The following is a 57,671-nucleotide window of genomic DNA, read 5'->3' on the forward strand; positions in this document are numbered from 1 at the left end:
CCTGATCGATGCAAATAACCAGCAGGGCAATCAGAAAATATTTATAAATCTTCATTTTTGTTTAGTTGTTCGTTGCTGGTTGCTCGTTGTTGGCTGTTAACTGCTGGCTGCCAATTACGAACAACCAACAACCAAAAACGATCAACTATTTTTTCACACTGATTTTCACTTTTAGCATGGCTTCATCCATATCCACTTCTACGGCATCTGAAATTGAGTTTTTAAATTCCAGTGATACTGCCTGCACTTCTTTACTGATATAGTCTTTATGCTCCTGAAGGGCTTCTGCAAATCCATTTACTGCTTCCACCTCCACCATAATTTTATCCAGCACATCCATACCCTGGTCTTTACGCAAATTCTGAATGCGGTTTACAAAATCACGGGCGATGCCTTCACGTTTTAATTCTTCCGTAATCGTAATATCTAACGCTACCGTTACACCACCTTCATTGGCCACAGCCCAACCTGGTATGTCTTCTGAAGAAATCAGTACATCTTCTAAGGTGATATCAAAGCTACCTTTATTTATAGTGCCTTGTTTTTCAATCGCTGAAATATCGGCTTGCTCAAAAGCGGTAATCACGGCAGAAACTTCTTTCATCTTAGGGCCATACTGTTTGCCCAGTTTAGCGAAGTTTGGTTTTACCTTTTTCACCAACAGGCCAGAAGTATCATCAATGTATTGAATCTCCTTCACATTTACCTCGCTTTTGATAATGTCCTCCACACTGCGTACACGCTGTGCAAATTTTTCATCTACCACCGGCAATAATATTTTTTGTAACGGTGTACGCACTTTGATCTTGGCATTTTTGCGGATAGAGTGTGTAAGCGAACAGATGCGTTGTGCATAATCCATGGCTAACTCCAATTCAGTATCCTTACGCCTAGCTTCAGCCTTAATCAGAATAGTATGGTGTATTGATTCATACTGCAAAGGCGTATTGTGTTGCTTCGCGCGATCACGGATGTTGTCTGTCAGGTTTTTATATAACCACTCACTAAAGAATGGTGCTATAGGCGCCATCAACTGCGCTGTTACCATTAAACACTCATACAAAGTTTCATATGCCGCACGCTTATCAAGGGTTAATGCTGTTGGCTCGCCCACCGAAGCCTTAGCGGAGGTGGGTTGCCAGAAACGCTTGCGGTTTAAGCGTACATACCAGTTCGACAAATGATCGTTCACAAATTCCTGAATGGCACGAGCCGCCTTAGTAGGTTCGTATTCTTCGTAGGCTTTTGTTACTTCTTCAATCAGGGTTTGTTCTTTAGTAATGATCCAGCGATCTAAGGGTGCTAATTGATGGAAAGGAACATTGTTCATTTCATCTTTCACAAAACCATCGATGTTGGCATACATCACAAAGAATGAATAGGTATTGATAAGCGTTCCAAAAAATCTGCGTTGTGTTTCTGCAATACCTTCCAGATCGAATTTCAAATTATCCCAAGGTGGTGCATTTTCAATCATGTACCAACGCACTACATCAGGACCATACTTGCTCAGGGTTTCAAATGGATTTACCACATTGCCCTTGCTCTTCGACATTTTGTTACCATTCTTGTCGAGTACCAATCCGTTTGAGATTACGTTTTTAAAAGCTACGCTATCAAACAACATCACAGCCAACGCATGCAGTGTAAAGAACCATCCGCGAGTCTGGTCTACACCTTCAGCGATATAGTCCGCTGGATATGCTCCAACCCAACCCTCACCAAAAGGCATGGGATCATTGTTAGCTAACTTCGTTTTGTTAAGACCCCACTGCGCATAAGGCATAGCGCCTGAATCGAACCACACGTCAATCAGATCTGCTTCGCGATACATCGGTTGACCGGATGCACTCACTAACACTACTTCATCCACATAAGGACGATGCAAGTCAATGGTCAATTGTCCATTGTCAATTGCAAATTTATTTTTGATGCCAGCTTTTTCCGCTTTCTGAACTTCTTTTGTCAGCTCCTCAACCGATCCGATGCAAATTTCTTCCTTACCATCTTTTGTTCTCCAGATAGGAAGTGGTGTTCCCCAATAGCGTGAACGTGATAAATTCCAGTCAACAAGATTTTCTAACCAATTACCAAAGCGACCCGTACCCGTTGATTCTGGTTTCCAGTTAATGGTCTTGTTCAATTCTACCATGCGGTCTTTTTTCGCAGTGGTCTTGATGAACCATGAATCCAACGGATAGTACAACACCGGTTTATCTGTGCGCCAGCAATGTGGGTAGGTGTGTTCGTACTTCTCTACTTTAAAAGCTTTGTTCTCTTCTTTTAAAATAATGGAGATGATGACATCTGTGTTTTTGTAATCCGGATGACTTTCATCTTCATTGGTATAATTTTTTACATAGAAGTCATCAACATTTAATGGCTTATGTGTTTTGATGTTGTACTTCGCCACACCCTCTTTCAAGCGTGCACCGATTGCATCAATGAATTTTCCTTTTCGATCAACCGTGGGTACTTCGCCACCTGCCTCATCTTTTACGGTAAGTGCAGGTACACCATTCAGTTTTGCTACACGAAAATCGTCTGCACCAAAAGTAGGTGAGGTATGCACTACACCCGTACCATCTTCTGTAGTTACAAAGTCACCGGCTATTACCTGAAATGCTTTGTCAGTATCGTAAAAAGGTTGCAGGTAGGGCATGAGTTGTTCGTAGCGGATGCCAACGAGTTGCTTGCCCGAAAATTCCTGAACTACTTCAAAAGGAATGTTTTTATCTCCGGCTTTATAATCTTCAAGCTTAAGTTCTTTATTCTTTTCAGAGAAATATTTGCCTACTAAATCTTTTGCCAGCACCACACTGATTGCCTTATGTGTGTAGGCATTGAAGGTATTGATTTGAACGTAAGCAATTTTCTCACCTATAGTCAATGCTGTATTAGAGGGCAGCGTCCATGGTGTGGTTGTCCAGGCTAGAATGAATACATCACCCTTATTTTTTCCAAAAAGAAAATCAGCGGACTTTTCTTGCTTCACTTTAAACTGCGCTACAATAGATGTGTCCTTTACATCCTTATAACATCCAGGAAGGTTTAGTTCGTGTGAGCTTAAGCCCGTACCCGCAGCCGGTGAGTAAGGTTGTATGCTGTAACCTTTGTATAGTAATTTTTTATCGTAGAGTTGCTTGAGCAGCCACCACAGGGTTTCAATGTAATTCTTCTCGTAGGTGATGTATGGGTTTTTCAGATCCACCCAATAACCCATCTTGCGTGTCAGGTCATCCCACTGGTCCGTATACATCATTACCGTTTCGCGGCACTTCTGATTGTATTCCTCAACGGAAATTTTCTTCCCTATATCGTCTTTGGTAATGCCCAGTGTTTTTTCTACCTGCAATTCCACCGGTAGGCCGTGGGTATCCCAGCCTCCTTTACGTTTTACCTGAAACCCTTGTAATGTTTTGTAGCGACAAAAAATATCCTTTACCGTACGTGCCATCACGTGGTGAATACCGGGTGTTCCGTTGGCTGAGGGAGGTCCCTCGTAAAAGGTAAAAGAAGGCGCACCTTCCCTGTTACTTATTGATTTTTCGAAAATCTGCTGCTTATCCCAAAAGTCCAGTATTTCGCTGGCGATTTGGGCGTAATTAACATCCTTCTGCTCTTTGTACTTGGCCGACATGGTTCTAAAAATGCTGATTTACAGGTAATAAGGGGGCAAAGATGGGAAATCAATGGACAATGAACAATGGTCAATTGACATTGTGAGCTGAAAAAATGACTCCAAAGAGCGGGTTATTGGTTATTCGTTGTTGGTTGGTCGGAAACCAGCGATTAACCAGCAACGAACAACCAGCAACGAATTTTACTCCGCTGAAGAATGCCTGTTGTGTATTTTGATCTTGCTCAGGTCAATTTCCTCGTCTTCGTTCTCCGTGTAAAAGTCGGGTTCCAATTGCTCAATCATGGGTGCATCACCACGCTTATATTTACCTGTATCAAAGGTTAAAATAAGTGAAGGCAACAATACAAGATTTGTAATCATGGATAGAAGCAGGGTGGTTGAAGTTAGCAAACCCAATGCTACTGTACCACCAAAGGAGGAGAAAGCAAAAATGATGAAACCGAAAAACAATACGATAGACGTATAAATCATGCTCTTGCCAACTTCAAGTATGGTGTTACTCACAGCCAGGGGAACATAGAAGTTTTTAGAAAATAACTCCTGCCTGTATTTGGCTAAAAAGTGAATGGAATAATCTACCGATATACCAAAAGTAATACTGAAGATCAATACTGTACTCGGTTTAAGTGGCACACCAAAATAGCCCATCAATGCAGCCGTAATGGCCATGGGAATAAAGTTGGGAATGAGCGCGATGATGATCATGCGCACACTCGAAAAAAGCATTCCCATCGTGAGCGCAATCAACACAAAAGCAAGGATCAAACTGCCTTTTAGATTATCGATCAGGAAGGCATTTCCTTTAATAAACAGGGGCGTTGTGCCCGTAATTTTTGCAGTAATATCTGTGCCTGCAAAGAGTGAATCCATACGGGGTTGTATCACGCCATTTACAAGGGAATCCATTTTGTCTGAACCAATATCTGCTACCTGCAAAGAAATACGCATGGTCTGTAAGGTGCTGTCCACAAAAGATTTGAACAAACCTGAATTATCAGACTGGCCTTTTAAGTAAGGTAAAATGTAATTGCGCTCGCGGCTATCCGGTAATGAATAATAGTTAGGATTATTGTTATAAAATGCCTGCTTGGCAGCCTTTACAAAACTTACCACCGATACAGGTTTTGAAATTGGCTTTAGTGAATCAAGGAAGCTTTCAAACTCATCGATCTTACGTAAGTTTTTAACATCAATAATCCCTCTGCGCTTACCCGTATTAACTACAATCTCCAAAGGCATTACACCACTAAAGTTTTCTTCAAAAAAATGCAGGTCTTTTTTCACCACACTTTCTTCCGGCAAATCATCTACCATAAAAGAAACAGAGTGCAGACGTAGCATACCGATAACAGCAAAAGTTACGACCACCGCAGTAATGGAATAGATAAACATGCGGTGACGATGCACCATTACGTCTACCAGTGAAAGGGCATTATCGAAAATTTTTATCTCCAGGTGCTTCAGGTGTTTTGGTGATGGTGGCGGCATCCACGAGAATACACTGGGTATTAAAATTAAACTTACCACAAAAGTGGCCATTACATTAATACCCGCAACAATACCAAACTCTCTCAATACAGTAATGTCTGCCGTAAGAAGTACCAGGAAACCAATGGCTGTTGTTAGATTGGTTAAGAAGGTGGCCAGACCAACTTTTTTAATCACTTCGCTTATCGCTCTTTCTTTATCGCGATGCGACACCCATTCAGTGTGATATTTGTTAAGGAGATAGATAGCATTTGGGATACCGATCACGACAATAATCGGTGGTATCATACCACTGAGCAGCGTGATCTTAAAGCCGAAGAGCACAATGCAACCCAGTACCCACACGACAACTATACCAATAATTATCAGCGGGAAGATGGTGGCGCGCCACGAGCGGAAGAAAATCAACAAGATTATACCTGTGATGAGCACAGATAAGCCCAGAAATATTTTTAACTCTTGCCCTACCTGCTGCGCGATAACGGATCTTACAAAAGGAAGACCTGCATAATGAAGTTGAATGCCAGTGCTTTGTGTAAATTTTTCTCCAAGCGCAACAATCTCGTTGGTAAGATCGACACGCTTTGAAGAGTTAAGTGTTTCTTTCTTGATTGAGATCAGAATAGCAATGGCTCCATTTTCTTCATTTACAATCTGTCCAATATAAAAACGTTGTTTTGATGCTTCGCGCAGGAAGCTATCCAGCACATGCTGACTTGTAATTTTACCTCCGGCAAAAACATCCTTTAAAACAAACTGCGTTTTGGCAGTGTCTTTCTCCAGTTTTTTTATCTGCGGAAGTGATATTACTTCGTTTACACCTTCGATCCATTTTACAGCCACGCAGAACTCGCGCAGTTTCTCAAAGTTTTTATACTGAAAAATAGCACTGTCTTGCAGACCAACAGCTACGATGTTACCATCTTCACCAAACTGCTTTCTGAATTCCTGAAAATACATTTGCTCAGGATCGTTAGCCGGTACTGTTCCGCGAAAGTCGTAACTCATTTCGGCAAAGCGGGCATAATAGCCCATCACTACCGTGATAGCGGCAATTAAGAGAATGAGTGGTAGTTTAAATTTAATGATGAAACGCGCGAGGTATGTCCACATGGTTAATCAGTCAAAATCCCTTGATCGAAAACGAAGGGTAAAACTAAGGATTTTCTTATAAGGAGCCCTCAAGAATTATTAACCTTTAGGGGCTAATTTTATGGTTGCTACGACCGGTAAATGGTCGGATGGATAGTATTGGCCATTATTTTCCTGAATTACTTCAAATTTTTCTATTGAGATGTTGGGTGTATGGAATATATAATCGATGATTACACATTCCATTTTATCTTTTTCAAAGCCGCAGAAGGTGCCATTTTTATCAGAAGCAGGCCTTGCATCGCTAAACGAAGGAATTGTGCTTTTTATCAGACTAGTATAAGGCTCTTCAGTAGGCTGAAAGTTAAAATCACCACATAAAACCACAGGTGTTTCTCTTGACATATTAAACCCAGATATCCAACCCTTTATATAAGCCGCACTCATTGATCTTGCTTTTTTACCAATATGATCAAAATGAGTTGTGACCATTAAAAAATCCAGATTAGAATTAATATCTTGAAAGTGAGCATGAGTTGCCATGCGTGTTATAGCCGCATCCCAACTTTTGCTGCCTGGCACATCCGGTGTTTCAGATAGCCAAAAGGACCCACTTTTCAATACTTTCAATCTTGCTTTTTTATAAAAGATGGCTGTGTACTCACCCTTTTCTTTGCCATCATCTCGGCCCACACCTACAAATGCATAATCAGGCAGGGCTTTCTGTAAATCCTGCATCTGGTCGTGCAAGGCTTCTTGCACACCAAAAGCATCTGCATCAATTTTTTTTATAAGGTCAGCTACTTTTTCTTTTCTGTTTGGCCAGCTGTTTACACCATCGCTTGTCGTATTGAGGCGAATGTTGTAAGTCATCACTTTTAAAGATTGACTTTGTGCTTTGCATAGCGTGGCAGCGAGGATTGAAAGAATGATCAGGATGCGCATATATTTAAATAAGCATTAAAATTACAAATTGATTTCTAATGTGTGCCCAAAATAAAAAGGCTATCTCAAAAAATTGAGATAGCCTTCAAAGCAGGAAATATGATTATTAGTCAGCTGAAAAAATAAAAGTGTAAGATCCTGTAATACCGGCAATTCGGGCATTATCATCCGCCACATAAGTCATGCTGATGCTAACACTCGTTTCGCTGAGTGTTGTAATCAGTAAGTCAACACCATCGCTCCGCTTAATTACATAGTTCGATCCTGATTTTTCCAGTTCAAAAGAGCCAGCGGAAATCCAGATGGGAGGCACTGCATTGTTTACCGTAAAGGATTTGCTTTCAGTAAATGAAACCTGCAGGTTCTCAAACCAATTGTCAACATTCAATCCATCTACACTGGCGCCACTTAGGTTCCATGTTTTTGCAAGCTTTTTCAATTGTGCTTCTTCTTCCGTTAAGGGTTTGGGATCGTCACCTCCGCAGGAAGTCAGAAACCCAACAATGAGTAAACAATAAATTCTTTGAATATTTTTCATGATTATGTCTTAGTTAAGTTTAACGATGCGTTTAACAACTACAGAAGCTTTCTCTTCTACTTTCAGGTAATAAATACCCTGCGGTAAATCGACAATATCCAATTCATGATGTTGTTCATCAATTGATTTAAGTATTCTGTATTGTGCCTTGCCGGACATATCTGTTATGGCAATGGCTTTATTCATGGGCATGCGGCTTTTCACCATGAAGATGCCATTACCGGGATTAGGATAAACATCTAAATCACCTGCTGCCTGACCTGGCTCGTTGAAGCCTGTAATGGTTACCCCTGTTCCACTGAGTGCTAAAGAATTGCCTCCACTAATTGCATCAGAATCAATAACAACTGAGCCTGCGTACGCTTTAAGTTCAGTGGGTGCAAAAGTTATCTGCACTGTAATACTTCCGTTGGCATTTACGGTGGTTGCTGCGACTGAACTTGAAAAACCTTGTGGAAGTGTTAACGCACTAATTTGCAACACTGCATTTCCTGTATTGGCTATGGTAATGGTTTTTGTTGCCGTTTCTCCGAGTAATACATTTCCGAAATCAAGGGAGCCGGTAAGTGCAATCGTCTGGCGATCATCAACGATGGCTATTGGCACTATTACCTGACTGGCTGCATTGTAGTTTGTATTACCTGCTTGTGATGCAGTAATCTCTACTGCGCCTGGCGTAACAAAGGTGAGTGTGTTTCCATTTACGGTAGCTATGGCCGTATTCGAGCTAGTAAAGTCGATGGCCAATCCAACACTACTTGTTGCCTGCAGCGACAAGCTATTTGTTGTGAAGTTAACAGAAGCTGGTAAAGAGAAGGTGATGGTTTGGTTTGCTTTTGCCACCACCAATTCACGCACAACATCTGCAGCTGCTTCAAAATTATCATTACCTGCTTGTGTGGCTGTGATCATAGCTGAACCTGCACCTACAATTGTTACAAGATTACCACTAACTGTTGCTACCGCGGTATTTGAACTGATGAATTGCAATGGCAGATCAGAACTTGCTGAAGCAGTCAGTTCGAAAGCCGGATCACCATATGTTTTTAACGGAAGGGCAGCAAAACTGATGGACTGAGACTGCTTAGCGGTAATCGTGAGCAGCTGATCCACAGAAAGGGCGGCATTAAAATTACCATTGCCTGCTTGTGAAGCTGTAATAGTAGTGGTCCCTGCACTATGGAATGTCAGTATTGCACCCGACACCGTTGCTACACTGCTATTAGAACTCTCATAGCTGATATCAAGACCAGCGGTGCTTGTGGCATTCAGTGTAAGGCTACCAGTGCTTAAAAGTTGGTCAGGCAGTGCTGTGAATGAAATGGTTTGGTCAGCCTTATTTATGGTTAGCGTTTGCTGCACCGAGGTGGCTGGATTATAGATTTCATTACCACTTTGTGAAGCTGTTATGATGGTTGATCCTGCACCTACAATTGTTACAGTAGTACCACTAATAGTTGCCACTGCTGTATTTGAACTTGTGTAATTCACTAACAGATTTGATGATGCTGTTGCATTCAATTCAAAGTTTGCATCACCAAAAGTTTTGGCAGACAATGCAGCGAAGGAAATAGTTTGTCCATCTTTTCCATTTACTTCCAGCGTTTGTTCAACCGGGGTTGCCGCATTGTAATTAACATTACCCGTCTGTGTGGCTGTTATTATTGTTGTACCCTCACCAAGGAATGTTACCATTGATCCACTAATGGTTGCTACGCTTGTATTAGAACTTGAATAAGTCACTGTCAATTCGGAAGAGGCAGTTGCTGTTAAGGTGAAGAGAGGATCGTTAATACCCTTTGCAGACAATGGACCAAACGAAATGCTTTGATCCGCCTTATTCACCACGAGTGCACGCACTACAGGTGTGGCTGCATTGAATATGGCGTCTCCTCCCTGTGTCGCAGTGATGTTAGCCGTACCTGCACCTACAATGCTTAGCACATTTCCAGAAATGGTTGCTACGCTTGTGTTCGAACTACTGTAGGCAAGTGGCAATCCTGAATCGCTGGTTCCTTCAAGTTCAATATCACTTTCTCTATAAACAGCATTCGATAAGGCATTGAATGTAATGACTTGGTTAGCCTTGTTAATGGTGAGTGAACGAACAACAGGGCTGGCGGCAGCAAAGGTTTCATCTCCTGCTTGCGAAGCTGTGATGTTAACTGTGCCAGAACTTTTAACCACAAGTTCATTACCAAAAATTTCTGCTATTGAAGTGTTGGAGCTTGTATACGTTACTGGCAAACCAGAAGAAGCCTCTCCATTTAATGATAAGGTCTGATTCGCCAACATCGGACTTGTTACGGTAAACGTAACCGTCTGATTAATTTTATTGATGGTGATAGAAGCTGTTCTTGCTGTTCCGTTACCGCATGTATTAGAAGGTGTAACTGAAAGTGTAGCACTTCCTGTACCATTCCAAAATACATTTGCATTGTTTCCACTGGCTGTCAATATTCCTTTATCAGACAAGGCCCAGGTATAATTTACACCCGCTGTTGAACTTACTGTGTATGCTTCTTCATTGCCCAATGATGGACTTGCCACACCAGTGATCGCAGCTGGTTGTGCTGGTACTCCTCCGACATTGACAGTCAAGGTTCTTGCTATTCCATTGCCACACACATTAGAGGGTGTAACGGTTATTGTTTTAGCACCTGCAGTTGACCACGCGATGCTCACTGCATTACCAGTACCTGTTACTGTACCTCCGCTGCCTGCATTCCAGGCGTAGGTAACACCGGCAACATTTGTAACGCTATATGTTTTAGAGGTAGCTGAACAAACTTCGCTTTCACCTGAGATAAAGGATGGTTGATCAGGCACTGTTCCCACTGTAACATCCAATGTACGTGGCATTCCATTTCCGCAAGCGTTAGAAGGTTTGAGTTTAACCTGATTTACACCCAATGAAGTCCAGGTGATGTCTGCCACCTGACCTTGCGCACCCGAAGTAACCACATTACCGCCTTGTACTTCCCATGTATAGGTAACACCAGCAATTGGCGATGCTAAACTAATTTGTTGAGTTGCTCCACTACAACCGGATGTTGATCCTGCTAAAACAGCGGGTTGTGCGGGTATGGTATTGACTGTAACATTAAGTGTTTGCGCTACAGAAGTAGTACACAAGTTGGTAGCGGTTACCGAAATGGTTTTCGCTCCGCCTGTACTCCACTTAATAGTTCGAATACTTCCTGAACCTGTGATGGTTGCGTCAGCTCCTGCACTCCAGTTGAAGGTATCAAATCCTTGATGAGGGACAGTGTATTGATATTCTACTCCCGCACAAACTGTTGTTGCTCCGGATATTAATTCTGGTACGGAAGGTGCAACGCAAGGGCCATTTACAAAAACGGAATAGCTTCTGGTTTGACTTCCACAAGTGTTTACGGCAGTGATGTCAATTCTTTTAATGCCACCTGTGGACCATTGGATATTCTTTATATTCAAGGATGCACCCGGTGTAATGATTGCATCATCACCTGCATACCATGAGAAATTTACTCCAGCAGGCTGAACATCTACTGAGTATGTACCAATGGTGTTGAAATCAATTGTTGAAGGCCCTGAAATAGGACTTGGGGTAACCGGAATGGGAGCTCCTCCGCCATAGTTAACACCTGTAATAAGCTCATCTGCAAAACAAGCATTTGTTCCATATAAGTTAATGTTCCTACTTAATCCGTCTGCCAAGGCAGTTACACTTAAATTATCTCCTGCGATAGTACCGGCACCATTTAATTGCCAGGTATAAGTAGTTCCTGGTTCTGGAGATCCCATACTGATGAGTAAACCTCCACCGCTTCCAGCACAAACTGATCCTGTTAATGCAAGCCCAAGACTTACGTATGCTGGTTTTAGTTTAAATAGAATCATTTCACTAAAACTATTGCTTTGCACATTACAGGCATTCTTTGCGCGAACCGTAAGCACATCAGCTGGTACTGCTGTTGTTGACCAGGCTACATCCACAATGCTTCTATCTGCATTTAATGGTGTTATCGTTCCAGAGAAGCTACTCAAACTCCAGTCAAAAACAACACCATTAACAGGTGCAACAGAATATCGTGTAGTTGTGCCACGGCATATATCATTAAGCGGGCCACTTATGGAGGTTGCCGCATCAACAGTTCCTGTACAAACTTCAACTGTTACGTTGGCAGGCGCGCCAGCACCACATCCACTGATTTCGCCAAAGCCTGAAACAGTATATGTACCGGGAATTGTAAACAATATATCCCAGGTGTTTCCAAAAACAGGTGTAATGGTTGTGCCCGCGCTTGGTGAAACCGAAATATTCAATGAAGTGGCACCTGTGGACGATCCTACTATAAATCTTCTAAATCCATTTAATGCGATATTAGGACTAGCACCTCCGTTTATTGTAATAGAGGACGGGGTTCCAGGAATCGTGCAGGGTATAGTGGTTGATACAGCAAGTGTACGTGCGGTTCCAATACCACAAAGATTGCTAGGTGTTACTGTTAAAGTTTTTGCACTTGCAGTAGCCCATGTTACCTGCGCTGAATTACCTGTGCTTGCAATAACACCATCAGCATTGGTGCTCCAGGTATAAGTGACACCCGGTATATTGGTTACAGAATAACTCTGTGCAACTCCGCCTACTGCAGTTGTGCTTCCAACAATGGTGCTGGGTTGAGCAGGCGTTGTATCTACTTCTACTGTTTTCGTGCTGGCTAGTCCATTACCGCAAACATTTGATGGAGTAACAGAAACTGTTTTCGTTCCACCTGTCGACCATGAAATTGAAACAGCACTACCTGACCCCGTTACGGTGCTGCCACTGCCACCGTTCCAGATATATGTAACGCCTGCTAAATTCCCAACACTGTAAGGAATGGAATTTCCAGAACAGACTGATGTTAAGCCCGTCATCTGACTGGCTGCCAGTGGAACATCATTAACAGTTACAGCCAATGTAGTTGCAACGCCTGCTCCACAAGCATTCGAGGGTGTTACGCGTAAGGTATGCGAACCCGTAGCTGGCCATGTAACATTAACACTGTTACCGGAACCTGTAATCGTTCCTGTACCCATAACATCCCAAGTGTAAGTTACTCCTGCCACATTAGTAACACTATATGCTAACGAAGCATTTTTACATGGCGTGATGTTACCAGTAATAGCAGAAGGTTGCGCAGGTAATTGACTCACCGTTACTGCAAGTGTTCTGGGAGTTCCGTTTCCACAAGCATTAGAAGGCGTAACCGTAATTGTTTTAACACCCACACTTGTCCAGGAAAGTGTTACTGAATTTCCTGAGCCCGATACAAAACCATCAGTACCTGCGTTCCAGGTATAAGTAACACCACCTACATTGGTTACACTATAGGTTCCACCAGCCACTGTACACGCTGTTGCACTTCCTGTAATTACACTGGGTTGCAATGGTACAGCACAATCGCTAACAGTTACATTCAATGTGCGTGTTGTTCCGTTACCACAACCATTAGAAGGTGTAAGTGTGATTGTCTTTGTTCCGGCCGATGACCATGAGATGGCCACACTGTTGCCGCTACCCGTTACCGTTCCGCCTGTCCCTGCGTTCCACGCATATGTAATGCCTGCTTCATTGGTAACTGAGTATTGATTTGCGATTCCTGTTGTTACTGCCGTGCTTCCTGCGATCACACTGGGTTGAGAAGGCGATGGATTAACGTTAACAGCTTGTGTTCTTGTTGTCACAGATCCACAAGCATTGGTTGCTGAAAGGGTTAACGTTTTAGCACCAGCAGAGGTCCACGTAATATTAACGGCATTTCCACTACCACTCACTGTTCCAGCTCCACCTGTATCCCACGTGTATGTTAGGCCTGGCACATTGGTAACACTATATGCAGTAGAAACACCAGTACACACTGTTGCATTACCCGAAATTGCGGAAGGCGATGCTGGTGTGCCTGTTACTGTTACATTAATTGTTCTGACAGGACCAGTACCACACGCATTGGAGGGCGTTGCACTTACCGTAAAAGTCCCTGCCGTGGACCAAGTTACAACCGCTGTATTGCCTGTACCGGTTATTACACCTCCACCTGATAAACTCCAATCATAAGAAACGCCTGCAACTGAATTAACACTAAAAGAAGAAGATTGGAATTGGCAACCTGTCGCAAGACCTTGACTTAAAGTTGGCTGTAACGGCAAAGCACAGGTGGTCGCATTAACTGTTAATACTCTGCCAACCGAAACTCCACAAGCAGTTGTTGCCGTTACTGTAATGGTTTTTGAACCTGCCGATGACCAGGCAATTTGAACGGCATTACCAGACCCGGTCACAACCCCGCCCGTTCCTGGAGACCAATTATATGTTGCGCCTGCTACATTTGATACTGAATAATTTCCTTGTGCACCAGTATTGATACTAGTAGGCCCAACAATAATGGATGGTTGAAGCGGTAAAGGGCATGAGCCTCCGTTGGTCGTTCGTAAAATCGTTCCTCCGGCACCCACCACCCACGCGTTATTGATATCGGTATCAACCAGAATAGCATTTAATCTATTAGTTGTTCCTGATCCTGAGTTTTGCCAGGAGGCTCCATTGTTAATTGATTTATAAATTTTACCACCAGCGCCTACAACAAAAACACTACCGCTTGTTGCGGCAACATCATATAGATCAGTTAAAACAGGACTCGTTAATTTTATCCAGTTTTCTCCGCCATCGTCAGTTCTTTCAATTCTACCACCTACCCCGACAAAAAAGTTTCCGCTAATGGAAGTTACGTTTGTAACAGTGCCTGATCTCACCAGTGAGGTGTAATCAAATGTTCCCGTACTTACTTCTCTATAATATCGATAAGTGGTTGCAAAATTTACTCTGCTTCCAACTATTTCCAGCCTACTGCCCAGAATTTGCACTGTAGACAAGGGATCAAAATACACGTTAAGGTTATTGCCAGCCGATGATGACTTGTATATTTTCGCTGTATTCCCTAAGAGTATATATAGCTGACCATCTTTCGCTTTTACGTCAACAATGTTACCGCCAATTTCAGGTGGCACAGTCAGCACTGACCATGTATCTCCATTATCAATTGTCCTGAGTATTACACCCTGACTCGTCAGAATGTATCCGTAAGTGAAGCCTGTAGAAAAACTTATTCTTCTGAAGTTTGCAGTAATCGGTGAGACTACCGGAGTCCAGGTTAGACCTCCATCAGTAGATCGGAGAATCTTACTATTGTCACCTACAGCAAACAAATGTCCCGAAAAATTTCTGGCAATGTCGTATAGGTCATCTGTTACATTGCTGTTCTGCAATGTCCAGCTTTGTGCCACCACCTGTTGTTGCAGGGCAAGGCACAGGGTCAATAAAAGTATGCATCGAAAAATATTTCGGTGGACATACGTGTAAAGGGTTTTCATGCGATTGGGTTTTAGTGAATAAGGCAATGTAAAAGTGCAGCCAAACCCAAGGCTGGGGTATTAGGGAAATACCGTAAAGGTGATGAGGGGAATTACTTAATTAGCCAATGCACCGATTAGGCAATGTCAGCGTCAAATTGGCCAATTGGCAGATTGAACATTGTTAGATTATAAAGAGGATAGCCCTTCTTTAATGGCAAACTTGATGAGATCTACAGTATTGTTGTAGCCCAGTTTGTCCATTACATTTTTCTTGTGCACTTCAACAGTGCGCGGACTGATGTTGAGGGTATCCGCGATTTCTTTGTGTGATAAGCCTTTGGCAAAGGCTTTTATAAAATCAATTTCTCTATCTGACAGCGAAGCCATACCATCGCTTTTACCCTGCGATGCTCTTAACAACAGTTCGGTAAACTGTCCTGCATAAAACGTACGTCCAGCTTTCAATGCTTCGAGTGCTTCGAGGTAAGTATCTTTTCCAGAATCTTTCGAGATCATGCCTTCTACACCTATATTCCGACATTGCTTTACAGGGGCATCGTCTTTTAAGGCGGTGAGAATTAAAATTTTAATCTTAGGAAATTTATTTTTTAAGGTCTCGGCAATCTCTACTCCATTTTTGCCTGGTAGTTGAACATCTAACACGCAAACATCAGGAGCAGCTTCTTCCAGCTGACTAAAAAATTCCTCAGCATTACCCGCAGTCCCAACTACTTTAAAGCTAATATTTCCCAATAACATAGCCCGAATGCCATCTCGAACCAGTTTGTGATCATCTACTAAGAAAATTCTGAGAGGGCTATTCATGTCATTCAAATTTTACCAGAGGCTATGGTATCCTGTTCAAGGTTTAGGTAACTGCAAATAAAAAACTGATCCCTTTCCCTGTACACTTTCCGCACTGATCATTCCATTGTTTTTATCCATCAAATCTTTACACAACAATAAGCCAATGCCTGCACCTTTCTCTGCTGAATTCCCTATGCTTTGTGTGTTCTCTTCCTGTTTAAAAAGTTTCTTCACATCGTCAGGTTTCATGCCTATACCATTATCCCGAATGGCTACTTGAACAGTATTTTCTGTCTGCTTAGCATTAATAGTAATTTGGCCATGCTCTGCAGAAAATTTAATTGCATTCGATAAAAGATTACGAACAACAATGGTAAGCATGGCTTTGTCAGCAAAAACGATTTCTCCATTGGTTTCATCTGTTATCTCAATTTTCTTTTGATCAGCCATCAGTTCAACATGTCTATTACTTTCGTTTATGACTTCAGCAAGTTTAAGTGCCTGAGGTTGATAAGGGAGTCTGCCGATTTGCACCAAGGCCCACTCCAGTAGATTATTAAGAAGGCTTTGCAGGTCGCGTGCTGACTGCAACGTGCTTTGCATAAATTCCTTCAATTCCTCTTTTGTAGCATGCTGAACATTCTGATGCAGGCTTTCCATTAAATTACTAAACGCACTAACAGGATTACGCAGGTCATGGGAGATTACTGCAAACATTCTGTCTTTAAAAGAATTGAGTTTATTAAGCTCAAGGTTTTTATCGCTGAGCAGTTTGGCAGTACGCTGTTTTAACTGGTAACGATTGTATAACACTGCGATAACTACTGCGAGTAGTATTAAAAATATAATCAACCCGTATTGCCATTGTCTTGCCGTAGTCACTTCCAGTTCGTTGATTAAATTTTCTTTTTCCAGGTCTTCAATTTGTCTTTCCTTTCGCTCCAGGTTATAGGCTGCCTTCATGTCTTCCATGGCACGTTCCTTCTCCTCAGAGAAAATAGAATCTTTAAACTGCATCTGTTTTTCATAAGCTGCTAATGCCTTTGGGGCATTATTCATCGCTTTATAGGCTTTGTAGCGTACTTCATAAACATCACTGTGATGATTCCAAGCCACATCTGTTTCGGCTATACGCAAAGAACTATCGCTGTAGGCGAGCGTTGCCTCATATTTTTTTAATCCGTAGTAGGCTTCTGCAATATTTTGATAAACAAAAAACTGATCGTAGTCAGCACCCATTTTTTTATTCATCTCAAATTCCAATTTATACTTACGAATGGCTTCTTCGTAATTTCCGCGCATATGATCGCTTATCCCCCATTGCGAGTAGCTGATGGCCATGCATCTTACACACTTGATTTTCTCAGCTAGTGCAATCGCTTGTGTCATGGCTTCGTCAATCTTTCGAAAATTCTTTTCCGATGTGTAAATTGTTGTTACTGAATTTAAACCTCTGATAATATTAATAGTATCCTTTTCTTCCCGACTGATGGTAATGGATTCTTCATAATAAGGCATGGCTTCAGCACCTCTTTTTTCATCTTGATAAATAATGTCATCGCCAATTCTCTTCAGACTGCGCGCCAACATCTTACGGTCACCGTTTTTTCTGAAAATCTTTTCGGCCTTTAAATCAAAGGCTAAAGCATCATTATAGCGGGTCTGAAAATTTAGGATGTATCCTGCCCCGATATAGGCCCTTCCTAAAATCGCTTCATCGTTTTCTTTTTCCAAAAAAGGTAAGGCACTTTGGTAAAATAGTCCGGCACTATCGTATTGGGCATGGTTCAATAACGACTCCCCCATCCAATAAGCAAGCTGACCATATTTATAATTGCTGTTTTGCTGAGAAAGCTTTAGGGCATCTTTAATTCTACTTTTTGCGCCTGCCCCATCTGTTTTCAGCAGGCCGGGCAGCTCAGACAGCAAACCATTAATTGTATTTTCATGCTTACTATCTTGTGCAAGCAGGAGCTGACTTGACACAATAAGGTATAGGAGTACTGGCAGATACTTCACGAGGGGGAGGGTTGTTCACATGAAATTTAACAAAAGGTCTCTAAACAAAAAACCTTTCTTTAAATTGAGCCCCACTTCAAGTCCCGGCTTAACGGCTTCTGGTGTATCAAAAGACAAGCAAAATCATGGTTAGTGCATCGGTAAATGACATCAGAAAGGAGTTAGTAAATATAAGTTCGAAAGACCTTCAATTGCTATGTTTACGCCTTGCCCGCTATAAAAAGGAAAATAAAGAGTTACTTAACTACTTGCTATTTGAAGCACAGGACGAAGCTGGATATATACAATCAGTTAAAACGGAGATTGATGAGCTCTTCAAAGAGCTTACAAACAAAAATCTTTACCTGGTCAAAAAGGTATTGCGTAAAATACTACGCTATGCAAACCGACAAATAAAATATTCGAGCTTACCACAAACTGATCTGGAAATACGCATTTACTTTTGTGAAAAGATGCTCGCACAAAAGTTGCCGCTGACCACCGGAACTGTTCTTTACAACCTGTATCAGCAACAGCTCAAAAAAATAAACACTGTATTGGCAAAGCTGCCAGAAGATGAGCAAGGAGATTATACCAGGGCCATTAAAAAGATTTCATAAATGAGTGAACAGAAGAACAATCCCCTGCACGGAAAGACCTTAGCCTTCATCCTTGAATTTCTGGTAGATAAATATGGATGGGATGAATTGGGTGATCGTATACCCGTTAATTGTTTTCGGTATGATCCAAGCATTAAATCATGCCTGACTTTTTTCAGAAAAACACCTTGGGCAAGAAAAAAGGTAGAGGATCTCTACCTTGAATCGATTGAATCTTAAATATCGGTAAAGCAATGTCGTTTAGTTAAGCCTTTTTTATTGGCCTCACTTCCAGTCCTCTCCGAAGGAGGGGATGAATACGGAAGCTTAACTCAACGACATTTTATTAGTAAAGTTTAGCCTAAGGCTTCTACTGATTTTACTTCATCAGGCATCATGCGGGTAAAGAGGTTTTCAATGCCTGCTTTCAATGTAATGGTAGATGAAGGACAACCACTGCACGAGCCTTGAAGCTTAACACTCACAATGCCATTGATGAATGAGTGGAAAGTAATGGCACCACCATCCTGCTCAACGGCAGGTCGGATGTATTCATCTAAGATGGTTTTTATTTTTTTGATGGTTTCGGTCTCTTCCTGCTCAGGTGCAAAGTCTGCATCACTTACTTCAATAATGGCTTTACCTGACTCCAGAAATTTCTTGATGTGATCGCGAATGGTGTGTTGAATTTCGAGCCATTCAACGCCATCCTTTTTTGTTACGGTCACAAAATTACTCATGTAGAAAACGCGTTCAACTTCCGGAAAGTCGAAAAGTTCAAGGGCAAGCGGAGCCTTGGCAGCGCTGGCCCTGTCGGGGAAATCGAAGCTCATGCCCTCTGGCACCAGCATATCGTTCACGACAAATTTCAGTGAATTAGGGTTTGGATTTGACTCCAGGTATATACTTACGTTTTTAGGCGCTGCTTGTAACATAGACTTTTGCGTTGAATAAGAACAACAAATTTACACAGGAATAGTTCCTATGGAAAAACTGTTTACAAATCTTCTTCAACTGGCTTTTCCAGGGCGTTTTCCCACTTACTTACCACAGCAGTAGCCACGCTGTTACCTACTACATTGGTAGCGCTGCGACCCATATCCAGTAGCGGATCAATTCCCAGCAATAATGCCAGACCAGCTTCTGGTATGTTAAAGGTTACCAGTGTACCTGCAATCACTACCAGAGAGGCACGGGGCACTCCGGCTATACCCTTGCTGGTAATCATCAACACCAGCAGCATACTCAACTGAGTGGCTAGTGGTAAATCGATACCATAAGATTGCGCAATGAACAATGAAGCAAATGTCATATACATCATGCTACCATCGAGATTAAAAGAATAACCCAGCGGCAACACAAAACTTACGATCTTATCCTTGCAGCCAAATTTTTGCAACAACTCCATTGTTTTAGGAAAGGCCGCTTCACTGCTGGAAGTACTGAAGGCTAAAATGATGGGTTCTTTTATACTTTTAATCAGGGTACCTATGCGCTTACCAATTACCAACAAACCTGCTACAATTAAGAGAACCCAGAGTAGAGCAAGGCTGAAATAAAACTCACCGATAAAAATTGAATACGTTTTTAAAATGCCTAAGCCTTGTTTGGCCACAATGGCTGCCATCGCACCAAATACGGCTACCGGAGCAAAGTTCATTACATAAGTAGTTACTTTTAAAATCACATGTGCCATGGCATCCATGGCTTTAATCACAATCTTACCCTGTTCGCCAATGGCAGCTGTTGCCACGCCAAAAAAGATGGAAAACACTACAATCTGCAGAATCTCATTCTTGGCCATGGCATCAATTACGCTAGCCGGAAAAATGTGGTGCAAGAATGTTTTTAGTGAAAGACCTGTTGCCTGAATGCCCGTTTCATTTACCGTTGGTAATGGTAAATTCATGGCGAGACCTGGCTGAAAAATGTTAACCATCAACATACCCAACAGCAAACTCATAAAAGAGGCAGCCAAAAACCACAACAATGTTTTGCCGCCAATACGACCCACTGAATTGATATCACCCAGCTTGGCAACACCTACTACCAAGGTGGTAAACACCAGCGGAGCCACGATCATTTTAATCAGGCGTAAAAATATGTCGGCCAATAATGCAAAAGGTTCTACTTTTTTATCACGAGACGAGAGCGTAGCGTTGCGCTCATCACTCATTGTTTTTACTGTAGCCTGATAGCCAGCAAGAATTGCACTGTCTTTTTCTGCCTTAATCTGATCTTTAAAATCTTTAATGGCAGCATCTAAGTTTGCAATTTTTGCATTCTCCTTTTCTACGTAGCCCTTATTAAGGCCGAAGCCGACAAGAACACCCAGCACAAGGGCTATGATAATGTATAAAGTAAGACGAGATTTTTTTGCAGGAGCCGTGTTCACTTCCATAACGTAAAACTAAGTGGGCGAAAATCTACTTTATTTCGCAATCGTTTGTTAAAGGCTCGCAATATAAGTGAAAAATCAAGACTGGGCTTGCAAAAAAGGCTAAAAGGGTAACTTAAAGCACGTGCGAACGCTGTATCTTTAATCCTTATAGCAAGCCTTACCGTGAGCCGATCCACCTTAGTCATCACCTGCAGCTTTTTAATTATCAGCCTTAGGCTTGTTGCACAGCATGATACCACGCAGCCGCAAAAAAAGATACGCATTACGCCCCTGCCTGTTATTTACTATTCGCCCGAAACGCGTTTTGGTTTCGGAGCATTGGTAGCTGCGAGTTTTAACTCAGCCAACGATTCACTCACAACGGCTTCGTATGCGCAAACCTATATTTTATACACAGCCAATAAACAATATGACTGGGGCAATAAGCTTAGATATTATTCGCCACAGAACAAATTCATTTTCGAGGGCAAATTCAGCTTCACCTATTTCCCTGAATTCTATTACGGTATTGCCACTGAAACACCGCTGTTGAAAAAAGATACTATAGCATATAATAAACTCACTACAGATCTGCGTTTTTACTGGCGCATCAATAAGAATTTATATGCAGGCTTTGCGCTACGCCATAATAAAATTTATGATGTTGATTCTCCTGTGGGTGGCCATTTTGAAGTTGATCAACCGCTCGGTTATCAGGGTTATAATCTCATTGGTTTTGCACCTGCCCTAACTTATGAAAGCCGCGACAGCCAGACTTATCCACAACGCGGAATTTTTACTGAAATATTATTAATGCCCTATCCTGAGTGGTCTGATCGATACTACGGATTTTTCAATTTACGCATTGATGCACGCAAATACATCCCTTTAAAAATAATCAGTGAGCGTGACGTGTTGGCCTTACAAGCCTTTATTAATATTAATGCAGGCGATGTTCCTTTTAAAGACATGGCCGATATCGGTGGTGGTAATGTGATGCGTGGATATTATACAGGTTACTATCGTTATAATAATTTATATGCTTTTCAGGCGGAATACCGTGCCGGGCTCTGGAAAATGATTGGTATTGATCTCTGGATTGGCGGTGCACTTACTCCTAACAACTGGTATAGTTTGGGTGACAATAGCTTTAAGCCCAATGCAGGTGTGGGATTACGTTTTATGATCAATAAAAAAGATCAGCTAAACATTCGTGTTGATCAGGGTTTTGGTAAGCAGCAACAACAAGGTTTTTATCTGGATATTGCTGAGGCTTATTAATCTGTTGCATATATAACCGTGTCATCTCACGAAGTCAGGGCGTAATATTAGCTGAGGACGCCATTGGACTTGATCTAAACAAAAAAAGGTTGCTCATTTCGCTGAGCAACCTTTTTCAATAATTTATCGAAGATTCTAAAACTTCACAATGGTATTGCCTGCCATCGTAATACCACCTGTTCTTGCAAGTGCTTTACCATCTAAAGTAGCACCTGTATTGAAAGTAATTGACTGCATGGCCATAATGGTCCCTTTAAATACCGAAGTAGTTCCTAAAGTTGCTGAGGTACCTACCTGCCAAAAAATATTAGAAGCTTTGGCACTACCACTCAGAATTACTTTACGACCAGAGGTTGTAGTCAATGTAGAAGCAATTTGTATGATAAACACTGCATCTGCATTACCCTTCGCATCAAAAGTCAGATCGCCTGATGATATTGCTAAGGATGAAGTTGACTTATACAGACCGGGTGTTAATGTAAGTCCGCCAATGTTACCAGATAACGTTACAATGTCTGTGCTGGTACGACCTGCAGCATCATTATAAGCAGCCGTTAAATCAAGTTTGGCCTGTGTTGCTGTTTCAGTATTGATGTGCTGGGTGCCATTCAAAATTCCTGGGGGAAAACCACCAATGGAAGTGCCCGGACTTAAACCCAGATTACCTGTAATATTTGTAGCACCTGTGTTGGTTATGGATGAACCCGCAAGAATAGCCATATCTATTAAGCTAGTCGTAGTGGTGGATGTTACTGTAGCCTGTGAAGTAGTTTGTACAGGAATTACTTGTGTATTGCCACCTGGTGTAGCGTCATCATCATCGTTACATCCGATAGCGAATGCAAGTGACATAAAAGAAAGGATTGTAAATAACTTTAATTTTTTCATGATTCAAATTTTAGTTTGTGAAAGAAGCTACCAATCGGCAGCTTCCTTATGTTGTTCAGTACAATTGTTATTGTGGTTTGGTAATCGCATTACCATCTAATACAATGGCTGTTTGCGCTAAGGCAACACCATTCATAGAAGCTCCGGTTTGAAAAGTGATACCTGTCATTGACAGAATAACACCTTCCACGTGCGATGTAGTACCAAACGTGGCTTGACCCGCTACCTGCCAGAAAATGTTTTTCGCTTGTGCGCCTCCTGTCAGTGTCATGTTTACTGCGTTACTCATCAGTAAGTCACCAGAGATTTGAAAAATCCAAACATCATTTGCGCCACCTGATATAGTAATGCTGGCTGGTATTGTTACCGAGGTAGTCCACTTGTACAAACCAGGTGTTAATGTTCTGCCACCAATGTTACCTGTTGCCAATTCCAGAAAATCTGGTGAGAGACGACCTGCAGCATCATTATAAGCCGTAGTCATGTTATTAACCGCTGTTGTAAGATTAATCGGAGTTGGATCAGCCATATCTGCTGCATACACCTTACCTGTTACTTGCGCTGAAGTGGCAAAACCTGTAGCATCGATCAATGAAAGACCTGTGATGTAAGATGTAGCTGCTGGACTCAGACCTAAATCTCCGGTAAGCGCTGACGTAGAAATATTATTGATGGCTGTTTTGGCTAGTAATAAATAATTACCGGCAGCACCTAATTCTACAACGGATAAAGAAGAGGTACTTCCACCTGTTGTAAAGTTCCATGTAGTATTCGCTGCCAAAGCATTACCCGCTAAATCTTTTGCGCCTGTTGTAACGGATGCTGTATAAACAGCCGCTGCATCCAATGTATTTGTTGGATTAAAAGAGGCAACCATGCCAGTATAAGTTACGGTTCCTGCTACTGTTGAAGTTCCCTTCTTAAGTGTAAAAGTAGTGGTGGTAATTGTGGCAGGGTCCATGGCTTCACTAAAAGTGACTGTAACTGTATTATTACGGCCCACATTTGTGGCGGCACTTAATGGACTGGTGAGACTAATCAACGGTATTGTCGTATCCGGAATTAGTCCCGAAGTAAAGCTGAATGTTTGATCGCTTAGTAGTGCATCACCATTTGTATTCTTCGCACCTGTTGTAATTGTTGCTGTGAAGAGCTTAGACTCAGCCAACATGCTGGTCGGTGTAAAAGTAGCTGTAAGGCCTGCGTAACTCACCAAACCAGCCACCGCTGTACCATCTTGCATTAGGGTAAATGTTGTACCATTTAAGGTTGCAGGGTTCATCGCCACACTAAAAGTTGCTGTTATGCTGCTGTTGACAGCAACATTGGTTGCGTCATCCGCAGGGCTTGTTGATACAACTGTTGGGCGCACTCCAGGATCCTTTTCATTATCACAACCTATCAAAAAGACCATCATAAGCACGGACACAGCCGCAAAAACATTTTTCATTATTCTCATTTTTCTTTTGTTTAAGTCGCAAAAATTTGATGCTGAAACCGACAACCTGCGACTGTTTAATTGTCTTCAGCCTCCATCAGATATGCATTTACTGGCTTTACATCCATGTTTACCAGGTTCTGCATAAGTTGGGACAGATTTTCAGCTGAGGATCAAAGGTGAGTTTTTGCAGTCCGTTCATGTTACACTCCAGGGCAGAAGAGTTACACTTTTCACACATTATGTGTTGGTGAGGGCGATTAACTACCTGATAAGGCGTGTTATAAGGAATTCCTTAAACGGAGAAGTCTGAATAAAAAAGCAATATGTTCGAGTTTAACTTCCCAACTATATAGAAAGGAAGCCTATGTCGTGTACAATTTTACATTCTGGACATATACCAACTTAATTCCTTCTCAATTTTTTCGTAATGGAAGAAGGCGGTTATGTTTTTTTGTAATCTTATAAAGGCTGTTTCACTTTTCACTACATAATCGAAGGCACGGTGGTGCATGCAGCTAATGGCTACATCAATTTTATCCTGAGAGGACAACATCACAACAAGTATTTTATCGTTGGCTTCTTTTATCTTATCCAATGTTTCAATACCATTCATCGCATTTTTATCAATGCCATTCAGGTGATAGTCGAGAATAATAACATCCGGATCTTCTTCCAGGTGTAATAGACAGAGTTCTCCGGTCGCAAACGTTTCAACAATAAAGTCAGTATGGTGCGTAAATTCAATCTCTAATGATTTCAAGAACAATGCATCATCATCAACCAGAAAAATTTTTATCTTTTCAGCTTTCATGTCGTAACGTATTTTATTCGGTTAAGCTCTTCTTCTAACTCAATGCAGGCCTGAAGACACACATGCTCCAGCGCTCGCACTAATTCGGGAACGTCAGCAGACTTTTGTTGTGAGCTGGCATAATCTTGTAATTTCTTTGCCATATTTTCAAAATCCACACTTATTCCCATAATCGAAAAAGAAGGGATTAACTTATGTACTGATGAATATAAGCCATCCCAGTCCTGGTCAAGAAAACTTTGTTTCATGGCCCCCACTAAGGGCGGGGTTTGCATGAGATAGAGAGAAATCATCTCCATCATTAAGGTTGGGTTTGATTTGGTGCGTTGAATCAAGTAAGCCAGGTCAATGCATGGAATCCTGTCGCTGTGCGATGCCACTACGCTCATCGCTGATCCATTAGTTTTTGGTATTATCGGTTTTTTTACCAGAGAAATTATTTTGCTATACAGGATACGTTCATCCACAGGCTTAGCAATGTAATCATTCATGCCTACTGCTTTACACTTGGCCAAATCAACAGTGGTCACGTCAGCAGTTAGTGCAATGATCGGTATTGAAGATTTCATGATGGTCCGAATATGCTCTGTGGCCTCAAAGCCATTCATCTCAGGCATTTGTAAATCCATCAGTATAATGTCGTATGTTTCTTTTTCAAGTTTCTCAATGGCAATCCGTCCATTGGTAGCGATGTCGCGTTCAAAACCAAAATCATCCAGCAGTGTTTTCATGAGCAGCTGGTTGAGTGCTATGTCCTCTACAACCAATACTCTTATATTCTTTACTTCACTGTCAATTTCCGCAAAGCCAAAATCGATTTCAGCTTCTTTATTTGTCTTATCAAAACTAAGCGTAAAACTAAAAGTAGACCCTTCCTCCACTTTACTTGAAACCTGTATAACTCCTCCCTGAGGTTCCACAAGTTGCTTTACAATGGCAAGGCCTAAACCCGTTCCTCCGTACAATCGTGAAGTGCCGCTTGTTGCTTGTTGAAAGTTTTCAAAAATAGTCTTCAACTTATTTGTGGATATCCCGATCCCCGTATCGGCAACTGCAAACTCAATATTCACTTTCTCGTCATCTTCATTTAAAAGTTTTACGCTAACCGTAATTTTTCCCTGCGTAGTAAATTTTACCGCATTGCTAATCAGGTTCAGAATAATCTGATGAAGGCGAACCGGATCTCCTACTAACACTGTTGGGATGCGCTGATCATATTCCTTCGCCAGTTCAAGGTTTTTCTCATGAATCTTCGCCTCAAATAAATGAATCATGGCGGCAATAGACATCGCCATTTTAAACGGCACTTTTTCAAATGTCATTTTGCCGGCATCTACCTTCGCCAAATCCAAAATGTCATTGATTAAAACAATTAAGGCATCACCGCTTAACTTGATGGCTGTTAAGTATTCGTGTTGCTTCGAGGATAAATCTGTTTTCAGTAAAACCTTAGTAAAACCAATGATGGCATTCATGGGAGTGCGAATCTCATGGCTCATGTTAGAAAGGAATTGTTGTTTTGCTTTTACAGCATCCTCCGCAATGCGTGTGGCTTTTTCCGCCTTATTCTTTGCTTCTTCAGCAATACCCGTAGCCAACTCTGCCAATACCCTTGCTTCAATGATTTCCTTTTCTATTCGCTTCTGTTCGGTAACATCGCGGGCCACTATTACTACACCCAATATATTACCTGCTTCATTCTTATAGACAGAACCATTGAACAATACATCTGTTAATTTACCTTCAATATGTCGTAAAGTAAGGGGCGAATCAGCCACAGATCCTTTTGCAAATACTTCCTGATACACTTCACGCGCCTTTTGTGGTTCTGTAAAATAGTCGAAGAAGTCAGTACCCGTCAGATTCTCCCGACTTAATCCTGTGATGTTTGCGGTAGCATTATTCATGTCGGTTATTTTACCCTCGGTATTAATGGTCACCAGCGGATCAAGGCTGGCTTCTATCAGACTTCTTGCATAACTCGATTCTTGTTCTATTTGCATGTAGCGAATTAAAATTTGTAATTATCCTAAGACTCATTAAGTCCGTTCAGATTTCCAATTTCCTCGATTGGACTTCGTCTTCTATGTTTAAGTTGTTTAAAATGAGAGGGTGATAAGCCTGTTACTTTTTTGAATTGGTTTGACAAGTGTGCTACACTGCTATAATGAAGCTTGTAAGAGATTTCAGTTAAGCTTAACTCATCATATAACAACAGCTCTTTTACTCTCTCAATTTTATGAATGATGATAAATTGCTGTATGGTAATACCCTTTACCTCCGAAAATAAATTAGACAGATAGGTATAATCATAATCCAGTTTCTCACTGATAAAATCAGAGTAATTCATTTTTGGTTGTTCATCCGAATGATGAATCATCTCCATGATTACAGTCTTGACCCGCTCAATTAATACAGCACGTTTATCGTCCATTAATTCAAGGCCGGATACTAGCAGGGCACGTTGCAGCTGTTCTTGCTGGGCAAGAGTCATGTTTTCCATGATCTCTACCTCACCTAAATCCACTACAATAAAGTGAAGTCCGAGTTTTTTTAACTCTTCCTTTACCGCCATTTTGCAGCGATTGCTTACCATGTACTTAATAAATATCTTCAAACAATTTTTTTCTAAATAAGACCGATAAAGCTGGTGACATTTAGAGGCCGATGCGTTATACACCGGATACGAAATGTTACATAAATCACAGATGCTAATACTGCGATAACGTTCTGCGAAAAAGCTAAAATTACCTGTCCCTAGTGATGAGTGGGACAAATGGCTTGTAAGAGGTGAACGTAACTAAATAGAAGGAGGTAGAAATGATGTGTGTACCAAGGTACACATTAGTTTTGGTAAAAGTGCAGGAATATTATACGGTTCAGGGTTAAGTCATTGTATGTTTTGCTATTCCTTGTCTTCTAAACATACGAAGATGTAAATATATCTATACTCTTTTTGAAATACCGGGTGTAAAAGGATCTTATTTTCAATGTATGCTTACTACAGATTTATTTAGCATGCTTCTTTTTTGTATAATCAACTGATCTGGTAATAATCTCTTGTAAAACCTTCATATCAATGTCTTGTAGCGATTTGACGTACAAACATGATTTACCAGTTTTATACTTACCCAACTTACTCATTAAGTCATCATACTTGTCAAAACCCGGCATGATATAGAGGGTGAGGTTTTGTTTGCGTGGAGAAAAACCCACCAGTGGCCAATCGCCTTGCTGACCACTCGCATATGTATATTGGTAGGTTCCAAAACCCACGATGGCAGTTCCCCACAACTTAGGCTCCTCTTTTGTAACTTTTTGCATGAGTTTTAACACAGTAAAAGCATCTGCACGTTTCCTTTCATCTTCTACTGCATCACTAAACTTGCTTACGCTAGCATCGGTCTTTTTTGTTTTAATCTCCTTTGCCATGTCATTACTTTTTAAAGTTTTGAAGTACGTGCTCTCAACACAAAATCTGCGATAACCAAGGCTGCCATGGCTTCTACAATCGGAACAGCCCTGGGCACAACACAGGGATCGTGTCTGCCTTTGCCTGATACTACAGCAGGATTGTTATCCTTATCCACCGTATCCTGATCTTGCATAATAGTAGCCACTGGTTTAAAGGCTACATTAAAATAAATATCTTCACCATTGCTAATACCGCCTTGTATTCCTCCGGAGAAATTTGTTTTAGTTCTCACCTTTCCCTCTTCTGTATAAAAGGCATCGTTGTGTGCTGAACCGCGCAAGGCAATACCTTCAAATCCACTTCCATATTCAAAGCCTTTTACCGCATTAATACTCAGCATGGCCTTTCCTAATTCAGCATGCAATTTATCGAACACAGGTTCACCAAGGCCAACCGGTGTATTCTTAATCACACACGTAACAAGGCCTCCAATTGTATCGCGATCCAAACGGACTGCATCAATGAGTGCAATCATTTTATCTGCTACTACAGGGTCGGGGCAACGCACAATATTATCTTCTGTTTTAGATAAATCCAGCGTTGTGTAATGAGGAGCTTTAATATCGCCCACTTGTGAAACAAAGGCTTGTATGCTAATACCGTGCGCCTTCAAAAATAATTTAGCCAAGGCACCAGCTGCTACACGCGCAGCCGTTTCGCGAGCCGAGCTTCTGCCTCCACCTCTGTGGTCGCGATGACCATACTTGGCTTCGTAAGTGTAATCTGCATGTGATGGACGAAACACATTCTCAATATGGCTGTAATCCTTACTGCGCTGATCCTGATTATCAATCACTATTGCAATAGGCATACTCGTAGTTTTGCCTTCAAACACACCTGACAATATTCTGAAAGTATCGTCTTCCTTACGCTGTGTGGTAATTTTTGATTGCCCGGGCTTTCTGCGCGTTAACTCTTGCTGTATAAATGCTTCATCAACAATAAGCCCAGCAGGGCAACCGTCTATCACTACGCCAATAGAAGGCCCGTGAGATTCACCAAACGTAGTAATGCGGAAAAGTGTGCCGTATGTGTTCATTGTTAGATCGGTGGTGAGAAGTTAGATGGGTGGAGTTATCAATTTGAAATCCTATAAATAGTTATTTTTTAAAAAACAAATAAGCAGACAGTGCTAAAGACAAAGCCACAAAAGAATAAACAAATACAGCAAGCCAATTCCGTTTACCCATTTTGTTTAATGAATTATCTACAGTGCTGATCTTATCATAAAAACTACCCAAATCGTTTGAGCTGATGGCTTCATCTCTAAGGCTTTCCCCTGTAACTGTAAGGGTTATGTTACTTTTTAACGTATCGTACTTTGCTGTTTTGGGATTAAAAAACACCCATTGAAAGTAATCACCTAAATTATAATCTCCAGGCTCGCGGGGTATCATAAAATAGCTGAATGACTTCGTGCCTGTTACTCTTCCATTGTCGCGGTTGATGTCCTGCCGTACGTTGGGTTCATAAAACTCAAACTCATCAGGCTTACCCAGGGCTGGTTTTTCCAGGGACGATATGTTGCCTTCTCCATAAATATTAAATTGATAGGAGAAACTTTGCCCTGTCTCAATTGCATTGGCATTTGTTTTTTCATCAAGCCGATAATCACCAACAGCTACACCATCGCGCAAAGGGTGTGGTGGTAATTCTTTCACCTTCACTACCTTCTCCTTAGAATAAAAGGTTTTAAAATCCTCTTGCCTGTTTTGTCCGAAGAAGGATGGGTTTTTAGCAACCTTATATTTTATCATTTCTAATCCTACACTTGGAAAAACAATGCGCTCTGTATTCAGGGGATAGAATACAGCTCTGTACAGTTTGTATTGGGTGTAGTCTTTACCATTTATTTTTATACCCTCGCCTTCAATATTTTCTATATTGAAGTTCTCTTCCCAGCAAGTGCCTGGTTTAACTTTTTTCAGTATTTCACCCAGTTGTTTTCCCAATTCATGGAATTGTAATGGTGCGCGGTTATCATCACTTACATAAAAGGCCAGGGTTGCGGTAAAACCTTCTCCTACGTAAACATTATCCTTATTCGTAGTTAAGGCAAAAAAGGCATCCTCTTTAATATCTATAAATTCAGTTTCTCCCCTTCCAAAAAAATCTTCTTTAGGGTCTCTGTTAAAAAACCTGCTGAAAGGATCCGTTGCTTGTTGTCGCTGCACGGGGGCGCCAATTTTCACCTTCTTTCCGGGAACATTAATTTTTGTCCCATTAATGGTCATGGCAAAAGAAGGTACGGTAACAATGCCTTGCTTTTGCGGCAGATAAGTCATGATGATACTTTGCGAGGAAGACACCTGGCCGTTTACAATATTGGTGCTGGATTGTGACGAGGTACCCCGCTTTTGCAGACCAGGAATGTCTGGAAAATTGTCATAGCTCTTTAAACGGTCATTCTGGACAGTGACCGTAATCGTCCATGCCTGATTTTCGCCAATTTCGTCAGGTCCAAGGGTAATTTGAACCTGTTGCGCGTCAACCTTATATGCGCAAAGGGCTATTAAAAGAGCAAAGAGGTTTCTAATCGAAAAAAGTAGTCTCATACAACACCCAGTTCACGGGTTTTTACGTTTCAACATCAAGTTTGTGTCACAACCTGACAATGGTAAAGGCGAAATTTACAACAAGATTTAATATTCAAGTAATAAAATACATGTATGACAGCATTCTTAAAGAAAACAAGTAGCATGTTAAAGTATGTGAAAAGCATACTGGTTCGCGTAAGCTTTGATGCCATTCTTTTTGAGAAAGAATTACGCAAGGCCATAAATTTACTGGTGACCGATGAGATCGAGATTTTAAAGGAATGGTGCTATCAAAAGTTTAAACAACAATATGAGCCAGTGCTTCAGCGCTGTTTTACTACTTAGCGATCTTTCAGGCTAATCATTTTTTAGAGTAAGGTCTCCTTCACCAAAATCCAAACGCCCATTACCAGCGTAAGCCAGCCGAAAGCTTTACGCAGCGTGAGGCTTGAAATTTTGCTGGCGTAAATATTTCCTATAAAAATACCTGCTACCGCAAGGCCGGTGATTGACAAAAGGAAAAGCCAATCGATGGAGGCGCTCAAAACATCGCCCATGAAACCACTTAGGGAATTAATGGCGATAATAAATAAAGAGGTGCCAACGGCTGTTTTAAATTTTAAACCGGTTAAAAAAACCAAAGCCGGTATGATTAAAAAGCCACCACCGGCCCCCACCAACCCTGTTAAAAAGCCAATCAATAATCCTTCTATCACAACCAAGAGCGGTCTGAAATTTTCCTGCTCCGAACTGATCTCTCGCTTTCCTCTGATCATCGATAGTGAAGCCAGTACCATCAGCATGGCAAAAATACCCAATATCAATACACGCTTGGTTAATACAAAGGCATCTGCATCCCAGATGATATCTGGTATGGCAGGCACTATCCATTTGCGTGTTGAGAATATGCTGACAATCGATGGAATACCAAACAAGATACCAGTGCGCAAATTCACTAATTGCTGGTGGTATTTCGGAATTGCCCCGACCAAAGAGGTAACGCCAACAATAAAGAGTGAGTAGGCAGAAGCCAACACTGGTTCAATTTGAAAAAGGTACACCAGGATGGGTATAGAAAGAATAGATCCACCACCGCCCAAAAGTCCCAATACTACACCTACAAAAACAGAAGCGATATAGCCTGCCAATTCCATCCATCAAAGAGAATGCTTTTTACTGAGAAATGAAATTAGCCTAGTGAGTGGGTAGAGAATGGAGGTTAGGAGATAGAATATAGAAGTTAGAAGATAGAAGATGAAAATTGGAAGTTGGAAAAGGGCATGTTGCTATTCGGGTAAGGCTGAACATATGGTGCTTTAAACTTTGATTTTTAGCAGCTGCCTGATACTAACTAAATGCGCAAACAATACCATGGGCACCACAAAACCCGGTAGCCAGGTAAAGGGAAAATACAAGACCCCCACATTCGGCTGCTCAAAAGCTAACTGCTGGAAAGGAACGGGTGCGCACAGCACTGCGGTGATCACAATGTTTGCCAGCAGTGCAAGGCATAAAAAATTCCAGCCCAGTAAAATTCCTCTCGACAACTTCTTCTTTGAATATCCGAGGTATGCAATAATCGGAGCGGTTATACCTGAGAGTATATCAAAGTTAGTTCCTTCAAAAGTCATTAACTCAGGTACCAGTTTATTGATAAAAAGCAGGTACAACGTTATCTCTACCGGTATTCTGATCACATGCAGATAAGTAAGCCAGCTGGTGTCTAATGAATCAATAAAACGCAGACCCGACTTGCTCACCATCATGTAAACCACAAATGCCAATGCTGGTAATACCAGAAAAACAAAACGTGGTGGTACTGTATCTGTAATGGTATAAAAACCCGTATCGCTTATGATCCCTTGCAGTGCAATCCAGCCAAGTAAGAGGAACACTGCCAGTTTTGATTGACTTGCTTTGTAAAAAAACCATAGCGTTAGCAGGGTGGTAACAATGAAGAGATAGTTAACATATTCAGGTACGGCAGCTGTCATGATTTTTGGATAGGGATGGAAAGTTAATGCTTACGCAGGAAACTTCTATAAAGTTACTGCTCCATGCATAATTATCAATAGCAGGTCGCATTCCCGTCAGCACCTCACAAATCCATACATATCTCCATAAAAAAACCAATCTCAGAAGTGGGTGCACCCACTTCTGAGATTGGTTAAAACGATTCTCTGTAATAATTAGTAAGAAGCGTACTCTCCTTCTTTCACGTCTTCGTCCAGGGTAATGGATATTCCGTTTTCATTCTCCCTATACTCCAGCGCTTTTCTGTTCTTCTCCAAGTCCTTGTACGCTGCATCTTTCTTGCCATTTGTTCCAGCGGCAGATTGACGGTATTTCTTCACCTCTTTATTTTCAAACTGCTTTTTCTTCTTCTCATCTTCCACTTTGAAGAAAGATACAAGGTCTTTTAGGCTATCTGCTTGCGCTGCCAATTCCTCAGAGCTGCTGGCCATTTCTTCTGCATTGGCTGCATTCTGTTGTACAATCTGATTCAATTGCTGCAGAGCGTTATTCACCTGATTTGATGATTCACTCTGTTCCTGTGAACTTGCTGCAATTTCCTGTACAAGATTAGAAGTGCGCTGAATATCCGGAACAATCGATTCTAAAAGCTTACCAGATTTCTCAGCAATTTCTACACTGCTTTTTGAAAGGTTATCGATTTCTGTAGCTGCATTATGGCTACGTTCTGCCAACTTTCTTACCTCAGCTGCTACTACAGCGAAACCTCTTCCGTGCTCACCAGCCCTGGCTGCTTCTACAGCGGCATTCAGAGCAAGTATATTTGTCTGACGTGCAATCTCGCCAATGATCTTGATCTTATCAGCAATGGTTTTCATAGAAGTAACTGTTTGTTCAACAGATTTATTTCCTTCTGAAATATCTACTGCTGCCTTTACAGAAATTTTTTCTGTTTGCTGTGCATTGTCTGTGTTCTGCTGAATTGAAGCTGACATCTCTTCCATTGAAGAGGCAACCTCTTCTGCCGAAGCGGCCTGCTCATTCGCTCCTTGTGATATTTGTTGGGAGCCAGACGACATCTGACTGGAAGCAATGGCCAGGTTATCTGAAATGACTACGATGTTCTGTATTACATTTCTCAACTTTTCCACCATCGCTTTTAAATCCTTGTATAAACCGATCTCGTTCTTTTTAGAGAAAACGATCTGAAGATTTCCATTTGCCAGGTTGTTTGCAATTTCTGCGGCCTCATAGGGCTCACAACCTAATTGGCGAACAATACTTCTTGTTAACAGAATGCCAGCAAGAATCAGCACCAGCATTACAGCGCCAAAGAAAATGAAAGCAAGATTTGTTATTTCCTGAGCCTTCAGCATGCTTTCTGCATACTCATCTTCAGTTTGTTTTGAGCTTACTTCGGTGAGGTCATTAATTGCGTTGCGCATTACTTCGAAATGAGCGGAATAATCACCAAAGTATAAATCTTTAGCCTTCTGTATCTCGCGTTCTCCCAGCATTTTTTCAAGTTCTGCTGAATGTTTTACTACAATCTGAAACTCAGTATCAAAAGTGGTAAAGGCTTCGTGCTTTACACCGCCTGTAGACAAGAATGTCTTCTTGAATTTCTCAAACCTGTCTTTCAATTGAGTAAGGTTAGCATTCAATTCTGAAAACTGGGAAGTAGCTTCATTCTCGGTATTGCCCTTACCACGCTGATTAATAATGGCAATGGCTTCCATTACAGAAATTTTAGATTGATATCCATCACGGTCAGCTTCGAGCAAGGCTACAATACTCAACAAGCGGTTTTGATAAATACTGGTTACATTTTCTTTTATGTCGTTAAGACTAATAAGGTTATAGGCAATATTGCCTACGTAAAAGGCAATGATAATGATAAAGGTTATCAGTACCCTGTGTCCTACTTTTAAATTGGTTAAGGCTTTCATAGTTTAATAGTTGATGTTTTTATTTATTTGATTTTTCTGTTTTGCTTTTGAAAAAATTAGGTGTAGCCGTTATTACAGCATACAATACCTGATTTTCCTTGCTTTTTTCTCCACCAAAAAAGGCATCCAGCGTTGGTGTTTCAAACATGGTGCAATACGCTACCTGCATTTTAAAATTAGAAGAGAAGTTATAGTTTACCAGGAAGTCATTCTCAATACCCAAGTGACGGCTCATTACCTGGTTTTCACTCAGTGGATTGTTAAGTCTTGCTGATGTTTCGAAATCATGCAAGTGATTTTCCAAGGATAGTTTATCAGTTATTTTTACCGTGCCTTTGATATAGTAATCATGTACACCAACCAGTGTGGGTCTCATTACATAGAAGTAATCCATATAGCCGAAATGTCCGTGCAACAATCCGTACTGACGTTCAAAAGTTGTTGTCTTCTTGCTTGCTGGATTCGTATAATCTGATTCATTCGTGCCTGATCCTGCATCAACACCAAAAATCAATTGCACTTTTTTTGAAGGTTTGTAAACAAGTTGAGCTGAGTAAAAGGATGCATTAATGCTTTGCGCTGCAGTATTTTCACCAACCTGATGGTAGTACAATCCTTTTACACTTACCTTATCGCTTATAAAGATATTTGCATAAGGACCAAAAGTCTGCATGTAGGCAGAGGTTGTGTCTCCCTTCTCCATACCACGGTTCATCACTGTAAAGGTGAATTTGCTTTTGCCTATAGTTTTTTCAGCCCAGGCAAATTGCAGGTTTTTATACATGAAATCGAAACGATAAACTTCACGCTTCAACTCCTGACCGTTGGCATTGTAGGCTACACCGGCATGCAATTTTAAATTATCTGTTTCATATTTAAATAAAGCGGCATCATGACCACGTGTTCCCACCCAATTTGGATCGCCAAGAATATGTTGCTCATCGTATACGAACATTTGTCTTCCTAATCGTACAGAAAAATTTTTGGCAAAATACTTTTCTACCCAGGCTGTAAACACCGCCATGTTAGCTACATCAGCCCTATCCTCCTGATCGCCCCAAAAGCGTCTATCCTGGATGGTTAGCTCTGCGTCAAGATCATCTTCCTTTTTATACTTGAAGATTATGCGCGTGCGCTGCATGGTAAATAAACCTGCTTTGTCACCTGCATACATCGGCTCTCTGAAGCCACGGGAATACACTGGATTAATTCTGTACTCTCCGTCAATGCTAACATCCTGTGCTATGGATGTACCCATCAACAGAAGCAATAGAAAAAAGCTTACTACAAATTGTTTCATCATTGTTATATTTAGTTATTCAGATTTTATTATTTGTCTTTCACATTCGTTTAACATTCTTGCTATACTCTTGGTAATTCTGTCTATTTCCTCTACCTCTTCCACGAGTAATCGCAAAAGGTTTCTGGTTTCTTCATCCAGACTTTCATGATTTAGCAAATTGATTAAGCCTGCAACACGACATAAAGGGCCACGCATAATGTGGTTGTTTTTAAAACTATAGTCATGCAGAAGGCCAAGCAACAATGACTGCATTTCTTCAACTTGTAAAAATTCCGGTGTGTTTTTTTCCATTGTGATATACCGCAGCATTACTGATTAATTAATTCAAATGGAATTGCCTGCAGTGGCAAAATCTTATCTACAGCCTTCAGTCTTACAGCTTCTTTAGGCATGCCGTATACAACAGATGTTTCTTCATCCTGGGCAATGGTAAAAGCACCACGCTTTTTCATGCTAAGCATACCGTTCGCTCCGTCCTTGCCCATACCTGTAAGCAAAACACCTATAGCAGCATTGCCCAATTGTTCTGCTGCAGATTCAAACAAAACATCAACGGAAGGCTTATGCCTGTTAACTGCGGGTCCATCCCAAAGCTGTACTACTATGCTACCGTTCTTACGCAACAGCTTCACATGTCTGTTTCCTGGTGCTATCAACACTTTACCAGGCACCACCGCATCACCATGCTCTGCTTCTTTTACACGCACAACTGAGAATGTATTCAGTCGCTCCGCAAAATACCTGGTAAACAATTCGGGCATGTGCTGTACGATAACAACCCCTGGTGCATTAGCTGGCAGCTTTGTGACTACATCATGTAATGCAGTGGTTCCACCTGTGGATGCACCCATTACAACAACTTTATTTATTGCACTTTTAAGTGCAGGCAGTGGGAAAGTTAATTCTGAAACATGGAGGGGTTTTGCCTTTCTTTGCACGCGAGCGCTGCCGGCTGCTCTTATGCTTTCAATTAATTCTTCGTTGGTTGTACCCTCGGCATACAGTTGTAGCTCATCTTTAGAAAAAAGATCCACAGCTCCATACTCCAGTGCTCGCAAGGAGATTTCACTTCCTCCTTTGCTGAGGCTGGACAGGATAATTACCGGGATAGGATGTTGCGCCATGAGCTTACGTAAAAATGTAAGGCCATCCATGCGTGGCATTTCAATATCAAGGGTGATAACATCCGGACGCTGCGTCTTCATTTTTTCAACAGCAACATATGGATCAGCTGCAGCAGCAATAACCTCCATATCAGACTGAGCACTTATTGAATCGCGCAGCACCTTTCGTATCAGGGCCGAATCATCAATGATCAATACCTTTATTTTATGCATGGTATTCATTGAAGTTTCCCTTTAATAAATTTTAATAAAACAATTCCTGTATTAGTATCGAAGCGTATGTTCATGCCATGTTCTCCGCCCAATTTTTCAGCAACAACTGGTATTCTGTATTGCGCTAACATTTGCTTTGCTATTTCTGCATTGCGAGTTCCGATGCTTTGCGCAATGCTTCCTGATTCGCTCTGTGTGCGCCCGCCAAAAACCTTGGCTACCATGGTGCGTCTCTCTGCACCCAGTTCCTCCATTTTCTCAATCAATTTTTCTATAGCTATGTTGCCATACTTAGGTGATGCAAGACCTTCGCCATTCCACAAAGGCAATAGATAATGATTCATACCACCTATTCTTGCCCGCATATCCCATAAGCAAACCGCTACACAGGTACCCAGCAATGTGTTGATGCACATCGGTGGAGCCGAAACATGTATGCCTGCCGGATACAGGAAAACCTTTTGCGTTATAGGAGGCGTCTCAATCATTCACTTAAAAAGTCTGATCAAATAATACTTCAGCCCCATCGCCAGAAAGTGTTCTTGATTCATCATCGCTCACTTTTGCAGGAAGTTGTACAATAAATACAGAACCAGATTCTCCGGACTTAACCTGCACAAAGCCTTCTAAAAGTTCCGCCAAATCTTTTATGACCGATAAGCCTAATCCATGACCCAGGTATTTTTTAACTGTGCCTGAATCAAGTTGTGTGAAGCGATCAAATATTTTAGACAGGTCTTTATCCGGTATGCGATTGCCCGCATCAGCAACAGTAAACGATAAGTGATCAACATACTGTGCCAGGTGGATGTTGATGTTTGAACCTTCCCGGCTAAATTTTATGGCATTAGAGATCAGGTTTGATGCAATTATTTTAAAATAATGGCTATCGGTAACAAAATGCACAGGTTCATCGCCTTTAACATAAATGCTGAGTTTCCTTTTTTCTATGAGACTGGCAAAAGAATTTACACATTGCTCGACCACATGAGAAATATTAACTAACACCAATTCAGGTGTAGCACTCCCCGCTTCAATTTCGGCCGCAGTCATAATATTATCTAACTGAAAATTTAGTGAGTGCGCTTCGTGATTAATGAGTTGTAATCCTCTGACTGCATCCTCGGGAAGACTATTTCTCTTTCGTAAAATATTCTGAGATAAAGCCAGGATAGAAGCTAAGGGATTATTAATTTCATTTTTGATATTGCTGATGAAATGACTTTTAAGTGCTTCAGACTGACCTAGCTTTCTGTTTAACTCCTGCATTTGCACGAGTGTATCTTGCTGCACAAGAATTGTTTTTGTGTTCAGGGAAAGTCTTCTGTCAAGCTCTCTGAGCAGTTCTTCGTTGGATATTTCTTGCATAACTAAATCTTTTTGTACAACGTGGGGCGTACCTGAACCAGCGGTAGCTGCATGTTGGTGAGTGATTCTGAATGACCGATAAATAAATAACCTCCGGTAACTAATTTCGAAGCCAGCTTACTTACTACTTCGTACTGCACTTCACGACTGAAGTAGATTAATACGTTACGACAAAAAATGATATCATAACTTGGCTCAAGGCCCGTAAATGATTTTAATAAATTAAGTCGCTTATAGTCGACTGACTTCAATAATGCGGGTTTAATTCTGGCGGTAGGGTTCTCCTGGTTTTTACTTTTTAAAAAGTAGCGTTTCTTTAAATGCAGAGGAATGTTTGCAATTCTCTCTTCAGCATAAATGGCAGCTGCAGCTCTCTTTAATACATGTGTGGATAAATCAGTGCCCAGAATTTTATACGGATGTGTCTTGAAAGTTTTGAAAAAATACTCTTCCAGGGTGATTAATATGGAGTAAACTTCCTCACCTGTTGAACAAGCGGCACTCCATATTTTAATTTCTTCCTGCTGTTTTTTAGTAGCTAAAATGCCCGGGAGAATATCTGCAGTTAAAAAATCAAAATGTGCTGATTCTCTGAAAAATTCAGTTTTATTGGTCGTGATCAGATCGATCATGTGAACGTACTCCGAATAATCCTTTGCGCTGAAAACAAAATCAAGGTATTCGTGAAATGTAGGAAGCTTTAGTGCTTTCAGTCGTTTTTGTAAACGAGCCTCCACCATTTTCATTTTAGAAAGCGGCAGCTGAATGCCATAATGCTCCTGAATAAAATCACTGATACGCAGGAAATCAGCAACTTCTAATTTTTCAATCTCAGACAACGACAAAGCACTCATCTCTTTACAATCAGGCGTTTTCTGTTTCTGCTTGAGAAATAGTGATCAGCTCTTCATTGGAGAATACACGATCAACATCCAGTACCATAATAAATTTTTCCTCCACCTTTATTACACCCTGAATAAAAAGTGTACGCTCCTTCTTACCAACCGCAGGAAGTGGAACAATTTTATCGGCAGGAACTTCAATTACTTCAGAAACACTATCCACAATAGCACCTACTTGTACAAGCTCCTGATCAATTTCAATGTTCATTACCACGATGCAGGTATCTATGGTATCTTCTACTGCAGGAAGTGAAAACTTAATACGTGTGTCAATAACCGGCACAACAGCGCCTCTTAAGTTGATTACTCCACGCATAAATTCTGGTGAGCGTGGTACGTGAGTAACAGGCAACATTTCAAGTAATTCAGTAACCTTAGTTACATTTACTGCAAAACATTCGTTATTCATATTGAAGGTTAAATAAGAATCCATTTTTACCTCAATGTGTGCGTTGCTTCTCATATCAATTATATTACACTACAAAGTGACTCAATTGACAGACCTTATCTTATAGGAGGATTCTGATTTATGTGGGAAAAGACCTTTTTTGGAGTGGGAATTTTCCCAATCATTTTTAGGTAATAGAAAAAATACTTTTTAAGCGAAATGCCTGATGTTTTAGCCGCACCATACAGGAAAACTTGTTCAGAATTCTGAAACTGTGTGATCGCTCCCTATAAAATTCTGCCTTTTAGTTGGATAAGGTGGATACCAGTCTGTTGGTGTCTAATACAAGTGCGACAGTGCCATTACCTAAAATGGTAGCACCAGAGGCAAACTCCTGCTCCTTATATATTCTGCCGAGCGGTTTAATGACAGCCTGATATTCATCCACAATACTATCTACTTCAAACACAACTCTCTGCTCATCGTGCTTGGCAACAATTAGGTTTACATACTGCGGTGCCTTTCCTTCACAATGAAACAACCTGCGAAGGTTTATATAAGGAATTTGTTCTCCATCTAAAATTAAAAGATCATTCATATCAGGTTTAACCGTGATGCTTTCCACCTCGTAACATTTATCAATGGCAGCCAAGGGTACTACATACTTTGTGTGATGCACATCTACCAACAAGCCATCAATAATACTCAATGACAGCGGAAGTATTAATCTGAAAACAGAGCCTTTATCTTGCTGTGAATCAATTTCAATCTCGCCACGCAAATTGTTCACTGCCTTCCGCACCACATCCATGCCAACACCGCGTCCTGAAACATCAGTAACTCGTTGTGCTGTTGAAAAACCAGCATGAAAAATAAAATCAAATATTTGTCTGTCGGTAAGGTTTTCCGTTTCCTTTACTAAACCATTTTGAACAGCTCTTTGCCATACACGGTCTCTATTGATACCTGCCCCATCATCGCGCACTTCAATAATCACATTTGTTCCTGAGTAATATGACTTCAAGTGAATGGTTCCTGTTTCATCTTTACCCTTTCGCTTGCGTTCTTCCGGGCTTTCTATGCCATGATCCATGCTGTTCCGCAAAATGTGAAGCAGCGGATCCATCAGGTTCTCTATTATTTTCTTATCTAACTCCGTTTCGCCTCCTGTAATAACCAATTTGATTTTTTTCTGGAGTGTTTTGGCCATATCACGCACGAGTCTTTCAAAACGCATTGATACCTGGCCAAACGGCAACAATGAAATACTAAAAGCCTCATCTCTTAGCTGACGAACCAGCTTTTCAACGTTCTCAGATATTTCTTCCAGTTCTGTGCTTTTTGTACCCTCTGCAAAGAGACTTAAGCGTGCTTGTGTTGTAACCAACTCGCTCACAATACTCATGAGCTTATCAATTTTGTCGTAAGTTACTTTTATAGTTTGCTGCTGTTGACGCTGCGGTGTCTGAACGCTTTCTGTTGCTTGTTGAGGTTTTTGTTTATTGTAAAAAGATTCAATAAGCTCAACAGTAATAGGACCATTTTGATGTTTAATAAAATCAAGAAACAATTTATCAGCTATGCAGTTTTTGTCATTTACACTTTCAATGTAAATATCGCTTTGATCCTCAACGAACATAAATTCATTTCGGATAGTTTTGCTATTGGCATTGGTGTATAATAAGATATCCCACCTCAGGTAAGCGTTGTCCGGTATAAAATTGGCAGCCGCTGGTAAAGCATCTGTATACATTTTACAATACAAACTACCCAACGCTGAAAGGTCCTCTAAGATATAAAGTGGGTTACTCCCATCCTTTAAGAAATGTAAAGCAGGTGCAAAGCGGATCAGGTATAGTTTTGCGCTATTGTTATCTGCCAATGTTTTATCTGGCACGCTAATACTGGCTTTTTCCGTTGAGAGTCTTTTTACAACATTGAGAATACTTGTGTACTCCGCAGTAATCTCATTGGTTTGATCAGCACTATTGAGTTGACTTCTGATAAAATCAACAGCATTCAACGACACCTCCAGGATTTCATCTGTTAAATGAATTGTGTCATTCCGGAGATCATCGTAAATACTTTCAAGATGGTGTGTAAATTCACCGATCAGGTGAAAACCAAACATTTTGGCCGTTCCCTTAAAAGTATGCATTACACGAAAAACTTCCTCCAGTTGCGTGTGGTCTTCTCTATTGTTCTCTAACTGAAGTACAGCTTTCTCGAGGTCATCGATAAGCTCTGTTGCTTCCTGTAAAAATTTCTTACTGGCCTTCTCCAAAATATTGAATTAATGCGGTGAACTAATATGCTTATCTCAAAACCTTTTTAACAACCGATTTAAGGTTTTCAGGCTCAAATGGTTTAACGATCCAACCTGTTGCGCCCGCCTCCTTCGCTTCTTGTTTCTTTTGCATTTGCGATTCGGTCGTCAGCATGAGAATAGGCGTCAGTCTGAACTGATCCATGGCTCTCGCTGCTTTAATTACCTGAATGCCATCTGCTTTTGGCATGTTTAGATCTGTAATAATCAAATCAACATGTATATTACTATTCAGCTTGCTAATGGCTTCTGCACCATCTGATGCACTGATTATTTCATATTCGTCTTCAAGCGTAGAGGAAACCACGGCTAAAATGCTTTCCGAATCATCAATTGATAATATTGTCTTTTTCATATTCAATTCATTAAAGATGTATACATGTTTTGTAGATAGTCAGCAGGTTCATGATCAATCCACTTTATTTCAATTTCTTTTCCCTCTTTTTTTAAGAAAACCAGTAATTGCAGGAGCATATAATCATTTGCCACTGAAGCTTCCAGCGACACATGTAAACTTGTTGCTGCTGCTTTATCAATTTTATGGAGGATGTCCGATAGTTGTGCTACTGTCGTTTTTGTTGAAAAAACAAGTTGGTATCGGTTCTCGCTATTGTTACTTATTGTAGCCATTGTGTCTGTTTATTTGTCAGAAGAAAATATCATCACTGGAAACCAATTCTTCTTCCAATCCAAAGGTTCTATTAAATACTTCGCGTTCAGAATCCATGGTATACATGGCCTTCACTTCCATTAAAATTTGCATACGCACCTCCGGTGTGGTGGTCACCTTAAATGACTTATTCTCTTCACTCAGGCGCTCATGCATGTTAATGAGAAGTTCCAGTGATTGTATTACGTTGCGAAGATTCTCAGCTGTATTAAATAGAAAAAGCTGGAGCTCGCGCGAAATTTCTCTATCGGCCCACAAAGAGCGCAGCAGACGTTGTATTTTGTTAGAGGCAAAAAGGTAGTCTTCTTTTATTTGCAACAGTTGATTGTATGATAATAAAATAAGATCGTGCATTACCAAGGTGTAATACTGCTTATGCTGTATTTCAATATTTTCATAGATGAGGCTAAACTCATTACTCAATTGCAACTCTACCGTATAAATATGCTCCAGCTTTTGTCTGATGATATCGTGGTATTGCAATTCAATAATTATTGAATCAAGACTACGAATAGCCGATTTCAGTTTTATCCGCAAGTCATCCGGAAGGTTAGGAATAACCAACCGTTGTCTGGCTGTAGTGTTATACTTTTTCACTCTGTTGGTGGTCACCAAAAAATCATTGTTTAAATGCGCATAAAGCAAAGTGATTTTTTGATTCAGGCTTTTAAACAAGCTTGAGTATTGATTGGCCGTTAGGGCTGAAATTCTGTATTTAACACCATCTATCATGCTACCCGTTCGTTAAGTCCACCCCATTCAGGAAATAGTGTTTGAATAATTTGCTGACCGCTCAGTCCATGAATTCTGTTGGAGACCATGCGCAACACAATATGCTGGTGCAGTAAGGTATCATTGGATCGCTGTGCTTCCAGAGAAATATCAGCATACAGTACTTCGGCTTTTTGGAAATACTCCAAAAAACGTTTCTGTCGCGTATGGTTAATAAATAAAATCAGTTTAATTCTTTTAGCTACATCCCGATCCATCCACAGATGCATAATGTCATTTCGCATACAACTCAGTAGTGCTGAGTAGGTGGATTTGATAAACTTAAGTTGAGCCAGGCAAACATTGGCAATGGTATCCATGTATGCAGGAATTTTAATTAGCATATTTGATTCCTGACCAGCACTTGCAAACCTTACCATTTTATTAACCTCCTTAATATTCTTTAATAAATTAAGCAGATCATCAAATTTGATCAGTGTATGCTTAACCTTGGCAAAAACCAGTTTAGCATCATTCATTTTAGCTGCAAGCAAATCCTCAGTTTCATCCTTGTTCGTGTGGCATCGCTTTATGTATTTATCAACCGAAGAGCTAATAAAAGTCATCTCATCTTCTATACAAGCCATCATACCGTCAATGTTCTCATCCATTTGGGAGAGCGTCATATTGAGGTTGTTGCTTGAAAAGTAGTGCATGAGGGTTTACGCAGCCAATTATGTCACAAAGTAGCGGCTTTCTGAACTCAGCTAGTATGGGAGGATTCAGAAATAGGAAGGCTTATTTCACAATCTGATTGGGAATTTTCCTAGTGTATGTTATTCACCTGGCAGTTATTGCCAGGCCTCAGGCATGCTGCATGTACAGCTTAATCAATTGTACTACATTTTTTACATTGCATTTTTGGAGTATGCTTATCCGATAATTGGCAGCTGTTTTTTCACTGATAAACAGTTTCTCTGCTATTTCATGAGTGTCCAGACCCTCAATGATGAGCTCTAATACCTCCAGTTCGCGTTTAGAAAGCAGTTTTTTAAAATGATCCTGCCCAACTTGTGGTTTATTAATGTTATCCACAATGCTGCTCATAATATTTTGGCTAAAATATTTTCTGCCGTTTTTAACTGCCGTGATGGCTGTCATCAACTCTTCTTTCACTGCATCTTTTGTAAGGTAGCCCATTGCACCAACCTCAATAGCCTTTGTTGCATACGATGATTTATCGTGCATGGTTAGAAAAATGACCTTGGCTTTGCCGTTATATTTTTTAATATGCTCTATAACTTCGAAACCATTCCCGTCAGGGAAATCGATATCACAAAGTATAATTTCTATTTCGGGATGGGTGTCGAGCATTCGTTTCGTGGACTGTACTGAATCCGCTTCAGCCACTACTTCTACAGTTCCATAATTTTTTATCAGACTCACCATACCTTCTCTTAAGAGGTTATGGTCATCAGCAACACCAATCTTAATCATGGTAAATCATTTTGGTTGATAGGAATTGTTACACTTATAACTGTGCCCGCACCCGGTGTGGTATTGATTACAAACTTGCTATTAATAAGCTTGGCACGTTCAACCATGGTTTTAAGACCGAAGCTGTTCTCTTCCCTGATTTTTGAATCAAAACTAAAGCCACTGCCATCATCCTCTACGAGTAAGTTAATACTATTTTTCAACTTCATCAACATCACTGTTAGTGAGCTTGCCCTTGCGTATTTAACCGAATTATTGATAGCTTCCTGGGCTATTCTGTACAAATGCATACTTGTGGTTCCGTCCAGGGTATGGCCATTCAGGTTAATTTTACAGTTAATGGCAATGGTGTGGCCGCTAACCTTTTTGTAGTGTTCGAGCAGGGAGGTAATAGCACTTTCTATACCCATGTTTCGCAGATTCAAAGGCATTAATCCGCAAGTAATACCTTTTATATCTGTAACCACATGTTGCACCAGCTCCGTTATTTCAACAATCTTTCTCTGATGTTTAGGGTCCGCCTCGGTATTAAGTTGTTGAAGATATAGTTTAACAAGACTTAAGAGCTGCCCTACGCCATCATGCAGCTCCCTTGCCAGAAACTCCTTTTCGTTTTCCTGTACTTTAATAATTACCTCGGTCTGGTTTCGCTGTGCCGCCAGTTCTGACTCTAACTTTGTCATGGTCAGCGTCACTATTTCGTCTTCAAGCCTTTTCTTTTCGGTAATGTCAGTTACATTTAGTACGTAGCCTATTGGCTCACCATCCTGATAAAGAAGTGAGGTACCTAGTTGTGTAATTATACTTTTATCTGTTTTTGTTTTAAACTCTTGCTGCCCTTTAAAATCATCTTTCAGTCGGAAGCCTATAACATCGATATCAATCAGGGTTGAAAAATTTTTGCCGATAATTTCATGCTCATTATACTCGAATAAACTCATCGCAGCAGCATTCATAAATTCAATGGAACCATTCATATCGGTAAATAAAATTGCCGAATGGTTCTGCTTGATCATTTCTTCATAAATAGTGAGTTCTTTTTGAATACCTTTTTGCTCAGAAAGATCAGTAACAGTGCCCACCATTTTTTCGGGTTGCCCGGTTTCTGTGAGTTTAACAACCTTACCTCTGAATAGAATCCAGCGATAGATGTTATTACGATCAAGCATTTGAACTTCTAGCTGAAAGGGACTGTACGGAGGTTTGGTTGAAATGGAAAAATTCTCCCGGAATAATGTGCGTGAAGCAGGATGAACGTAGCTATAAAATTTACTGATTTGCTCCTTGGTCTTTAGGTCAAGCCCGATGATTTCCTGAGCGCGTTGAGAAAAAGTACTTACCCCGCTGAGCATATCCCACTCAATAACACCGTCACCATTGCTTTCCAGCGCATAGGCCCACCGTGTTTCACTCTCGCTCAATTCCTGGTTCAATTGCTTAAGCAAAGTCATTTGCGAAATGAGCTTACTCTGATTGATGATGAGTTGTTCTTCATGCTCAATCAGATTAGCATTCAGCTGCTTCTCCTTTTCGTAGGCTTTAATCAACAGGTCTTCTGCTACCTTCTGGTCGTGGATGTCTTTAATGATTCCAACAATACGCAAAATATTTCCCTGCGCATCTTTCTCTATTACATTGCTTCTTGCTTCCACCCATCTGTATTCCCCTGATTTATTCCGCAATCGATAAATGCGCTTAGGTGAATTTGTTTCAGATTGTTTCAAATATTCCTCACGTTTGGGGCGATCTTCTGGATGTATGAATGAAATCCATAAACCGTAAGTCATAGTAATCTGACCAGGGGTGTAGCCGATCATCTCATATATTCTATCATTGACAATGGCGCTGTCGTCCTTTACTGATAAATCGTAAACACCAAAATTTCCGGCTCTGACGGCAAGCGTGTAGCGTTCTTGCTGTTCGCGCAGGGTTTGTTCCATGGCCATGCGTTCCATTTCAATCTGCACGCGTGTGCTGAGTAGCTCAAACACGGTTTGTACAAACTTTGGATCGCTAACTCCATCTTTAAACAGGGATACCAATACACCTAACGGATTCTTATTTGCATCACGAATGGGAATGCCAACATAGCCAGAAGCATTGAGTTGCTTCAGTAAAATATCTTCAGAAAAGATTTCTGCAACACCATTCTCGTATACACATACTTTACCGTGTGAAACCATTTCACATGGTGTTTTCTCCAAGGAATAGGTAATATTCTCCAGGATACCGGTTTTATCGCTTAGGGCAATCGTTGTAAGTGAACTGTGTGTTTTGTCTAATCGGCCTATCAGCGTAAAATGTGCGTTTACAAGATTATTTAATTGCTTGGTGCACGATTCAAAGAATTGCTGCCCGATTTTATCTGCCAACAACAGTTGAAAATCAACCAGGCTCTGAACCGGCAATTCTTTAACATCTATTTTATATTCTTTTTCGCGTATTGTTTTATCCAAAATCATATAAAATTACAGGTCTTTGGTTGTGTTGGATTATTAAATGTGCTGCCGCAGTACTTGCGAAGTGCAATCATTTTATAAAAATCCATCTGTTTCCAACCCTTCAATGAAGATACTAAACCCAGGTGAGTTTAGGGCTTTCAGCATGGAACTAAGCGCGTAAAAGGCGTAATATTCTTTGAGAATTAAGAAGTGTTTTCGTCAATTTATAGAAGGTGTTCTGCGTTTTGAAAGACTACCATTTTAGTAGTCTTATCAATATCACTTAGTTGCGCAACAGTCCCAGTAAGGTATTTGCGACTGCTGGTTTGGCGTTTTCCAAATTAGTTCATTTAGCAACGAATTTTTTACTGCCAAATGCTATCGTTAAGAAAGTTTTACATCAACCATTGGATTCTCTTTAAACTGCTCCCAATCTTTTAAAACCATGGCGTAAAGTTGCTTCAGTTCAGCCTGTAAATCTGGTTCTAATGCATCGAAACCATTTTCTTTTATAAACAACAACTGCTCCAGGTAATCAAGGAGATTATAACACATGGTAAACTGACCGGTGGCAACCAATTTATCCAACATGTTCTGCAGCTGATTATCGCTGGTAAACCACAAGGTTGTGCCAAAGCCGGAAGTCTCTTCAGCCACAGCCTTAATCTTTGGCCCTACCACTTTATCATAAGTACCACTCAGTTTTGAATTACTTTTAAAAGAAGATGTTTCTGATTCTTCGCTCTTAATTCGTCCTTGTGCCTTAGTAAAATTAGCTTCTGTCAATTCTTTTATCAGGTTTGACATTCTGCGGTAAGTAAATTTTTTGTCGTTGTACAAATCGTTGTAGTTAAGCCTTCGCACTACTTTCAGAAAAACATCCATCAGCAGGGTAAGCAAGGAGTTTAGTCTGTCAAACAATAAAGGCTCTATACGGTGCACCGATATTGCCTCCACTTTTAAACCAGCGAGTCTTGAACGATAAAAATCAGGTAGCCTGTTTTGTATAAGCTGACGAAAGTATGTTATGCTTTCGCTTACTTTGGTCAATACTACCCATTTAAAGAGCAATACAAGCAAAGGTGCGCATGCCAAACCAATAAATAAACCTGTATATAAGGTTGGTGTATATTGCCAAAGCAAGGGCGTACCCAACAAAAGCAAAGAAGCTGTGATCAAACTAAGCGTTAAGGTTCTACTAATCCGTGCGACTTTTGCGCTTACTGAATTAAGTGAAAGTTTTCTAAGTCCCTCCTTTGGTTTCTCCTGAAAAGGGATAAAGCTTTCCATGTCAGGTGAGGCTACATCAGAAATGATAATCAGGTCAAAGTATGGCTCCTCAAATTTTCTTTCATACAACAAAATGCTTTGTATGCCCTGGTTGTCATAGATACCACCATCCATCAAGCCTATACCATCTTCATCTATTTTTTTTAGGTTTTTTAAATTCGGTGCCTGCTCATGCACAAAATCATGTGGCCAGATCATCGGTTCAAAGCCACCAGGAAAACAAGCGGATGCCGCAATGGCATCCGCCACTTTTACTTCCTGGGCAGTCGCGTTATCAATTCTGATATTGTTATTACCAAAAAAGCCCGTGTCCTTATTACGAAAGCGAAAGTTAATACCATTATTAAACTCTGTACTGTTGATTACAATAGCATCGAGGTGTGAATGCATGACGTTAAACTTTTCGAAAGTAGCACCCGCAGTAAAGTGCTCATCATACAATTCTGCGAATGCGTTGATCAGATTTTTTCTTTTGTAAGGATTGTTCAGGGTCTTGGCAGGATCCAACTTCTCAATCCCCGATTTTACAAGATCGAGGTGGCGCAACTTCTCCAGCAAAAATTCATAAACTTCATCGAAAGTTTTTCCTTCCTGTTTCATCAGCGCATAAACAGCTCCTGTAATGGTGCCCCCTGAAACTGTAGAGATAAGTTTTACATTTTCTAACAGCGGCTTACCCTGATAATGCACTTTGTTGAGATAGGCCATTGCCCCCAGGTGAAAGGAAGCAGCGCGATAGCCACCACCAGAACAGCTCAACGCAATTTTCTCTAATGGTCTCTTCGGTATTTGGGGATTCATGGGCTGTTGTCTTCAATGATGAAAGGCTAAGCAAGATTAAAAATAGTTAGCATCAATTCAAAAGAAAACAAAATACTTGGCTTGCCAGAAAGCCTCTCAAAAAAATGAAGTTGAAATTTTATTTCTTCTTCTTTGCGACTGTCTTTTTCACAATTTTCTTCACTGGTCTCTTCGAAGATTTTGCTTTACTATTAAAATCCAGGCAAAGGTTTATCCAAAAATCAAAATCCTTTTTGGACTTGATAACCTCAGGACTTACATAGCCATAGCCTTTATAGGTACGCCCTTTCATAACCATGAGGCGAAAGCCATTTTTCTCTGACAACACTTCTTGCAATTCAGGATCGAAGCGACACATTAACTCCTCTCCACTTACATTCACACACATTTTGTCATTTACCATAAAGGCAAGACCTTTAAACATTTTCTTTTCTTCAACTTGAGGAAGGTGTGCCAGGGCCTCGCGAATGCGATCGGCCAGTTTTTCACTATAAGCCATTTATAAAATGAAGTTTAATAATTCAGTTGTGTAATTTAACAATTACTGATTACTTCTCCTTCCATATAAGATTTCTTCAATACATTGGCTGGTAAGACCAAGCTCCATAGTAGTTAAGGATAAAAATTTCCATTATTATTTATCTCATCCCTCAAAGCAAGAACTTCCGCCAAAGAGGCGAGAGATAAATACTGAAATTCTACTAACAGCGTTTTGTATTGGTTACATCAACGCAGCGAGCGCTCCAGGGCTGTTCGCTATCAGGCTTGCGGACGAATCCCGAAAATAAGCAGGTAGCCTATCATCCAGAATTCTCCTATGGTAGCTGGTATGGTTAGCATATCAATCCATGCTCCGCTTACTCCGCCATATACTAAGAAAGCGCTGGCGATATAACCGATACCACCTATTTGCAATACGCGGCCCAAACCTATCGGCATCCGTTTAGAACTGACCACTGCATAGCCCATCGGGATTAGCCACAAACCAAAGAAGAGACTGCCTATTGCCCATGCACCTTTAATGAGCAGCATAAAGACCTGAAGCATGATCAGCTTTTCATTGTCGGGCAGGCTTAGACTGGCCACATGAATAGAGCCACCCATGGCTATGGCGCTTATCATAATAATGCCCGCGTTCATCATACCCCAGGCGGCCAAAGCCCATGCAGCAAAATGATTAGTGTCTTTGAATAACTTGAAAAAATAGACTGCAGCCAGCGCTTGCGAAACGATGATGGCAAACTCAGCAAGAAGTCGCATTCTGGCGAGGCTTTCTTGTTCTTTCAGGTTCACCAGCGTTTTGGGCAGGTCGTCTGACACATAAATTTGTGAGTGCAGCAATAGAAAACCAAGTACACCTGATATGGCCAATGCTAAATACCAAAGTCCGGCTTTTCGCGCGGTTGCGACTAAGTCTGCATGCTGTTCCTTCATATTCGAGGTGTTTTAAGTACTAGGACGGTTTTAACCGCATAATGTTACATCGCTGAGCTGTTGTTCTTGTTATGCGCTACAAAATTTCTCTTCAACCAATACGCTTATCCGAGGCACTATTCCCCCTAGTGAGGTGGAGAAAGGGGTGTTTTGTTAATGTGATGATTGTTTTCAGCAACACTGAAAAGAAAACCTCATAGAGAAGCTACTAACGATAATAGCCTCACACTTTAAAATTAAACCAGGTTATGTGTTATTCTTAAAACTAATTTTTCCTCTACTGACTATTTTATTCGAAGCACTGTCCCCCGCCAGCGAGGTGGAGAAGGGGGTGTTTTTTTAATGTGATAATTGTTTTCAGCAACACTGAAAAGAAAACCCCATAGAGAAGCTACTAACGATAATAGCCTCACCCTTTAAAATTAAACCAGGTTATGTGTTATTCTTAAAACTAATTTTTCCTCTACTGACTATTTTATTCGAAGCACTGTCCCCCGACAGCGATGTGGAGAAAGGGGTGTTTTGTTAATGTGATGATTGTTTTCAGCAACTCTGAAAAGAAACCCCATAGAGAAGCTACTAACAGATAACAGCCTCACACTTTAAAATTAAACCAGGTTATGTGTTATTCTTAAAACTAATTTCTCCTCTACTGACTATTTTATCCGAAGCACTGTCCCCCGCCAGCGAGGCGGGGGTAGGGGGTGGTGATTTTCGTTTTGGTTTCCGCTCACCTCGTTTCTTAATAGGTTCCTTTGCATTTCTTTCAATTTCTTTAATCGCCAAAACAATGGATTCTATTACCCAATTAATTCTCTTTAGCACATCATCATCCGTAAACCGAAGTACACGAAATTCGGCAGCTTGCAACCTTTCATCTTTTATCCTATCCTTTTTAATAGTTTCTTCCCATGTATGCGTAATACCATCCACTTCTATCACCAACATTAATTCTTTGCACATGAAGTCAGCAATAAAATTCAGCACTGGTCTTTGCCTTCTAAAGCCATACCCTTCGCATTTACCAGCACGCAAGGCATACTTCCATAAGTAAGCCTCAGCCTTAGTCATGCTTTTGCGCAACTTATTGGCAAAGGGCTGCAGCTTAGCATTGTAAGCGTAGAAATTTTTCTTGTTTGCTTCCATACAATTTTTCCTCTGCATGTATTATCATTAGAGGAGACAGTGAGGCCATTAACTGTCGTGGAACAATGTACTAATTATAGAATATAATTTATACTGATAAAAGTTCAATCTCCATACTTCGATACTGTGCAAACTTTGCTCAATGATTGAAGTAATGGTGCTGGTTGTGAGCATTTGAGTGATGTACGGAGAAGTACCTCCCCCTACCCACTCCAAAGGAGGGGGACAGTGTATCCAATAAGATACCGACTGATGAGAAAAAATTATTCCCAGAATTTAAATTTCTACCGAATATGTTTGCCTAAATTCATTCTGCAATCCTTTTCATTTGCTGGTGAATAATTTCCAGACGTTCATCAGCTGTTTCGTAAAACAGATGAGCAGGAATAGCAGCCGCAATTTTTTTATCGTTCATTATTCTTTGCACACATGCTTTCAAATAATTGAAAACCTCACTATCAGCCACAATTACTTGTTCAGCTAAATCAGTAGTATAATTAAAAAGATAGAGTATATCCTCTAAATCATGGCTGCCATATAAATCATTTATGCCTCTATCAAAGAAGGCTTCCATTTTTGAAGCAAGAAAATAGGGCAAGGGCATGAGTCTGATGGTAATATCATCAAGATTGAAAGGATATGCCTGAGTGAAACCCGGCATAAACCAACGGTTGCTGGGCGCCCATCCCACAGCTTGCGTAGACATTACATCTATCATCAGATCGTCAAAATGAAAACGACATATCACACTGTCGTTATGGGTTTGACTAAAACCTTTTTTGCTTAATCTTTCTCTAAGTTCCTCCAGCTTACCTGCTGTGCTTATTTGAAATGTGAGATCCAGATCTTTGGTTGGGCGAATATCCTCAGCGGCCAAGTCGTTAATATACATGCTCACCATAGCGCCACCTACAAAAACCACTTCATCATTTAACTCACCTAATGCCTTGGCGATTTTAATAGTTGCTCTCCTATTGATAATCTGATTTTTCAACCGATTCTCTTTTTGAGTAAGTCAATGGCAAGTTTTTTCTCTCTCACTTTTCCTACGCGCAAAGCGTCAACCAGGGCAAGCAATTCATACAACTCACTATCCTTTTCTATTACCGGAAGCATAGAATTGTATAAAGGTTGTATGGCATGCCCTCTTACACTGCCTTTAGCATATGGCCACACATAATTTTCATCGCTATTGATTAAACCATTGAGTGGAGCTGCACTATGTGCAGTCGGTATGCCTCTTACTACGCTGCCTGGTTGTTGTGGAAATATCAGGGCAATACCATATTGTAACAGATCAAGAAGGGGTTGGCGCGCCACTTTTTTTCCTTTCTCATATAAAAGACGGGCATATCCAGATCTGGCCAATGATTCGCTAACCTCCGACTGACTCATTAATAATGCTTTGGCAATGGACATCTGAGTCCATGGTTTGCCCTCCTCTACTATTAATTTCAAGAGTATTACTACATCCTGAGGCCTTAGGGCTGGTATAGCGCTTTTTCTAGTCATTATTGCATATCGCGATACGCAATAATATATATTTATTAATTAATTATCAACAATTTATATTAAAAAATCGCATATCGCGATACACGATAATTGATGCTCGGAAAGCATAAGCGCCAGCGGTGCAAACGCCATAAATTCCATTAGACAATGAACTGTCCGGAAATTCCGTCAAGTTCAAATGAGGCAAAGTAAAGTTGGCGTAATTATTTAAATTTTTGGTGTTGGCTTGAATAAAAACCCCTCCAAGGGAGGGGGACAGTGTATCCAATAAGAAACCGACTGATGAGAAAAAATTTATTCTCAGAATTTAGATTTCTAAGCCGTTGTTGGTGTTGCGCGAAGTGCTTGTGTTAGATCAGAAACAACGATGAGCTATACGTAGATGCTTACTCACCTGCCACCGAAAAACTTGCATGATCAAATGTCGTATGTGGGTGCGTAAGTTGGTGAGCCTAGTGTATAGTCTGAGCACAAGACCATCACTGGCAATGGATGATTTATCTCTGCTATCTCATTCTTGTTTCAGTTGTTATAGTCGAGGTGGTTGGACTTGAACCAACATGTAACCAATTACGGTTTCAACACGGTATAAGCGTGAGCCGATACACCTCGCCTGATCATTACTTCTGTTTTCTTTTGCATCTTTTAATGCTCGATTCCAATACTTTGCAGTTCCATAATTCCGCTGAGTGATTCAAGGCTTTTCGATACGACTTAATCGCCTTTCGGTAGTTGTTCTTCAACTCCCAGGCATTCCCCAGGCTTTCAAACAAAAATGTTTTATTAGCCCTCGTTACTTGTAAGCCACGCTTACACAGTTCGATCGTTTCATCGTGTCTTTCCTCTTGTTTCAATACTTCAACCAGATAGGAATAGGATTCAGCAAAGTCGGGATTGAATTGAATCGCCCATCGGAAATGTTGCTCCGCCTTCTGTAGGTCATCCCCATACTTATAGTACAGGATGCCCAGCGTATGATGCAGTTTACTATACCCGGGCTCCTCATACAAAATTTTGTCAAGGAGTTTAAAGGCACGCTCATGACCTTCCATCGCAACAACTTCCATGGTGTAATTCAGGTATTCATCAATCCACTGAATTTTATTTGTTTCCATGTGTTCTAATTCTAATACATTTACTAATCAATTTTTAGAAAATCGTCATCCGACATTTATCGAATGACGATCCCTTTACATACTCCAAAAGCTGGCCCATCTTTTCTTTCGGCATCGCGCTGTATGCTTCATGATGTTGTTTACTTCATGTTCATTCAAAGAGGCCATCATCGCTTCCCGGTAGGCCTTAATCGCCTGACCGTACTCACCACTTAATTCCAAAGCCTGCCCCATTAATTCCATGAATACAACTTTGTTCGCATTAGGCTTCTGCAATCCTTGCTTCAAGTATTTGATTGCATCCGTATAACGATTTGCCCGAAGCATCAAATTACCCATGTGGATGTAAGGGGCTGGATACTCTCCTTCAAACTGAATCGCCATTTTCAAGTGGAGCTCTGCCTGAGATACATCTTCTGTATAGTACAAGTAGGCCCACCCCAATTGGTTGTGGAGATAGCCGCTACCCGGTTCATCGTACAGCAAGTCTTTCATCAAGGCAATACCATCATTCACACGGTTATCGTAGATGAGTTGTTCTGCTTCTTTCAAGTATGTTTCCATCCAATCTATTCTCATAATACTTCTCTGTTTAAAAGTTCCTTCGTTCAAGGCACCTTCAAACAAGAGAAGCTTACCTTGAACTAATCTTCTGCTGACGAATCATCGCCACACATTCTTACAATCTTCGGAGTAAATTCTCCAAGCACGTCTACTAACTCATCCTGGTAGTGCATCACCTTCCGGATGTCTTTATAGGCCATGGGCGCTTCATCCAATCCACCACCGATTAATTCAACACCATGCTTTTCCAATTCCTGTTTCACCATTTTGTTGGTGATACTTTGCTTGGCCGCACTTCGCGACAAGGTGCGCCCTGCACCATGTGAGGCAGAATTCAGTGAGGAAGCATTTCCTTTTCCGCGCACGATATATCCGGGCGCAGTCATAGAGCCTGGAATAATTCCTAACATGCCTTCACCTGCAGGTGTTGCTCCCTTGCGATGTACAATCACTTCTGTTCCGTCAGTCATCTTCTCCTTCCAGGCAAAGTTGTGATGGTTCTCCACACGGAAGAGCGGACGTTCACCCAAGGCACTCGACAAGCGTGCATGAATGTGATGATGATTTGCCGAAGCATATTCACCCGCCAAATTCATGGCCAACCAATACTCCTGACCTGCTTCTGTAGCTAAGTCAAGCCAGGCAAGACTGGCTGCTTCTCCTTGCAAATGGCATACTTGCTTGGCCACGCGTGTATAGTGACGAGCAATCTCTGCTCCCAAACCACGCGAACCCGAGTGCGATAACACAGACAAGTATTTGCCACCGGCCAGCTTCCATTCATTGCCTTCCGGCAATTCAATCAAGCCAAACTCCACAAAGTGATTACCACTTCCTGAAGAACCGATTTGCATCGCGGCTCTTCCCTGCAAACCTTTCAGCATCTGAATTTCCTTAAAGAGTTTACTCTCCACCACTTCATCATCTTTAGGTCGCTTGAAAGTTTCACGGCCGAAGCAAGTGTTCTCGATCAACATACGCTTCAGGTTGTTGCGATAACGTTCCAGAAATTTTTCATCCAATGGATACGCTGTTAAACACATGCGGCAGCCAATGTCAACCCCTACACCATAAGGAATCACTGCGTTCTGCACAGCCAACACACCACCTATTGGCAAACCATAACCCTGGTGTGCATCTGGCATTAATGCTCCTGCCACCGTCACGGGTAATTTCATCGCAATCTCCATCTGGTTTCTGGCACCCTCTTCAATTTCTGAAGCGCCAAAAATTCTGTAGTCGATGCGACTCTTTCGCAGTTGGTGCCACAACGATTTCTTTTCGGTTGGCACAAGTTCTACAGCTACTTTGTTCCAGATAGAATCGTGAATAAATTCCTTTGGATTCAGCAGTACTGCCTTGAGCAAGCTGAAGATTTCTTCTTTCTCTGCACGCTTATAATATTTTAGCACGGTGTTGATGGCGATGCCAATGGCGCGTCCTTCCGGATAGCCCAGCTTCATCAAGTCTTTTCCGCTTAACATTTTACGTTTCATCATTCTTTCATTTTAATTGTCTTAGCATTTCAATAAGTTATATGCATAGACACACTTCTTCCACCACCGATAAGGCGTATTTTTTTATCATTTGTTCGAGAGAATAAAATCAGCTGGAAGCGCTGATAATCTGCCTACACTAAGGTT

48 protein-coding genes (1 of these 48 only partly in view) are annotated in these 57,671 nt (G+C 41.0%); 4 read left to right on the forward strand and 44 right to left on the reverse strand.

The features are described 5' to 3' along the window. The 8 genes from ACO1XM_RS19570 to ACO1XM_RS19605 all read right to left on the reverse strand — a co-directional run. Positions 1–55, reverse strand: the beginning of a protein-coding gene (locus ACO1XM_RS19570) for a lipoprotein signal peptidase (protein WP_486232173.1). The gene continues 635 nt to the left of window position 1, outside the view; the window shows 55 of its 690 coding nt (coding positions 1–55); the start codon lies at positions 53–55; its stop codon lies off the left edge, out of view. 90 nt (positions 56–145) lie between these two features. Continuing rightward, the gene (gene ileS / locus ACO1XM_RS19575; RefSeq protein ID WP_486232175.1) at positions 146–3,640 is read right to left on the reverse strand and encodes an isoleucine--tRNA ligase; all 3,495 of its coding nucleotides are present in this window, start codon (positions 3,638–3,640) and stop codon (positions 146–148) included. Positions 3,641–3,823: 183 nt separating this feature from the next. Next, positions 3,824–6,244, reverse strand: coding sequence for an efflux RND transporter permease subunit (locus ACO1XM_RS19580; protein WP_486232176.1), 2,421 nt, complete (start codon positions 6,242–6,244; stop codon positions 3,824–3,826). A gap of 78 nt (positions 6,245–6,322) precedes the next feature. Then, on the reverse strand, positions 6,323–7,168 hold the full coding sequence (locus tag ACO1XM_RS19585) for an endonuclease/exonuclease/phosphatase family protein (RefSeq protein ID WP_486232178.1): 846 nt from the start codon (positions 7,166–7,168) through the stop codon (positions 6,323–6,325). Positions 7,169–7,274: 106 nt separating this feature from the next. Next, positions 7,275–7,706, reverse strand: a complete 432-nt coding sequence (locus ACO1XM_RS19590) for a hypothetical protein (RefSeq protein WP_486232180.1) — start codon at positions 7,704–7,706, stop codon at positions 7,275–7,277. A gap of 9 nt (positions 7,707–7,715) precedes the next feature. Next, complete coding sequence (locus ACO1XM_RS19595; RefSeq protein ID WP_486232182.1) at positions 7,716–15,101, reverse strand: YCF48-related protein; 7,386 nt, start codon at positions 15,099–15,101, stop codon at positions 7,716–7,718. Positions 15,102–15,269: 168 nt separating this feature from the next. Then, complete coding sequence (locus ACO1XM_RS19600) at positions 15,270–15,908, reverse strand: response regulator (protein ID WP_486232184.1); 639 nt, start codon at positions 15,906–15,908, stop codon at positions 15,270–15,272. A gap of 36 nt (positions 15,909–15,944) precedes the next feature. Next, positions 15,945–17,909 (reverse strand): tetratricopeptide repeat-containing sensor histidine kinase, encoded by a 1,965-nt coding sequence (locus ACO1XM_RS19605; RefSeq protein ID WP_486232186.1) that lies wholly within the window; start codon positions 17,907–17,909, stop codon positions 15,945–15,947. Positions 17,910–18,034: 125 nt separating this feature from the next. On the opposite strand from ACO1XM_RS19605, the gene ACO1XM_RS19610 reads away from it, so the two are divergent. Beyond that, positions 18,035–18,508, forward strand: coding sequence for a hypothetical protein (locus tag ACO1XM_RS19610; protein WP_486232188.1), 474 nt, complete (start codon positions 18,035–18,037; stop codon positions 18,506–18,508). After that, positions 18,509–18,727: a VF530 family protein gene (locus tag ACO1XM_RS19615; RefSeq protein ID WP_486232190.1), complete on the forward strand. Its 219-nt coding sequence runs from the start codon at positions 18,509–18,511 to the stop codon at positions 18,725–18,727. It begins immediately after the preceding gene. Between the two features lie 116 nt (positions 18,728–18,843). Here the strand turns inward: ACO1XM_RS19615 and ACO1XM_RS19620 are convergent, their stop codons facing one another. Together ACO1XM_RS19620 and ACO1XM_RS19625 are read right to left on the reverse strand one after the other, a co-directional pair. After that, positions 18,844–19,422 (reverse strand): NifU family protein, encoded by a 579-nt coding sequence (locus ACO1XM_RS19620; protein ID WP_486232192.1) that lies wholly within the window; start codon positions 19,420–19,422, stop codon positions 18,844–18,846. Positions 19,423–19,484: 62 nt separating this feature from the next. Continuing rightward, complete coding sequence (locus tag ACO1XM_RS19625) at positions 19,485–20,888, reverse strand: dicarboxylate/amino acid:cation symporter (protein WP_486232194.1); 1,404 nt, start codon at positions 20,886–20,888, stop codon at positions 19,485–19,487. A gap of 162 nt (positions 20,889–21,050) precedes the next feature. On the opposite strand from ACO1XM_RS19625, the gene ACO1XM_RS19630 reads away from it, so the two are divergent. After that, the gene (locus tag ACO1XM_RS19630) at positions 21,051–22,148 is read left to right on the forward strand and encodes a BamA/TamA family outer membrane protein (protein ID WP_486232196.1); all 1,098 of its coding nucleotides are present in this window, start codon (positions 21,051–21,053) and stop codon (positions 22,146–22,148) included. A gap of 135 nt (positions 22,149–22,283) precedes the next feature. Here the strand turns inward: ACO1XM_RS19630 and ACO1XM_RS19635 are convergent, their stop codons facing one another. The 8 genes from ACO1XM_RS19635 to ACO1XM_RS19670 form a co-directional block, all read right to left on the reverse strand. Further along, positions 22,284–23,036 (reverse strand): ice-binding family protein, encoded by a 753-nt coding sequence (locus ACO1XM_RS19635; protein ID WP_486232198.1) that lies wholly within the window; start codon positions 23,034–23,036, stop codon positions 22,284–22,286. Between the two features lie 67 nt (positions 23,037–23,103). Further along, positions 23,104–24,486, reverse strand: coding sequence for an ice-binding family protein (locus ACO1XM_RS19640; RefSeq protein ID WP_486232200.1), 1,383 nt, complete (start codon positions 24,484–24,486; stop codon positions 23,104–23,106). A 370-nt stretch (positions 24,487–24,856) separates the two neighbouring features. Next, a complete protein-coding gene (locus ACO1XM_RS19645; RefSeq protein WP_486232202.1) occupies positions 24,857–25,288 on the reverse strand; it encodes a response regulator in 432 nt (143 codons plus the stop codon). Continuing rightward, on the reverse strand, positions 25,285–27,291 hold the full coding sequence (locus ACO1XM_RS19650; RefSeq protein WP_486232204.1) for a PAS domain-containing hybrid sensor histidine kinase/response regulator: 2,007 nt from the start codon (positions 27,289–27,291) through the stop codon (positions 25,285–25,287). Before ACO1XM_RS19650 ends, ACO1XM_RS19645 begins: the two co-directional genes overlap by 4 nt. Positions 27,292–27,317: 26 nt before the next feature. After that, positions 27,318–27,905 (reverse strand): helix-turn-helix domain-containing protein, encoded by a 588-nt coding sequence (locus ACO1XM_RS19655; protein ID WP_486232206.1) that lies wholly within the window; start codon positions 27,903–27,905, stop codon positions 27,318–27,320. A gap of 392 nt (positions 27,906–28,297) precedes the next feature. Further along, the gene (locus ACO1XM_RS19660; RefSeq protein ID WP_486232208.1) at positions 28,298–28,720 is read right to left on the reverse strand and encodes a DUF1801 domain-containing protein; all 423 of its coding nucleotides are present in this window, start codon (positions 28,718–28,720) and stop codon (positions 28,298–28,300) included. 11 nt (positions 28,721–28,731) lie between these two features. After that, complete coding sequence (gene aroC, locus ACO1XM_RS19665; RefSeq protein WP_486232210.1) at positions 28,732–29,802, reverse strand: chorismate synthase; 1,071 nt, start codon at positions 29,800–29,802, stop codon at positions 28,732–28,734. Between the two features lie 61 nt (positions 29,803–29,863). Continuing rightward, entirely contained in the window at positions 29,864–31,318 is a 1,455-nt protein-coding gene (locus ACO1XM_RS19670; protein WP_486232212.1) for a BatD family protein, read from the reverse strand. A 144-nt stretch (positions 31,319–31,462) separates the two neighbouring features. Between ACO1XM_RS19670 and ACO1XM_RS19675 the strand changes: the two genes are divergently transcribed. Further along, the gene (locus ACO1XM_RS19675) at positions 31,463–31,645 is read left to right on the forward strand and encodes a hypothetical protein (protein WP_486232271.1); all 183 of its coding nucleotides are present in this window, start codon (positions 31,463–31,465) and stop codon (positions 31,643–31,645) included. A gap of 23 nt (positions 31,646–31,668) precedes the next feature. On the opposite strand, the gene ACO1XM_RS19680 is transcribed toward ACO1XM_RS19675, so the two are convergent. From ACO1XM_RS19680 to ACO1XM_RS19805, 26 genes are all read right to left on the reverse strand, one after another. Next, on the reverse strand, positions 31,669–32,454 hold the full coding sequence (locus ACO1XM_RS19680; protein ID WP_486232214.1) for a sulfite exporter TauE/SafE family protein: 786 nt from the start codon (positions 32,452–32,454) through the stop codon (positions 31,669–31,671). Positions 32,455–32,616: 162 nt separating this feature from the next. Further along, positions 32,617–33,294: a hypothetical protein gene (locus tag ACO1XM_RS19685; RefSeq protein ID WP_486232216.1), complete on the reverse strand. Its 678-nt coding sequence runs from the start codon at positions 33,292–33,294 to the stop codon at positions 32,617–32,619. Between the two features lie 195 nt (positions 33,295–33,489). Further along, positions 33,490–35,223 (reverse strand): methyl-accepting chemotaxis protein, encoded by a 1,734-nt coding sequence (locus ACO1XM_RS19690; protein WP_486232218.1) that lies wholly within the window; start codon positions 35,221–35,223, stop codon positions 33,490–33,492. Between the two features lie 19 nt (positions 35,224–35,242). Next, positions 35,243–36,526, reverse strand: coding sequence for an alginate export family protein (locus ACO1XM_RS19695; RefSeq protein ID WP_486232220.1), 1,284 nt, complete (start codon positions 36,524–36,526; stop codon positions 35,243–35,245). Positions 36,527–36,538: 12 nt separating this feature from the next. Beyond that, positions 36,539–36,817, reverse strand: coding sequence for a hypothetical protein (locus ACO1XM_RS19700; protein WP_486232222.1), 279 nt, complete (start codon positions 36,815–36,817; stop codon positions 36,539–36,541). 17 nt (positions 36,818–36,834) lie between these two features. Beyond that, the gene (locus ACO1XM_RS19705; RefSeq protein WP_486232224.1) at positions 36,835–37,863 is read right to left on the reverse strand and encodes a protein-glutamate methylesterase/protein-glutamine glutaminase; all 1,029 of its coding nucleotides are present in this window, start codon (positions 37,861–37,863) and stop codon (positions 36,835–36,837) included. A gap of 5 nt (positions 37,864–37,868) precedes the next feature. After that, on the reverse strand, positions 37,869–38,351 hold the full coding sequence (locus tag ACO1XM_RS19710; protein ID WP_486232226.1) for a chemotaxis protein CheD: 483 nt from the start codon (positions 38,349–38,351) through the stop codon (positions 37,869–37,871). A gap of 4 nt (positions 38,352–38,355) precedes the next feature. After that, entirely contained in the window at positions 38,356–39,231 is an 876-nt protein-coding gene (locus ACO1XM_RS19715; RefSeq protein WP_486232228.1) for a sensor histidine kinase, read from the reverse strand. Positions 39,232–39,233: 2 nt separating this feature from the next. Then, entirely contained in the window at positions 39,234–40,085 is an 852-nt protein-coding gene (locus ACO1XM_RS19720; protein ID WP_486232229.1) for a CheR family methyltransferase, read from the reverse strand. A 10-nt stretch (positions 40,086–40,095) separates the two neighbouring features. After that, a complete protein-coding gene (locus ACO1XM_RS19725) occupies positions 40,096–40,596 on the reverse strand; it encodes a chemotaxis protein CheW (protein ID WP_486232231.1) in 501 nt (166 codons plus the stop codon). Between the two features lie 229 nt (positions 40,597–40,825). Continuing rightward, positions 40,826–42,805 (reverse strand): chemotaxis protein CheA, encoded by a 1,980-nt coding sequence (locus ACO1XM_RS19730; protein WP_486232233.1) that lies wholly within the window; start codon positions 42,803–42,805, stop codon positions 40,826–40,828. A gap of 31 nt (positions 42,806–42,836) precedes the next feature. Further along, a complete protein-coding gene (locus ACO1XM_RS19735) occupies positions 42,837–43,202 on the reverse strand; it encodes a response regulator (RefSeq protein ID WP_486232235.1) in 366 nt (121 codons plus the stop codon). Between the two features lie 2 nt (positions 43,203–43,204). Then, positions 43,205–43,477: a hypothetical protein gene (locus ACO1XM_RS19740; protein WP_486232237.1), complete on the reverse strand. Its 273-nt coding sequence runs from the start codon at positions 43,475–43,477 to the stop codon at positions 43,205–43,207. 16 nt (positions 43,478–43,493) lie between these two features. Continuing rightward, positions 43,494–44,249 (reverse strand): hypothetical protein, encoded by a 756-nt coding sequence (locus tag ACO1XM_RS19745; protein WP_486232239.1) that lies wholly within the window; start codon positions 44,247–44,249, stop codon positions 43,494–43,496. Then, entirely contained in the window at positions 44,246–44,944 is a 699-nt protein-coding gene (locus tag ACO1XM_RS19750; protein ID WP_486232241.1) for a hypothetical protein, read from the reverse strand. The genes ACO1XM_RS19745 and ACO1XM_RS19750 overlap by 4 nt, the downstream gene beginning before the upstream one ends. 148 nt (positions 44,945–45,092) lie before the next feature. Beyond that, the gene (locus ACO1XM_RS19755) at positions 45,093–45,725 is read right to left on the reverse strand and encodes a response regulator transcription factor (RefSeq protein WP_486232243.1); all 633 of its coding nucleotides are present in this window, start codon (positions 45,723–45,725) and stop codon (positions 45,093–45,095) included. Continuing rightward, positions 45,722–48,187, reverse strand: coding sequence for a sensor histidine kinase (locus ACO1XM_RS19760; RefSeq protein ID WP_486232245.1), 2,466 nt, complete (start codon positions 48,185–48,187; stop codon positions 45,722–45,724). Before ACO1XM_RS19760 ends, ACO1XM_RS19755 begins: the two co-directional genes overlap by 4 nt. A gap of 363 nt (positions 48,188–48,550) precedes the next feature. Then, complete coding sequence (locus ACO1XM_RS19765; RefSeq protein WP_486232247.1) at positions 48,551–50,257, reverse strand: patatin-like phospholipase family protein; 1,707 nt, start codon at positions 50,255–50,257, stop codon at positions 48,551–48,553. 118 nt (positions 50,258–50,375) lie between these two features. Beyond that, positions 50,376–50,756: a TfoX/Sxy family protein gene (locus ACO1XM_RS19770; RefSeq protein WP_486232249.1), complete on the reverse strand. Its 381-nt coding sequence runs from the start codon at positions 50,754–50,756 to the stop codon at positions 50,376–50,378. Between the two features lie 260 nt (positions 50,757–51,016). Next, positions 51,017–51,691 carry a DUF4386 domain-containing protein gene (locus ACO1XM_RS19775; RefSeq protein ID WP_486232251.1) on the reverse strand — a complete coding sequence of 225 codons (675 nt, stop codon included), beginning with the start codon at positions 51,689–51,691 and terminating at the stop codon, positions 51,017–51,019. A gap of 618 nt (positions 51,692–52,309) precedes the next feature. Beyond that, positions 52,310–52,837, reverse strand: coding sequence for an endonuclease domain-containing protein (locus ACO1XM_RS19780; RefSeq protein WP_486232253.1), 528 nt, complete (start codon positions 52,835–52,837; stop codon positions 52,310–52,312). A 307-nt stretch (positions 52,838–53,144) separates the two neighbouring features. Next, positions 53,145–53,831, reverse strand: a complete 687-nt coding sequence (locus ACO1XM_RS19785) for a nucleotidyl transferase AbiEii/AbiGii toxin family protein (protein ID WP_486232255.1) — start codon at positions 53,829–53,831, stop codon at positions 53,145–53,147. Next, a complete protein-coding gene (locus ACO1XM_RS19790; RefSeq protein ID WP_486232257.1) occupies positions 53,828–54,349 on the reverse strand; it encodes a hypothetical protein in 522 nt (173 codons plus the stop codon). Before ACO1XM_RS19790 ends, ACO1XM_RS19785 begins: the two co-directional genes overlap by 4 nt. Positions 54,350–54,969: 620 nt before the next feature. Further along, complete coding sequence (locus tag ACO1XM_RS19795) at positions 54,970–55,464, reverse strand: hypothetical protein (protein ID WP_486232259.1); 495 nt, start codon at positions 55,462–55,464, stop codon at positions 54,970–54,972. A gap of 75 nt (positions 55,465–55,539) precedes the next feature. Then, positions 55,540–56,043 (reverse strand): hypothetical protein, encoded by a 504-nt coding sequence (locus ACO1XM_RS19800; protein WP_486232261.1) that lies wholly within the window; start codon positions 56,041–56,043, stop codon positions 55,540–55,542. 65 nt (positions 56,044–56,108) lie between these two features. Beyond that, a complete protein-coding gene (locus ACO1XM_RS19805; RefSeq protein ID WP_486232263.1) occupies positions 56,109–57,527 on the reverse strand; it encodes an RtcB family protein in 1,419 nt (472 codons plus the stop codon). Between the last annotated feature and the right edge of the window lie 144 nt (positions 57,528–57,671).

This window comes from Chryseotalea sp. (assembly GCF_057350905.1).

What these genes read in the sequence shown, in the direction of transcription:
- ileS (WP_486232175.1), bottom strand. Translation starts at nt 3,640, where the DNA reads ATGTCGGCCAAGTACAAAGAGCAGAAGGATGTTAATTACGCCCAAATC.
- ACO1XM_RS19580 (WP_486232176.1), bottom strand. Translation starts at nt 6,244, where the DNA reads ATGTGGACATACCTCGCGCGTTTCATCATTAAATTTAAACTACCACTC.
- ACO1XM_RS19585 (WP_486232178.1), bottom strand. Translation starts at nt 7,168, where the DNA reads ATGCGCATCCTGATCATTCTTTCAATCCTCGCTGCCACGCTATGCAAA.
- ACO1XM_RS19590 (WP_486232180.1), bottom strand. Translation starts at nt 7,706, where the DNA reads ATGAAAAATATTCAAAGAATTTATTGTTTACTCATTGTTGGGTTTCTG.
- ACO1XM_RS19595 (WP_486232182.1), bottom strand. Translation starts at nt 15,101, where the DNA reads ATGAAAACCCTTTACACGTATGTCCACCGAAATATTTTTCGATGCATA.
- ACO1XM_RS19600 (WP_486232184.1), bottom strand. Translation starts at nt 15,908, where the DNA reads ATGAATAGCCCTCTCAGAATTTTCTTAGTAGATGATCACAAACTGGTT.
- ACO1XM_RS19610 (WP_486232188.1), top strand. Translation starts at nt 18,035, where the DNA reads ATGGTTAGTGCATCGGTAAATGACATCAGAAAGGAGTTAGTAAATATA.
- ACO1XM_RS19615 (WP_486232190.1), top strand. Translation starts at nt 18,509, where the DNA reads ATGAGTGAACAGAAGAACAATCCCCTGCACGGAAAGACCTTAGCCTTC.
- ACO1XM_RS19620 (WP_486232192.1), bottom strand. Translation starts at nt 19,422, where the DNA reads ATGTTACAAGCAGCGCCTAAAAACGTAAGTATATACCTGGAGTCAAAT.
- ACO1XM_RS19625 (WP_486232194.1), bottom strand. Translation starts at nt 20,888, where the DNA reads ATGGAAGTGAACACGGCTCCTGCAAAAAAATCTCGTCTTACTTTATAC.
- ACO1XM_RS19635 (WP_486232198.1), bottom strand. Translation starts at nt 23,036, where the DNA reads ATGAAAAAATTAAAGTTATTTACAATCCTTTCTTTTATGTCACTTGCA.
- ACO1XM_RS19640 (WP_486232200.1), bottom strand. Translation starts at nt 24,486, where the DNA reads ATGAAAAATGTTTTTGCGGCTGTGTCCGTGCTTATGATGGTCTTTTTG.
- ACO1XM_RS19645 (WP_486232202.1), bottom strand. Translation starts at nt 25,288, where the DNA reads ATGAAAGCTGAAAAGATAAAAATTTTTCTGGTTGATGATGATGCATTG.
- ACO1XM_RS19650 (WP_486232204.1), bottom strand. Translation starts at nt 27,291, where the DNA reads ATGCAAATAGAACAAGAATCGAGTTATGCAAGAAGTCTGATAGAAGCC.
- ACO1XM_RS19660 (WP_486232208.1), bottom strand. Translation starts at nt 28,720, where the DNA reads ATGGCAAAGGAGATTAAAACAAAAAAGACCGATGCTAGCGTAAGCAAG.
- aroC (WP_486232210.1), bottom strand. Translation starts at nt 29,802, where the DNA reads ATGAACACATACGGCACACTTTTCCGCATTACTACGTTTGGTGAATCT.
- ACO1XM_RS19670 (WP_486232212.1), bottom strand. Translation starts at nt 31,318, where the DNA reads ATGAGACTACTTTTTTCGATTAGAAACCTCTTTGCTCTTTTAATAGCC.
- ACO1XM_RS19675 (WP_486232271.1), top strand. Translation starts at nt 31,463, where the DNA reads ATGTTAAAGTATGTGAAAAGCATACTGGTTCGCGTAAGCTTTGATGCC.
- ACO1XM_RS19680 (WP_486232214.1), bottom strand. Translation starts at nt 32,454, where the DNA reads ATGGAATTGGCAGGCTATATCGCTTCTGTTTTTGTAGGTGTAGTATTG.
- ACO1XM_RS19685 (WP_486232216.1), bottom strand. Translation starts at nt 33,294, where the DNA reads ATGACAGCTGCCGTACCTGAATATGTTAACTATCTCTTCATTGTTACC.
- ACO1XM_RS19690 (WP_486232218.1), bottom strand. Translation starts at nt 35,223, where the DNA reads ATGAAAGCCTTAACCAATTTAAAAGTAGGACACAGGGTACTGATAACC.
- ACO1XM_RS19695 (WP_486232220.1), bottom strand. Translation starts at nt 36,526, where the DNA reads ATGATGAAACAATTTGTAGTAAGCTTTTTTCTATTGCTTCTGTTGATG.
- ACO1XM_RS19700 (WP_486232222.1), bottom strand. Translation starts at nt 36,817, where the DNA reads ATGGAAAAAAACACACCGGAATTTTTACAAGTTGAAGAAATGCAGTCA.
- ACO1XM_RS19705 (WP_486232224.1), bottom strand. Translation starts at nt 37,863, where the DNA reads ATGCATAAAATAAAGGTATTGATCATTGATGATTCGGCCCTGATACGA.
- ACO1XM_RS19710 (WP_486232226.1), bottom strand. Translation starts at nt 38,351, where the DNA reads ATGATTGAGACGCCTCCTATAACGCAAAAGGTTTTCCTGTATCCGGCA.
- ACO1XM_RS19715 (WP_486232228.1), bottom strand. Translation starts at nt 39,231, where the DNA reads ATGCAAGAAATATCCAACGAAGAACTGCTCAGAGAGCTTGACAGAAGA.
- ACO1XM_RS19720 (WP_486232229.1), bottom strand. Translation starts at nt 40,085, where the DNA reads ATGAGTGCTTTGTCGTTGTCTGAGATTGAAAAATTAGAAGTTGCTGAT.
- ACO1XM_RS19725 (WP_486232231.1), bottom strand. Translation starts at nt 40,596, where the DNA reads ATGAGAAGCAACGCACACATTGAGGTAAAAATGGATTCTTATTTAACC.
- ACO1XM_RS19735 (WP_486232235.1), bottom strand. Translation starts at nt 43,202, where the DNA reads ATGAAAAAGACAATATTATCAATTGATGATTCGGAAAGCATTTTAGCC.
- ACO1XM_RS19740 (WP_486232237.1), bottom strand. Translation starts at nt 43,477, where the DNA reads ATGGCTACAATAAGTAACAATAGCGAGAACCGATACCAACTTGTTTTT.
- ACO1XM_RS19745 (WP_486232239.1), bottom strand. Translation starts at nt 44,249, where the DNA reads ATGATAGATGGTGTTAAATACAGAATTTCAGCCCTAACGGCCAATCAA.
- ACO1XM_RS19750 (WP_486232241.1), bottom strand. Translation starts at nt 44,944, where the DNA reads ATGCACTACTTTTCAAGCAACAACCTCAATATGACGCTCTCCCAAATG.
- ACO1XM_RS19755 (WP_486232243.1), bottom strand. Translation starts at nt 45,725, where the DNA reads ATGATTAAGATTGGTGTTGCTGATGACCATAACCTCTTAAGAGAAGGT.
- ACO1XM_RS19760 (WP_486232245.1), bottom strand. Translation starts at nt 48,187, where the DNA reads ATGATTTTGGATAAAACAATACGCGAAAAAGAATATAAAATAGATGTT.
- ACO1XM_RS19765 (WP_486232247.1), bottom strand. Translation starts at nt 50,257, where the DNA reads ATGAATCCCCAAATACCGAAGAGACCATTAGAGAAAATTGCGTTGAGC.
- ACO1XM_RS19770 (WP_486232249.1), bottom strand. Translation starts at nt 50,756, where the DNA reads ATGGCTTATAGTGAAAAACTGGCCGATCGCATTCGCGAGGCCCTGGCA.
- ACO1XM_RS19775 (WP_486232251.1), bottom strand. Translation starts at nt 51,691, where the DNA reads ATGAAGGAACAGCATGCAGACTTAGTCGCAACCGCGCGAAAAGCCGGA.
- ACO1XM_RS19780 (WP_486232253.1), bottom strand. Translation starts at nt 52,837, where the DNA reads ATGGAAGCAAACAAGAAAAATTTCTACGCTTACAATGCTAAGCTGCAG.
- ACO1XM_RS19790 (WP_486232257.1), bottom strand. Translation starts at nt 54,349, where the DNA reads ATGACTAGAAAAAGCGCTATACCAGCCCTAAGGCCTCAGGATGTAGTA.
- ACO1XM_RS19795 (WP_486232259.1), bottom strand. Translation starts at nt 55,464, where the DNA reads ATGGAAACAAATAAAATTCAGTGGATTGATGAATACCTGAATTACACC.
- ACO1XM_RS19800 (WP_486232261.1), bottom strand. Translation starts at nt 56,043, where the DNA reads ATGAGAATAGATTGGATGGAAACATACTTGAAAGAAGCAGAACAACTC.
- ACO1XM_RS19805 (WP_486232263.1), bottom strand. Translation starts at nt 57,527, where the DNA reads ATGATGAAACGTAAAATGTTAAGCGGAAAAGACTTGATGAAGCTGGGC.